This window comes from Kitasatospora sp. NPDC050463 (genome assembly GCF_040655255.1).
Taxonomy (GTDB): Bacteria; Actinomycetota; Actinomycetes; order Streptomycetales; family Streptomycetaceae; genus Kitasatospora.
In genome coordinates this window covers 1-42,205 of the sequence record NZ_JBFAJO010000076.1, presented here as the reverse complement: position 1 = coordinate 42,205, position 42,205 = coordinate 1, and the positions used below count along the sequence as shown (strand labels likewise).

General features: G+C 73.8%; 38 protein-coding genes and 2 pseudogenes. 23 read left to right on the top strand and 17 right to left on the bottom strand.

Annotated features, from left to right (window positions below):
* Positions 1–216: 216 nt before the first annotated feature.
* Together AB0J08_RS33460 and AB0J08_RS33455 are read right to left on the bottom strand one after the other, a co-directional pair.
* Positions 217–390: pseudogene (locus AB0J08_RS33460) on the bottom strand (integrase core domain-containing protein); the annotation flags it as partial.
* Positions 359–781, bottom strand: coding sequence for a VOC family protein (locus AB0J08_RS33455; RefSeq protein ID WP_360641634.1), 423 nt, complete (start codon positions 779–781; stop codon positions 359–361). The pseudogene AB0J08_RS33460 and the gene AB0J08_RS33455, both read right to left, overlap by 32 nt.
* Before the next feature lie 93 nt (positions 782–874).
* Here AB0J08_RS33455 and AB0J08_RS33450 point away from each other — a divergent pair, with 93 nt between their 5' ends.
* The 3 genes and pseudogenes from AB0J08_RS33450 to AB0J08_RS33440 form a co-directional block, all read left to right on the top strand.
* Positions 875–1,861, top strand: a complete 987-nt coding sequence (locus AB0J08_RS33450) for a YafY family protein (protein WP_360641633.1) — start codon at positions 875–877, stop codon at positions 1,859–1,861.
* 264 nt (positions 1,862–2,125) lie between these two features.
* Positions 2,126–2,515: a peptidoglycan-binding domain-containing protein gene (locus tag AB0J08_RS33445; RefSeq protein WP_360641632.1), complete on the top strand. Its 390-nt coding sequence runs from the start codon at positions 2,126–2,128 to the stop codon at positions 2,513–2,515.
* A gap of 340 nt (positions 2,516–2,855) precedes the next feature.
* Positions 2,856–3,026: pseudogene (locus AB0J08_RS33440) on the top strand (transposase); the annotation flags it as partial.
* 2 nt (positions 3,027–3,028) lie between these two features.
* On the opposite strand, the gene AB0J08_RS33435 reads toward AB0J08_RS33440, so the two are convergent.
* From AB0J08_RS33435 to AB0J08_RS33425, 3 genes are all read right to left on the bottom strand, one after another.
* Positions 3,029–3,595, bottom strand: coding sequence for a DUF4291 domain-containing protein (locus tag AB0J08_RS33435; RefSeq protein WP_360641631.1), 567 nt, complete (start codon positions 3,593–3,595; stop codon positions 3,029–3,031).
* 441 nt (positions 3,596–4,036) lie between these two features.
* Positions 4,037–5,470: a PASTA domain-containing protein gene (locus AB0J08_RS33430; protein WP_360641630.1), complete on the bottom strand. Its 1,434-nt coding sequence runs from the start codon at positions 5,468–5,470 to the stop codon at positions 4,037–4,039.
* Between the two features lie 226 nt (positions 5,471–5,696).
* Positions 5,697–6,545 carry a hypothetical protein gene (locus tag AB0J08_RS33425; RefSeq protein ID WP_360641629.1) on the bottom strand — a complete coding sequence of 283 codons (849 nt, stop codon included), beginning with the start codon at positions 6,543–6,545 and terminating at the stop codon, positions 5,697–5,699.
* Between the two features lie 316 nt (positions 6,546–6,861).
* On the opposite strand from AB0J08_RS33425, the gene AB0J08_RS33420 reads away from it, so the two are divergent.
* Complete coding sequence (locus AB0J08_RS33420) at positions 6,862–8,520, top strand: phospholipase (protein WP_360641628.1); 1,659 nt, start codon at positions 6,862–6,864, stop codon at positions 8,518–8,520.
* A gap of 61 nt (positions 8,521–8,581) precedes the next feature.
* Here AB0J08_RS33420 and AB0J08_RS33415 read toward each other — a convergent pair whose 3' ends face one another.
* Together AB0J08_RS33415 and AB0J08_RS33410 are read right to left on the bottom strand one after the other, a co-directional pair.
* Entirely contained in the window at positions 8,582–8,878 is a 297-nt protein-coding gene (locus AB0J08_RS33415) for a hypothetical protein (RefSeq protein ID WP_360641627.1), read from the bottom strand.
* A gap of 178 nt (positions 8,879–9,056) precedes the next feature.
* Positions 9,057–9,476: a PPOX class F420-dependent oxidoreductase gene (locus AB0J08_RS33410; RefSeq protein ID WP_360641626.1), complete on the bottom strand. Its 420-nt coding sequence runs from the start codon at positions 9,474–9,476 to the stop codon at positions 9,057–9,059.
* A 232-nt stretch (positions 9,477–9,708) separates the two neighbouring features.
* Here AB0J08_RS33410 and AB0J08_RS33405 point away from each other — a divergent pair, with 232 nt between their 5' ends.
* On the top strand, positions 9,709–11,280 hold the full coding sequence (locus tag AB0J08_RS33405) for a S8 family serine peptidase (protein WP_360641625.1): 1,572 nt from the start codon (positions 9,709–9,711) through the stop codon (positions 11,278–11,280).
* Positions 11,281–11,301: 21 nt separating this feature from the next.
* Here AB0J08_RS33405 and AB0J08_RS33400 read toward each other — a convergent pair whose 3' ends face one another.
* Positions 11,302–12,204, bottom strand: a complete 903-nt coding sequence (locus AB0J08_RS33400; protein ID WP_360641624.1) for a LysR family transcriptional regulator — start codon at positions 12,202–12,204, stop codon at positions 11,302–11,304.
* 116 nt (positions 12,205–12,320) lie between these two features.
* Between AB0J08_RS33400 and AB0J08_RS33395 the strand changes: the two genes are divergently transcribed.
* The 3 genes from AB0J08_RS33395 to AB0J08_RS33385 are packed head-to-tail and all read left to right on the top strand — an operon-like array spanning position 12,321 to position 14,481.
* On the top strand, positions 12,321–13,247 hold the full coding sequence (locus tag AB0J08_RS33395; RefSeq protein WP_360641623.1) for a pseudouridine-5'-phosphate glycosidase: 927 nt from the start codon (positions 12,321–12,323) through the stop codon (positions 13,245–13,247).
* 4 nt (positions 13,248–13,251) lie between these two features.
* Positions 13,252–14,130: a PfkB family carbohydrate kinase gene (locus tag AB0J08_RS33390; protein ID WP_360641622.1), complete on the top strand. Its 879-nt coding sequence runs from the start codon at positions 13,252–13,254 to the stop codon at positions 14,128–14,130.
* A gap of 48 nt (positions 14,131–14,178) precedes the next feature.
* Positions 14,179–14,481: a hypothetical protein gene (locus tag AB0J08_RS33385; RefSeq protein WP_360641621.1), complete on the top strand. Its 303-nt coding sequence runs from the start codon at positions 14,179–14,181 to the stop codon at positions 14,479–14,481.
* Between the two features lie 53 nt (positions 14,482–14,534).
* Here the strand turns inward: AB0J08_RS33385 and AB0J08_RS33380 are convergent, their stop codons facing one another.
* Both AB0J08_RS33380 and AB0J08_RS33375 read right to left on the bottom strand, forming a co-directional pair.
* Entirely contained in the window at positions 14,535–15,464 is a 930-nt protein-coding gene (locus AB0J08_RS33380; RefSeq protein WP_360641620.1) for an aldo/keto reductase, read from the bottom strand.
* Position 15,465: 1 nt separating this feature from the next.
* Positions 15,466–16,416 (bottom strand): NAD-dependent epimerase/dehydratase family protein, encoded by a 951-nt coding sequence (locus AB0J08_RS33375; RefSeq protein ID WP_360641619.1) that lies wholly within the window; start codon positions 16,414–16,416, stop codon positions 15,466–15,468.
* Positions 16,417–16,522: 106 nt separating this feature from the next.
* On the opposite strand from AB0J08_RS33375, the gene AB0J08_RS33370 reads away from it, so the two are divergent.
* Entirely contained in the window at positions 16,523–17,446 is a 924-nt protein-coding gene (locus AB0J08_RS33370; RefSeq protein ID WP_360641618.1) for a LysR family transcriptional regulator, read from the top strand.
* 127 nt (positions 17,447–17,573) lie between these two features.
* Positions 17,574–17,966: a ribonuclease gene (locus AB0J08_RS33365; protein ID WP_360641617.1), complete on the top strand. Its 393-nt coding sequence runs from the start codon at positions 17,574–17,576 to the stop codon at positions 17,964–17,966.
* Positions 17,967–18,182: 216 nt separating this feature from the next.
* On the opposite strand, the gene AB0J08_RS33360 is transcribed toward AB0J08_RS33365, so the two are convergent.
* The 3 genes from AB0J08_RS33360 to AB0J08_RS33350 are packed head-to-tail and all read right to left on the bottom strand — an operon-like array spanning position 18,183 to position 22,868.
* Positions 18,183–20,252 (bottom strand): prolyl oligopeptidase family serine peptidase, encoded by a 2,070-nt coding sequence (locus tag AB0J08_RS33360; protein ID WP_360641616.1) that lies wholly within the window; start codon positions 20,250–20,252, stop codon positions 18,183–18,185.
* Positions 20,245–21,666, bottom strand: a complete 1,422-nt coding sequence (locus AB0J08_RS33355; RefSeq protein ID WP_360641615.1) for an MFS transporter — start codon at positions 21,664–21,666, stop codon at positions 20,245–20,247. Before AB0J08_RS33355 ends, AB0J08_RS33360 begins: the two co-directional genes overlap by 8 nt.
* 17 nt (positions 21,667–21,683) lie before the next feature.
* Positions 21,684–22,868, bottom strand: a complete 1,185-nt coding sequence (locus AB0J08_RS33350) for a radical SAM protein (RefSeq protein ID WP_360641614.1) — start codon at positions 22,866–22,868, stop codon at positions 21,684–21,686.
* Between the two features lie 238 nt (positions 22,869–23,106).
* Between AB0J08_RS33350 and AB0J08_RS33345 the strand changes: the two genes are divergently transcribed.
* The 4 genes from AB0J08_RS33345 to AB0J08_RS33330 are packed head-to-tail and all read left to right on the top strand — an operon-like array spanning position 23,107 to position 28,183.
* Positions 23,107–23,274 (top strand): hypothetical protein, encoded by a 168-nt coding sequence (locus AB0J08_RS33345; RefSeq protein WP_360641613.1) that lies wholly within the window; start codon positions 23,107–23,109, stop codon positions 23,272–23,274.
* 15 nt (positions 23,275–23,289) lie between these two features.
* Positions 23,290–26,673 (top strand): adenylate/guanylate cyclase domain-containing protein, encoded by a 3,384-nt coding sequence (locus AB0J08_RS33340; RefSeq protein WP_360641612.1) that lies wholly within the window; start codon positions 23,290–23,292, stop codon positions 26,671–26,673.
* Positions 26,670–27,515 carry a S8 family serine peptidase gene (locus AB0J08_RS33335; RefSeq protein ID WP_360641611.1) on the top strand — a complete coding sequence of 282 codons (846 nt, stop codon included), beginning with the start codon at positions 26,670–26,672 and terminating at the stop codon, positions 27,513–27,515. Before AB0J08_RS33340 ends, AB0J08_RS33335 begins: the two co-directional genes overlap by 4 nt.
* 32 nt (positions 27,516–27,547) lie before the next feature.
* A complete protein-coding gene (locus AB0J08_RS33330) occupies positions 27,548–28,183 on the top strand; it encodes a GAF domain-containing protein (protein ID WP_360641636.1) in 636 nt (211 codons plus the stop codon).
* 130 nt (positions 28,184–28,313) lie between these two features.
* Here the strand turns inward: AB0J08_RS33330 and AB0J08_RS33325 are convergent, their stop codons facing one another.
* Complete coding sequence (locus AB0J08_RS33325; RefSeq protein WP_360641610.1) at positions 28,314–30,125, bottom strand: BTAD domain-containing putative transcriptional regulator; 1,812 nt, start codon at positions 30,123–30,125, stop codon at positions 28,314–28,316.
* A 276-nt stretch (positions 30,126–30,401) separates the two neighbouring features.
* On the opposite strand from AB0J08_RS33325, the gene AB0J08_RS33320 reads away from it, so the two are divergent.
* The 3 genes from AB0J08_RS33320 to AB0J08_RS33310 all read left to right on the top strand — a co-directional run bounded on the left by AB0J08_RS33320 (position 30,402) and on the right by AB0J08_RS33310 (position 31,928).
* Positions 30,402–30,593: a hypothetical protein gene (locus AB0J08_RS33320; RefSeq protein WP_360641609.1), complete on the top strand. Its 192-nt coding sequence runs from the start codon at positions 30,402–30,404 to the stop codon at positions 30,591–30,593.
* Positions 30,594–30,750: 157 nt separating this feature from the next.
* On the top strand, positions 30,751–31,707 hold the full coding sequence (locus AB0J08_RS33315; RefSeq protein ID WP_360641608.1) for a cupin domain-containing protein: 957 nt from the start codon (positions 30,751–30,753) through the stop codon (positions 31,705–31,707).
* A 32-nt stretch (positions 31,708–31,739) separates the two neighbouring features.
* Entirely contained in the window at positions 31,740–31,928 is a 189-nt protein-coding gene (locus AB0J08_RS33310; RefSeq protein WP_360641607.1) for a hypothetical protein, read from the top strand.
* A gap of 99 nt (positions 31,929–32,027) precedes the next feature.
* Here the strand turns inward: AB0J08_RS33310 and AB0J08_RS33305 are convergent, their stop codons facing one another.
* The 3 genes from AB0J08_RS33305 to AB0J08_RS33295 form a co-directional block, all read right to left on the bottom strand.
* On the bottom strand, positions 32,028–32,744 hold the full coding sequence (locus tag AB0J08_RS33305) for a class I SAM-dependent methyltransferase (RefSeq protein ID WP_360641635.1): 717 nt from the start codon (positions 32,742–32,744) through the stop codon (positions 32,028–32,030).
* A gap of 240 nt (positions 32,745–32,984) precedes the next feature.
* Positions 32,985–33,539: a TetR/AcrR family transcriptional regulator gene (locus tag AB0J08_RS33300; protein ID WP_360641606.1), complete on the bottom strand. Its 555-nt coding sequence runs from the start codon at positions 33,537–33,539 to the stop codon at positions 32,985–32,987.
* Complete coding sequence (locus AB0J08_RS33295; RefSeq protein WP_360641605.1) at positions 33,536–33,898, bottom strand: DUF1304 domain-containing protein; 363 nt, start codon at positions 33,896–33,898, stop codon at positions 33,536–33,538. The genes AB0J08_RS33300 and AB0J08_RS33295 overlap by 4 nt, the downstream gene beginning before the upstream one ends.
* A gap of 220 nt (positions 33,899–34,118) precedes the next feature.
* Here AB0J08_RS33295 and AB0J08_RS33290 point away from each other — a divergent pair, with 220 nt between their 5' ends.
* The 6 genes from AB0J08_RS33290 to AB0J08_RS33265 all read left to right on the top strand — a co-directional run bounded on the left by AB0J08_RS33290 (position 34,119) and on the right by AB0J08_RS33265 (position 42,118).
* Positions 34,119–35,702, top strand: coding sequence for a glycoside hydrolase family 64 protein (locus tag AB0J08_RS33290; protein WP_360641604.1), 1,584 nt, complete (start codon positions 34,119–34,121; stop codon positions 35,700–35,702).
* A gap of 149 nt (positions 35,703–35,851) precedes the next feature.
* Positions 35,852–37,315, top strand: a complete 1,464-nt coding sequence (locus AB0J08_RS33285) for a glycoside hydrolase family 16 protein (protein WP_360641603.1) — start codon at positions 35,852–35,854, stop codon at positions 37,313–37,315.
* A gap of 204 nt (positions 37,316–37,519) precedes the next feature.
* Positions 37,520–38,590, top strand: a complete 1,071-nt coding sequence (locus AB0J08_RS33280; protein ID WP_360641602.1) for a LacI family DNA-binding transcriptional regulator — start codon at positions 37,520–37,522, stop codon at positions 38,588–38,590.
* A gap of 434 nt (positions 38,591–39,024) precedes the next feature.
* The gene (locus AB0J08_RS33275) at positions 39,025–40,311 is read left to right on the top strand and encodes an extracellular solute-binding protein (protein WP_360641601.1); all 1,287 of its coding nucleotides are present in this window, start codon (positions 39,025–39,027) and stop codon (positions 40,309–40,311) included.
* A gap of 23 nt (positions 40,312–40,334) precedes the next feature.
* Entirely contained in the window at positions 40,335–41,276 is a 942-nt protein-coding gene (locus AB0J08_RS33270) for a sugar ABC transporter permease (RefSeq protein WP_360641600.1), read from the top strand.
* A gap of 5 nt (positions 41,277–41,281) precedes the next feature.
* Positions 41,282–42,118 carry a carbohydrate ABC transporter permease gene (locus AB0J08_RS33265; RefSeq protein ID WP_360641599.1) on the top strand — a complete coding sequence of 279 codons (837 nt, stop codon included), beginning with the start codon at positions 41,282–41,284 and terminating at the stop codon, positions 42,116–42,118.
* The last annotated feature ends 87 nt before the right edge of the window (positions 42,119–42,205 follow it).

Genomic DNA, 42,205 nt, shown 5'->3' with positions numbered 1-42,205 from the left:
GAAGCGGTCGCCATCGCGCCCCACTACAGGACCGCCCCGACCAACCCTCCGACCAAGGTTCCCCGAGCCTGGAATCACTAAGTCACTGGTATTGCCCCTAGGTGTGGTGTCTCGGGACGTTGGTTACACGAAGTCCTCGAAGTTGGGCTGCTGCGGGATGTCCGCGAGTGGTTCGGGCGGCTGGTCGAGGACGATCCCGTCGTCGCTCCCGGCGGTCCGGCTGATGGGGGGTCGGCCGCCGAGCGCTGCGTGCGGCCGCTCGTGGTGGTAGTAGTTCACGAACTCCGCGAGCGCGACGCGGCGTTCACGCTCGGCTGTGCAGTCGCGGACGTACGCCCACTCGCGGGTGAGCGTCCCGTTATACCTCTCCACCTTCCCGTTCGTGCGCGGCGAACCTTTCGATGGCCGCCGGGGTGACGGGGGTGAAGAAGTTGACGAGGTTGCCGTCGGGGTCGCGGAACAGCAGCGACCGGTTGCCCCAGGGCATCGTGGTGGGCTCGGTGACGAAGTCGGTGACGAACCCGGTCAGGTTCTGGTGAGCGCGGTCCACGTCGTCGACGAGGAACTCGGTGATCACGCTGTGGTTGTCCGCCGGGCGGGCAGAGCCCGGGGCGAACAGCGGGACGGTGCGGGTGCCGGCGATCGCGAGGGTGGCGCCCGGGGTCTTGAGTTCGGCGAAGTCTTCGGTGGCCCACGTCGCCCGCGCTCCTGTGGCTCGCTCGTAGAAGTCGACGAGGCGCGCTACGTCGCCGGTGATGATGCGGATCGAGACGAAGTCCATGGGAATCTCCTTGGTCGTGCTGGAGGCGTGCACGTCGCAGGCTAGGAGAAATAGTGGACAGAATCGGTCCTGTATTCGCGTTAGGCTGCGGACATGCCTCGACCCACCGGCCGCGTGCTGACCCTCCTGGAGCTGCTGCAGTCGGGCGGCACCCGGACGGTGGCCGAACTCGCCGACCAGCTCGGCGTCGAAGGGCGCACCGTGCGGCGGTATGTGGACCAGCTGATCGACCTGGACGTGCCCGTGGAATCGGTGCGCGGCCGCTACGGTGGGTACCGGCTCGCCCCCGGGTACCGCTTGCCTCCGCTCATGCTCAGCGACGACGAGGCGCTGGCCGTGCTGCTCGGCCTGGTCGCCGGCCGCCGAGCAGGCTTGACGACGACGGAGCACACGGCAAGCGAGACGGCATCGGCCAAGATCCGACGGGTGCTGCCCAAGCACATCGCCCATCGACTCGACACACTCCTAGAAGCTCTCGCTTTCACGGATCAGTCCAGCGAGTTCGACACCCCGGACGCCGGGGTCCTGCTCACGATCGCCGATGCGGTGCGCCACCGCCGACCGGTCTCGATCCGCTACACCGACCGTGACGGACGGCGCAGCGAACGCACGCTGCACGCGTACGGGATCGTCGCCCATGGGGGCCGGTGGTACGTCACGGGCAAGGACGCCCAGATCGGCGAGGACCGAACCTTCCGGCTCGATCGCATCGCAGACGCGCGGACCCTGCCCGGCTCATTCGAAGCGCCAGTGGGTCCCGGTCCGGCGCAGCGAGTGTTGTCAGGGTTCGCCACGGCCGAGTACCGGCATGAGGTGACCTTGCGGATCCACGGGACAGTCGAGCAGATCCGCGCCCACCTTCCGGCCAGCGTCGCGAGCGTGGAGGAGCACACGTCCGCGGCCGGCGAGGACCGGGCGACCGATCGCTGGCTGCGCGTCGAGCTGCGGGCGGAGCGGCTCGACTGGTTGCCCCCGGTACTCGCCTCACTCGACCGGCCGTTCGTCATCGAGCGCCCCGATGAACTCCGCGACCTCGTCATCGCGCTCGCCGATCGCCTCACCTCTAGGGCGCGTGTGTGATGACCTGGCTTCAGGACCTCACCCGGACCGCCTCTTGATCGTGACCGACTACGCGTCCTGAAGGCGTAGTGCCGTCTCACTCTGCGCCGGACTGCTCTCCCAAACCGGAGGTCAGCGGCGTGGGATGGAAAGGGGCGACTGTGTGAGACGGTGACGGGTTGCCCCATCCCGAAGGCAGGCGGAATCGTGGTGATCACCTGATCAAGCCCACCTGCCCCGAGGGACAGCCCGAGCGGCAGTTGGGCTCATGGAAGAAGGAAACTCATGAAGTTCCGCGTGGGCCGCCAGGCCCGCCTGGCCACGACGGTCGGTGCACTCGCGCTGGCGAGCGTGCTCGCCAGCTCCAGCCCCGCATCCGCGTGGACGCTCGAGCCGTACATCCGCTACGGGGCGACGGGCGACCCCGCACTCTGCGTCCAGCTCGGGATCGACTCGATGGACAACCGCGACATCTGGACGTACCCGGACGGCCAGTTCGGCTCCGACACCCTTCGCGCGCTCAAGGCGTTCCAGTCCTACTGGGGCCTGGAGGCGGACGGGGTCGTCGGCCCCGCCACCGGCACCAAGCTGATGGACATGATCTACATGGACGCGAGGCGGAGCAGCAGCGTCGGCAACACCTGGTGCTACACGCACCTCCCGACCTACAGCTGACCGACAGTGCCCCCTGGCCTCGGAAACGAGCGCCAGGAGGCTTGTCACATCTTGTTGAGGGGCTGTCCGGCCGGAGGCCGGGCGGCCCCTTCGGTTATGTGCTGGTCGGGGTGAGGTGCCAGGACCGCTGGTGCGGGTGAGTCCGAGGTTGATCAGTCGGCGGAAGTTGAGGGCGGCGGCTCGTGTGTGGAGCCAGGTGTTCTTGATGGAGCGGTAGCGGAGTCTGCGGTTGCCTCGGTGAACGATCCAGTCGACGGCCCGTTCCGCCGGGTGGGATCTCCAGCACCGTTGGTCGGCCCGCCAGGCCATGTCCCTCCGATCATCGGATCGTTAGCTTGGTATGACTTGTCGCGGTGATCTGACGGACGCGGAATGGGCTCGGCTGGAGCCGCTCCTGCCTGTGAGCAACGGCCGTTGCGGCAGGTGGCGGGAGCATCGACAGGTGATCAACGGTGTCCTGCACCGAGTTCGGACCGGGGTGCGGTGGCGCGACCTGCCGGAGCGGTTCGGCACTCACCGGCCTGAGGAAAGTCGGTTCTCCAGTGGCCGGGGCAGCGGGTAGGCGCGCTCTGTCGGGAACAGTCGCTGGGCTTTTGCGGCATGCCCCGTCTGTACCAGCGAAGCAGCCTTGCGGACCTGCGGGGTGAGGTCGGTGAGGCTGACGATCCATTCGTCGGTGAACGTGCGAATCAGATGGCGGCCGATGCCGACTTGAATGCTGTAATGGTTGAGCGCCGCCCCGCGCGGCGAGCGCTCCGGGTCCCATTGGACGTGCACGGCCGCCTGGGACACGGCTGCTGGGTCTGCGGTTGTGAGTACGGCCTGGGACAGGGCCTCCTCCCAGCCTTCGCGCGTCATCCGTACCGCGAGAACGCGCTCCTGACCGGGTTTGCGGGCCCAGTTGCTGCGGTGCATCAGCCACATGAACGACGGCTTGATCCACGTCATCCTGTGGAACGAGAACGGTGCGACGAAGCGGCCTGCGTGCATTGCCGCGTCGGCGATGGCAGGCGTGTACGCCTGGTAGACCACGATCGTGTGAGCGTCGTAGTCGGCACGAATCTGATACTGGGGGGCCATGCGCCGCACCATGCCATCCGTCCCACTGGCCTCGCGAGCCGTTTTCTCTCGCACCGGCCGCGCAGCCGGTTACGAAATCGCTGGTCACAGCCACGTGTTGACGGCCGCGACGAGGACGGTCGCTTCGTAGCGGACGGCAGGTTTCAGGTAGCGGGTGGCCCACCGCGCGGTGCCTCTTGAGGCGGTTGATCCCGCACTCCACCGCGCGGCGCTCTCGACAGTCGGTCTTGTCGAAGTTCGGTGGACGGCCGCCGTGGGAACCGAGTTTCTCGCGGTTGCGGCGTCCCGGGTTCTTGCCCGCCGGCAACAGCGGCTCCAGGCGGGCCCACTGCGCCTCCGTCGGATCACCACGTGCCACAAAGCGAGATCATCTCACCTCAAGATCCACTTTCGATACAGGCCCTGGTCCGGGCGCCCCGCCGGAGCCGCCGGAGGCTCCGCTCACCGGGGCGGGCGGGGTCGGACGGCGAACCAGAGCGTGATGGGGGCGTCGAGGGCCACCGAGGTGCCCTTCGCCGGGTCGGTGCGGATGGCCTGACCGTCGGGGACGGTGGTGGTCTCCTGGCTGTAGACCGTGACGGCGGTGAAGTGAGCCGCCCGGAGGGCCTGTTCGGCGTCCGCGCGGGTCATGCCGACGACGTCGGGGATTCTCGCCCGGCCGTCCGAGACGCGCAGCGAGACCGTGCTGCCCAGGAGCACCTTCGCGCCGGCCACGGGGTCGGTGCCGACGACCTGGAGCGCGGGCACGCCCCGGCCCTCGACGACGTGGGGGTCGGGGGTCAGCCCGAGCGTCCTGAGCTTCGCCTCGGCGGCCGCCTGGCCGAGTCCGGCCAGATCGGGCAGCACGATCACGCGCGGTGTCGGTGTCGGCGTCGGCGTTGGCGACGAGGTCCGGGACCGGGAAGGGGACGGCGAGGGCTTTCCCGTGCCACCGCCCGTGGCGCCGCCCGCGCTTCCGCCGTCGGTCGGATGGCCGGTGGGCTGCACCGCGCCGGTGGCCGGGCCGGACGGGCCGACGCCCGCCTCCTCGTCGCGGTCCGACCCGAGGACGCGGACCGCCACCGCGGCCATGACGACCACGAGAACGAGCACGAGGACGACGACCGCCACGGGCCCGCAGCCGCCGGCGCGCCGGGACGGCGCCCGGAGCCCGGGGGGCGGCTGCTGCCCGGGCCGGGCCTGCGGCCCCGAGCGGCCGCCGTCCGGCTGCCGGGTGCGCCCGCCGTCGCCCCGGCCGTCGTTCCCGCCGTCGCCCCGGCCGTCGTTGCGACCATCGCCCCGGCCATCGTTCCCGCCGTCGCCCCGGCCGTCGTTGCGACCATCGCCCCGGCCATCGTTCCGGTCGAGATCGAGATCAGGGTCGATCCGGCCCGGGACGTCCACCGCGAACGCGGCGCAGGCGGCGCCCTGGGGGGCCGAGGTCGCGACCACCCGTAGCGCGACCCCGAATCGCGAGCTCCGGGCGCCGTGCAGCTGGCCGGCAAGGTCGGCTCCGGGCACTCCGAACCGCGAGGCGATGTCGAGACCGGTGCCGAGGCGGTCGGGCGGCAGGGTGTACCGCAGTTCCACCCGGCGGGTACGGCCGGGGGCCAGCGGTGCGTCGACCACCCGCCGGTCGAAGTCCAGCCGCCCGTCGACGGGTTCGACCGGCTCGACGTGGTAGCCGGTGGCCCGGGGGCCGGCGTTGTGGACGATCAGGTCGACCGTGACCGTGCCACCCGTCTCCCCGTACCGGCGGGGCGGCTCGCACCAGGCCTGTACACCGGCGTCCGGGCCCGCACGGAGGTCGCTGCCGCAGTGCTCGCCCGGGCAGTAGACGTCCAGCCGTTCGACGCCGTCGGTGCGGGTGCCGCACAGGCGGCAGAAGAGCGCCATGGTCCCTCCCTCGCCCCGGCCCGCCCCCCGGGGCCGTGGTCTCCGCTCCGGGGCTACCCGGTCGCCGGCCCGGAGAACCGGCGCGATCCGAACCGCGACCTCGCCGTGACCGATCGACCCCGTACCCGTCACCTGCCGCCGCTCGGGTGCCGGCGCGATTGTTCCGACGGATCGTCAATCTCGCTGTCAGATAAGGAGATTGCCGGCAGGAGCGGTCCTGGTCGGCTCAGTTCCCGGCGGCCGGGGCGGGCTGTTCGGCGTCGCCGAAGCGCGCCAGGGTCAGCGCTCCCACGATCGCGGCGGCGAACCCGGCGACGGCGAGCGGCGTCGCGTCGTGGCGGGTGCGGTCGCCGAGCAGGAGCACCCCGACGACGGCCGGGCCCAGGGTCTCGCCGAGCACCATCGCCGCCGTCGCCGCGGTGACCGAGCCGCTTTGCATGGCCCAGGTCAGCGCGGTGAAGCCGCCCAGCCCGGCGACGGCGACCGCGTACGCCGACGGCTCGCCGAGCAGCTCCGGAAGCCGCGGGTCCGGCAGTACCCGCACGGCGACGCCCACCACCCCGAACTGCAGCCCGGCCACCAGGCCCAGCAGTGGGGCGCGTCGCGTCCCGGCCAGGTGGACCACCGCCCATCCCACGGCCGTCAGGGCGACCGAGACCAGCAGGACGCCCAGGCGCAGCGGCGGATCGCCCGTGCCGCTGCCGTCGTGTCCGGCGGTGAGCGCGAGGACGCAGAGCCCGATGCAGACCGAGGCGACCCCGACCCACTCGCTGCGGCGCAGCCGGATCCGCAGCACCCGGGCCGCCCCGACGGCGGTGACGGCGAGCGCGGAGGCCAGGGTGGCCTCGACGACGTAGAGCGGCAGTCGCTCCAGCGCGACCAGCTCGGCGGCGAACCCGAGCATGTCCATGGCGACGCCCACCAGGAACGGCCACTGGCGGAACGCCCCGGCCAGTGCGGCGGCCTCGCCCGGCCGGTGGCCGACCGCGGCGCGGCGCGCGCCCACCGCCTGGAGGACGGTGGCCGAGCCGGTCAGGAGTGCGGCCAGGAGTGCCGCCAGCAGGCCGAGGGACATGGGCCGACGGTACGGATCCGGGGGCGGCCGGGTGCCCGGCTCGCCGGTCGGAGGGACTGGATCACCGCCGCCGTTCACCCGCCCGGACGCCCGGACGCCCGGATGCCCGCACGCCCCCGGTCACCCGGTCGCACCGTCATACTGCCGGTCGCGAAAGTTCTCTGACGTCACGTCGGCCGATCGGCGGGGGTCGGTCGGCGGGTCGGTTTCCGGCCCGGTGACTGGTTGTCATGCGCAGTTGGACGCCAAGTTACTTTTCGGTAATCTCGGGTCGTCCCACGGGTGAACCACCCGCCGCTTGCTGAAGGAACCTCACGTGCACCTCCCCTGGTCCCGCCGGTCCGGCCGCCTCGTGCGCTCCGCCCTGGCCGTCGCCGCAGCCACCACCCTGTTCGCCGCCGTCCCGCCCCCGTCGGCCCTCGCGGCCCCGGCGGACGGTGCCGGTGCCGGTGCCGACGGCGGGACGACCCACCTCGACGCGGTCGAGCGCGCGCTGCGCGAGGTGTCGCCCGGCCTGGAGGGCACGGTCTGGGAGCGCACCGAGGGCAACGCGCTGACCTCCGCCACCGACGATCCGGCCGGCTGGCTGCTCCAGACGCCCGGTTGCTGGGGCGACTCCGCGTGCGCCGACCGCCGGGGCACCCGCGCGCTGCTCGCCCGGATGCGGGCGGACGTCGCCGCCGCCACCCGCACGGTCGACGTCTCCACCCTCGCGCCGTTCCCCAACGGTGGCTTCCAGGACGCCCTGGTGGAGGGGCTCAAGGCCTCGGCCGCCGCCGGCCACCACCTCCAGGTGCGGATCCTGGTCGGGGCCGCGCCACTCTACAACGCGAACATCCTGCCCTCGCGCTACCGCGACGAACTGCTCGCCAAGCTCGGCCCCGCGGCCGGCTCGGTGACCCTGAACGTCGCCTCGGTGACCACCTCCCGCACGGCCCTCTCCTGGAACCACTCCAAGCTGCTGGTGGTCGACGGCCGAAGCGTGATCGCCGGTGGCATCAACGGGTGGAAGGACGACTACCTCGACACCGCCCACCCCGTCTCGGACGTCGACCTCGCCCTGACCGGGCCCGCCGCCACCTCGGCCGCGCGCTACCTGGACACCCTGTGGGCGTGGACCTGCGGCCGCACCGGCCTGTTCGACAACGCGTGGTTCGCCTCCTCCGACGGCGGTGCCTGCCGGCCCTCGACGGAACGGGACCTCAACCCCGCCGCGCCCGCCGCCGGCACCCTCCCGGTGATCGCCGTCGGCGGCCTGGGGGTCGGCGTCAAGGCCGCCGACCCCGCCTCGGCCTACCGGCCCGGCCCGGTCGCCGGGGTCGCCGAGACCCAGTGCGGCCCGCTCGCGCTGCACGACAACACCAATGCCGACCGCGACTACGAGACGGTCAACCCCGAGGAGAACGCGCTGCGCGCGCTCGTCGACAGCGCCCGCAGCCACATCGAGATCTCCCAGCAGGACATGAACGGCACCTGCCCGCCGCTGCCGCGCTACGACGCCCGGCTGTACGACCTGCTGGCCGCCAAGCTCGCCGCCGGGGTCAAGGTGCGCATCGTGGTCAGCGACCCGGCCAACCGGGGCGCGGTCGGCAGCGGGGGCTACTCGCAGATCAAGTCGCTCTCCGAGGTCTCCGACGTGTTGCGGGCCCGGCTGACCGCCCTGACCGGCGACCGGACGAAGGCCGGCGCCGCGCTGTGCGGCAACCTCCAGCTCGCCTCCTTCCGCGCGGCCCCGACCGCCACCTGGGCGGACGGGCACCCGTACGCGCTGCACCACAAGCTGGTCGCGGTCGACGGCTCGGCCTTCTACATCGGCTCGAAGAACCTCTACCCCGCCTGGCTGCAGGACTTCGGCTACCTCGTCGAGGACAAGGGCGCCGCCGCCCAGCTGGACCGCGACCTGCTCGCGCCCCAGTGGACGTACTCGCAGGCCGCCGCGACCGTGGACTGGACGAGCGGGCTCTGCCGGGCCTGATCGCCGGCCCCGGCGAGACACAGCCGGTGGCTGGGGCCGGGACGCCGTGGACCCCGAGGGGTCATCCGGGGTCCCGGCCCCCGAGGACGCCGTCGGCCGGCCGGTCCTGCGCGCGGTCCCTGGAGTGACAGGGGAGGTGGCGGTTCAGCGCGTCGCCGCAGTTGGCGGCGGCCGCGCGGCACAGCAGGGCGGTCAGACGGGTGGTGAACGGGCGGACCCGCCTTCGCAGGGCGGTCATCGCGCGGTTGTCGAGGCGTTCGACGGCGGCTGCCAGGGCCCGGGCGCCGCGTACGACGGCGGCGCAGGTCAGGACGGTGCGGTGGGCGGCGTGGTGGGAGAGTCTGCGGAACCGGTTCACACAGGTGCAACATTCCGGCCACCCGGCCGGTTCTGGTCACCGCCCCCCTTTCTGGTGGCGAACGTCCCGGCGCGCGCCCCCTTCCCGGCACCACCGCCGTGGCGCGAGCGGTGGCGCAACCGGGTGGCGCGGTGCGGCGGCGGCGCCTCGGGGCAACGGCTGACGCCCGGCCGCCGACTCAGCCCGAGACGTCGCGGGCGGTGCTGCTCCTGGCCACCAGGTTCCAGCTGATGATCCGTTCGGGATGCACCCGGAGGATCTCGTGGGCGAAGAAGTCCGGGGCCACCGGCGGGACGTCGACGGTCAGCAGCTCGGCGCGGCCGCGGATCTCCACGCCCCGGCCCCAGCCCGGCGCGGGCGCGTCCGTGTCGTCCGCGGGCGTCATGTCGTCGACGAGGAAGGAGACCCGCGGGTCGCGGGCCGCGTTCCGGTACTTCTGGCTGGTGGCCATCCGGGGCCCGCCGATGTCGATCGTGCCGTCCTCGTTGAGCCGGAAGCCCACCGGTCGGACCTGTGGCGCTCCCTGCGGGCCGGAGGTGGCCAGCCGGCCGAGCTGCTGACCGGCGAGGTAGGCGCGCTCCTCGGGGGTGAAGACCATGACTGCTGCGCTCCGTTCGGTAGGGCCGGGTAACGCGTCGACCGTAGAGGGTGAAGTGGACTTGAGGTCAAGAGCCCGTCGCGTGGGGTGAGTCCGGGCGGTGCGTGTACGGTGACCCGCCTGCTCGGCCGGGCTGTCCGGCGATCCGACGCGACTCGTCAACCCTCCTGTCTTGTCGGTTACTTGACGAACATCCAGGCTGTTCCCGGGAATCTCCGGAGGGGGTGGGTCGATGGGCCCGAAGCAAGGTCTTCGCCGTGTCTGCGTCGTCCTCGGCGTCGCCGGGACGCTGTCGCTCGGCGCGGGTGGGGTGCTGCCCGCGTCGGCGGCCGCGCCCGAGGGGGTGGTCCAGGGGGCCCGGGCGGGGAACGCCGTCCCGGGCAGCTACCTGGTCGTCCTGAAGGCGCCCGCGGACAGGAACAGCTCGGTCGCGAGCAGCGCGGCGGCCCTCGCCCGCGCCTACGGCGGGACGGTCCGGCGTACCTATGACGCGGCAGTGAACGGCTTCTCCGCCGAGCTCACCGAGCGGCAGGCGCGGCGGCTGGCCGCGGACCCGTCCGTCGCGCTGGTCTCGCAGAACCGCCGGCTGCGGGTGGACGCCGTCCAGCCCGAGCCGGGCTCCTGGGGGCTGGACCGGATCGACCAGCGCCGGAAGCCGTTCGACGACCGGTACGCCTACCCGGACTCCGGCGGGCGGGGCGTCACGGCGTACGTCGTCGACACCGGGGTGCGGATCACCCAGGAGGAGTTCGACGGGCGGGCGTCCTACGGGTACGACGCCATCGACGGCGACGGCGAGGCGGCGGACGGCCACGGGCACGGCACGCACGTGGCCGGGACGGTGGCCAGCAGCGTCTTCGGGGTCGCGAAGAACGCGCGGATCGTGGCGGTCAGGGTCCTGGACGACGACGGCTACGGCACCACCGAGCAGGTCGTCGCGGGCCTGGACTGGGTGACCAGGAACGCCGTCAAGCCGGCGGTCGTCAACCTGAGTCTCGGCAGCGAGCCGGACCCGGTCCTGGACGCGGCGGTGGCCAACTCGATCGCCACGGGCCTCACCTACACGGTGGCGGCGGGCAACGACGCCGTCGACGCCGCCGAACACTCGCCCGCCCGGGTCCCCACGGCGATCACCGTCGGGGCGACCGATGAGGACGACGCCAGGGCCTCGTTCTCCAACCACGGCCCGCTCGTGGACCTCTTCGCGCCCGGTGTGAACATCACATCGACGCAGAACTGGAGCGACTACGGCGGGTTCGGCCTCGACATGTCGGGCACGTCGATGGCGGCCCCGCACGTGGCGGGCGCCGCCGCGCTCTACCTGGCGGACCACCCGACCGCCACGCCCGCCCAGGTGGCCACCGCGCTCACCGCAGCGGCCACCACCGAGGCGGTGAGCGACGCGGGGCCCGGCTCGCCCGACCGGCTCCTCCACACCGGCACCGTCCCGATCCGGCCGCGCACCCAGTTCGCCAACCCCACCCCGGTGCCCATCGACGGCCAGGGCGTCCACGAGTCCCCGATCACCGTCTCCGGGGTGGCCGGCAAGGCACCGAAGGACCTGGAGGTCCGACTCGACATCGCCTACGCATGGCGTGGCGACCTGCGGGTCGAGCTGGTGGCGCCGAACGGCGCGGTGCTCCTGCTGCGCGAGGAGAAGATCTGGGACGGCGCCCCGGCGATCACCGGGATCTTCGGCACCGACGCCTCGGCGAGCACCGCGAACGGCCTCTGGCGGTTGCGGGTGACCGACCTCTACGGCTACTGGACCGGGACGATCGACAGCTGGGCGCTGCGGTTCTGATCGGCCGGCCCCGGCGGGTGCTCAGCCGTCCTGGAGGGCGGCCGCCTCCTCGCGGATCAGCTCGCGCAGCGCCGCCAGCCGGGGCCGGTCGTCGTCGAGCCGCCACTGCATCTCCAGCGGCAGGGTGGCCCGGCCGGTGAGCCGCACGGTGACCACCTCCTCGGTGAGGTGCCCGGTCATTGAGCGGGGGACGAGCGAGAACGCGCGGTTCTGGGAGAGCAGGTAGAGCCGTGAGCCGACGATGCGTGGCGGGCTGACCAGGACCGGCGGCTCGACGCCGCGTTCGGAGCAGAGGCCCAGGACGTGGTCGTGGTAGCGCGGATGCTGCTCCCGCGGCCAGAGCAGGAGCGGGAGGTCCCGCAGCTCGTTCAGCCGCACGGCGTCGCGCCCGGCGAGCGAGTGGCCGCGGCCGAGCGCCACCCGGACGGGCTCGTCGGCGATCGTCTCCCGCCGGTAGCCGGGCACCTCGTCCAGGAAGCGGCCCAGGCCGATGTCGGCGAACTCGGCGGCGAGCGTGGACGACACCCGACCGGTGTCGACGGAGACCTCCGCCGTCTCCAGCGCGGGCAGTTCGCGCTCGGCCCGGCTGACCACCGCGGGCAGCAGCCGGTTCATGACGCTGGGGGAGGCGACGATCCGGGCCGTCCCCATCCGCGCCTCCTCGTGCAGCCGTACCCGGGCGAGCAGGGACTCGGCCTGGGCGAGGAGCCGGGCGCTCTCGGCGGCCATCACCTCGCCCGCCGAGGTGAGGCCGACCGCCCGGCGGCGGCGGTCGAACAGCTCGACGCCGACCGCCCGCTCCAGCCGGGCGATCTCCTGGCTGACCGTCGGCTGCGAGATGTGCAGGCGCTCGGCGGCGCGGCCGAAGTGCAGACCCTCGGCGACCGCGAGGAAGACTTCGAGCTGACGCAACGTGAATCCCATAGCCGAAAGCCTATGGGAAGGCCCGGTACTCATGCTGGATCCCGATGCGAACGATCCCTAGGCTGACCGGCACGTTGCCACACCGTGGTGGCATCCCAGAGAGAGTTCGTGCTTCCATGACCGGACTGCCCATCAGCATCTCCGACGACGTCGCCCGGGCCGTCGCCGACGGGACCCCCGTCGTCGCGCTGGAGTCGACCATCTTCACGCACGGGCTGCCGCGCCCCCGCAACCTGGAGGTCGCGCTGGAGGCGGAGGAGCAGCTGCGAGCCGCCGGGGTCGTCCCGGCGACGATCGGCGTCTTCGCCGGGGTGCCCACGGTGGGGCTCGGCGCGGACCAGATCAAGGAGCTGTCCGAGTCGGACGACCTGGACAAGGCGAGCCTGCGCGACCTGCCGGTGGTCGCCGCGCTGGGCCGGCACGGCGGGACGACCGTCGCGGCCACCGCCTTCCTCGCCCACCGGGCGGGCATCCGGGTCTTCTCCACCGGCGGTCTCGGCGGCGTGCACTTCGGCGCGGCGGAGAGCTTCGACGAGTCGGCCGACATGACCACGCTGGCCGCCACGCCCGTCACCGTGATCAGCGCGGGCGTGAAGTCGATCCTGGACATCCGGGCGACCCTGGAGCGCTTCGAGACGCTCAACATCCCCGTCATCGGCTACCGGACGCGCAGGTACCCCGGCTTCTACGTCACCGACTCCGGGCACGAGATCGCCTACCGCGTCGACTCCCCCGAGGAGGCCGCGCGGGTCATCGCGGCCCGGGACGGTCTGGAACTGCCCCAGGCCGTGCTGATCGCCAACCCGGTGGACCCCGCCGAGCAACTGCCGCCCCAGGAGCTGGACGCGCTGCTGGCCAGGGCCTGGGCCGAGGCCGAGCGCCGGGGCATCACCGGCAACGCCTCGACGCCGTTCCTCCTCGACTTCATCCAGCGCGACACCCGGGGCCGCAGCCTCGACGTCAACGTCGCGGTCTACCGGGGCAACGTCCGGCTCGGCGGCCGGATCGCCACCGCCCTGGCGGCGCTGCGGAACGAGGCGTAGGCCGGTGCTCGGGGTACTCGGTGATCTCGTCGAGGACGTCGTGGTCTGGGTGGACGGGCCGCTGCGGCACGGCACCGACTCCACGGCCCGGGTCTTCCGCCGGCGCGGCGGCAGCGCGGCGAACGTCGCGGGCTTCGCCGCCGGGCAGTGGCCCGCGCGGTTCATCGGCTGTGTCGGCGACGACCCCGCGGGGGACGGCGTGGTCGCCGAACTGGCCGGCCACGGCGTCGACGTCCGGGTCGTCAGGAAGGGGCAGACGGGCAGCATCGTCGTCCTGATCGACGACGCCGGCGAGCGGACGATGCTCCCCGACCGGGGCGCCGCCACCCTGCTGGACGCCGTGCCGGACGCGTGGCTCGCCGACCTGGCCCACCTGCACGTGCCCGCCTACTCCTTCGACGGGGAGCCGATCGCCGGCACGGCGGTCGATGCCCTGCGGCGCGTGCGCCGCGCGGGCGGCACCACCTCGCTGGACGCGTCCTCGACGGGCATGCTCGGCGGGTTCGGCCGCGAGCGCTTCCTCGCCCTCGCGGCCGAGTTGACGCCCGCGCTGCTGTTCGCCAACCGGGAGGAGGCCGCCTTCCTCGGGCTCCTGGTGGACGGCCGCCCCGGACCGGCGCGGGCACGGCTGGCGGCCACGACGGTCGTCACCAAGTCCGGGGCGGCGGCGACCACCGTGGACGCGCCCGGGCGGGCCCCCTTCTCGGTGCCCGTCCCGCCGGTCGACGAGGTCCGCGACCTCACCGGCGCCGGCGACGCGTTCGCCGCCGGCTTCCTCGCCGGGTACCTGGCCGGGGTCGACCTGCGCGAGGCCACCGTGCGCGGCCACCGCTGCGCGGCGAGGGTCCTGGCCTCCCCGGGAGCGTCCTTCGGCGACCGGTGAACGCCGCGCGGCCGTCGGATGTGGGTGGCAGGGGCTAGGGTCGCCCCTGTGTCGGTCAACGTAGAACTCGCCCTCGTCGTCGACGGCCTCACCGGTCGGGAGCAGGCGTGGGAGGTGGTGCACGCCCTCGTCGCCGTGCTGCGGGACGAGCGGATCGAGGACGAGGTGCGGATCGGCGTGGGCGAGCTGGACGGCGAGTTCATCGTCTCGGGCGAGAGCGACTACCCGCTGATCATCACGCGGTTCTACGCGTGGCGGCCGGCCTTCGAGGGCTACGTCGCCGAGGCCGTCGAGAAGGTGGCGCCGAACGCTCGGGCAGCCGTCGAGTGGGGCTACCCGGACGAGCGCTGAGCGGCCGTGCCGGTCGGGCCCACGGCGCGCCACCGGACGGGCCGGCGCACCGGTCAGCCGGTCGGCCGCGCGGGACCGGCGCCCGCTTCGGGCTCCGTGCCGTCGAACGGCCGGGCCAGTTCGGCGAGTTCGGCCGGGTCGAGGACGAGGTCGGCGGCCGCGGCGGAGTCGCGGATGCTGGCGGTCCGGCGGGCGCCCGGGATCGGGACGACGGCGGGGGAGAGGGCGAGCAGCCAGGCCAGGCCGACCCGCTGGGGCGAGACGCCGCGTTCGGCGGCGATCCGGTGGAACGCGCCGGGCGCGACGGGGGCGTCCGAGGGTCCGTCGACGGCGCTGCGCGACAGTCCGCCCAGCGGACTCCACGGGAGGAAGGCCAGCCCCAGGCGCTCGCTGAGCCGCAGCTCCGGCCCGGCGGTGCGGACCGCCGGGGAGAACCGGTTCTGCACCGAGACCAGCCCGGAACCCAGGATGTCCCGCGCCGCCAGGATCTGCTCCTCGTCGACGTTCGAGATGCCCGCGGCCCGGATCTTTCCGGCGTCCATCAACTCGCGCAGGGCGCCCACCGACTCGGCCCACGGCACCCGGGGGTCGGGCTTGTGCACCTGGTAGAGGCCGATCGCCTCGACGCCCAGCCGCCGCAGCGAACCCTCGCAGGCACGCCGCAGCCGCTCCGGCCGGCCGTCGACCGTCCACGAGCCGTCGCCGGGCCGGCCGCGGCCGCCCTTGGTGGCGACCAGCACGGCCGCCCGGTCCGCAGCGGGCCGGGCCGCCAGGGCGCGGGCCACCAGCCTTTCGTTGTGGCCGAGTTCGTCGGCGTGCCAGTGGTAGGAGTCGGCGGTGTCGATGAGGGTGACACCGGCGTCGAGCGCCGCGTGCAGGGTGGCCAGGGCGGACTCCTCGTCCGGGCGGCCCTCGACCGACAGCGGCATCGCGCCCAGGCCGATCGCGCCGACGGCCGTGCCGCCGATGGTGCGCTGCCGCATCTCAGGCCTCCTGTGCGGGAAGGGCGGCCGCCTCGGCCACCGCGTCGGGCAGCCAGTCGGCCGCCGGGGAGAAGTGCAGGCCGAGCGCGACCGCGCGCCGGTTGTCCATCGGGTACCAGCGGTCGAAGGAGAACGGTGAGGCGTCCGCGCCCTCGGTGACCCGGTAGCGGGCGGTGGTGCCCAACCGGTCGGCGATCAGCTCGCAGAGCGCGACCACGTCGAGGGCGTCCGGGGAGCCGGCGTTCACCGGACCGACGGCGGTGGAGGCCGCCGACCGCACCAGCGCGGCGGCGATCTCCTCGTGGTGGACGAAGGAGGTGGGCTGCGGTCTCGCGTGCACCGCGACCGGCCGCCTGGCCGCGATCAGCTCCGTGTAGTGCGCCAGCCGGCCGGTGAAGTCCCGAGCCCCGCCACCCAGGACGTGCGCGCTGCGCACGCTCGCCCAGGAGAACGGCGGGTCCTGGGCGAGCACCGCCTCGGCCTGCCGCTTGCCCTCGGCATAGCGGGTCGCCTCGTCGGCGTGCCGGGCGAGCGCCGCCGGATCGTGCCACGGCAGCTCCGGTCGGGCCGCCGGGCCGGTCGGGTCGACGGCCTCCTCGGGCACGAGGACACCCGGCGTGGTGAGCACCAGGGGAGAGGTGGCCGGGTCGTACACCTCCATCGTCGAGGTCATCACGTACCGATCGGTGCGGCCCGCGAACACCCGGCGGGCGACGGCGGCCTGGAGGGGGGTGTAGAGCACCTGGTCGATCACCGCGTCGAAGTCCCGGCCGCCGAGCGCGGCGGCCAGCCCGGCCTCGTCGGACCGGTCGGCGCGGACGTGGTCGACACCGGGCGGCGGCGCCGTGGAGCCGCGGTTGACCAGGGTGACGCGGACACCGGAGTCCCGCAGCAGGGTGACCAGGTGCAGGCCGAAGTACCGGCTTCCGCCGATGACGCAGACGTTTCGCATGCCCTCACTCTGCTGCCGTATCGTCACCAGCGGAACTACCGACCTACTGAACGCGTCATCAGCAGAACTGTTGACTGTGGGGGCACGCGATGACCGGGGGAGCGCGATGATCGACGTCCGGAGGCTCGGCGTGCTGCAGGCGGTCGCCGAACACGGCAGCTTCAACCGGGCCGCCGCCGCCCTGCGGCTCACGCCGTCCGCGGTGTCCCAGCAGGTCGCCGCGCTGGAGCGGGGCCTGGGTACGGCGGTGGTGGAGCGCTCCACCCGGGGCGTGCGGCTCACCGAGGCGGGGCGGCTGCTGGTGGAGGCCGCCACCGCGGTCTCCGCCGAGCTGCGCCACGCCCAGGAGCAGATCGGCCGGCTGGGTGCGGCCCGGCCCCGGCTCACCCTCGCCACCTTCACCAGCGGCGGGCGGCACCTCCTGCCGGGAGCGCTGACCCGGTTCGCCGCCGACCACCCGGAGGTCGAACTGCGCATCCTGGAACGGGAGCCCGAGGACAGTCTGCCGATGGTGCGCGAGGGGGCCGCCGACCTCGCGCTCGCCTACCACTTCGACGGGCCGCTGCCGGTGCTCCCCGGCGACCGCTCCGGCCTCGCCTGGACGCCGCTGATGGACGATCCGCTCTCGGTGGTGCTGCCCGAGGGGCACCGGCTGGCCGGCCGCGAAGCCCTGGACCTCGCCGAACTGGCCGACGAGCGTTGGGTGCTGGGTTGTCTGAAGACCGAGACCTTCCTGCGCCGGTACGCGGCCGTGGCCGGCTTCGAGCTGCGGGTGGCGGGCTCCACGACCGACTACTTCTTCGCCCGCTCCCTGGTCGCGGCCGGGGTCGGGGTCTCGCTGGTGCCGTACGTCGCGCTCGACCCCGCCCTGCCCGGCACCCTGGTGGTGCCGGTGACGCCGCCCCGCCCCGCCCGGCACTTCGGGATCGCCCGCGCGCGGGGCCGCCGTCTGTCGCCGTACGCCGAGGCGCTGGCCCGGCTGCTCCGGGAGCAGGTGGCGCCGGACGGCGGGCGCGAAGCCCGGGGCTGACCGGGGGCCCGCACCGGCCCGCTGTCCGGATACGGCGCAAGTCGTTTGTCCGTCCGGCGACTTACCCGCAGGTGAAGAGTTGGATCGGGCCTTCCGGTGCGGCTCCGGCCCTGGTCACACTGTTGTCATGACCCGCACTCTACGCGCGTGGAAGACGCGCGCTGCCGCCGTCACCGCCGTCGTCCTGCTGACCCTCGCCCCCGCCGTGACCGTCACCGAGGCCCACGCCGCCGTGAGCGGCTCGGTGTGCCTCTCCGCACTGCCGCCCGAGGCCGACGACACCCTCGACCTCATCGCGAGCGACGGCCCGTTCCCCTACTCCCAGGACGGCGTCGTCTTCCAGAACCGGGAGCGCGTCCTGCCGAGCAGGACGGCCGGCTACTACCACGAGTACACCGTCGTCACGCCCGGCTCCCCCACCCGCGGCGCCCGCCGGATCGTCACCGGCCAGGCGGACCAGGAGGACTACTACACCGGCGACCACTACGCGACCTTCCGCCTGATCAAGTTCACCTGCTGACGGCCACGCCCTGACCGTGCCGGCCCGGTGACCGCTCCGGTCACGCCCCGGCCGCCCTGACCGCCCCGACCGCCGGGCGCCGGCCCCGACGAGCCCGTCGGGGCCGCCGCCGTGCCCGGGCGCCGGCCCCGGCTGCTCGCCGCGTTCGAGCGCCCGCCGGCCCGGTCGCCCGGTCGCCGTCCAGGAAGCGGGGAGAGCAGCGCCGGAGGTCGGAGGTCAGAAACCGGCGGGCAGGCCGAGCCGGTCGGCGAAGAAGGCGAGCAGGTCGGCGAAGAGGGCGGTGCGGCGCGAGGCGGCCCGGGCGCCGTGGCCCGCGCCGCGTTCCAGCCGGAACAGGACGGGGTGCCCGCTGCCGGTCGCGGCCTGGAGGGCGGCCGCCATCTTGCGGGCGTGCAACGGGTCCACCCGGCTGTCGCCGTCGAAGACGGCGAACAGGACGGCGGGGTACCCGGTGCCGGCGCGGACGTGGTGGTAGGGGGAGTAGGAGAGCAGCCGGGCGAGCTGCTCCGGATCCGAGGCCGTGCCGTACTCGCCGGTCCAGCTCGGCCCGAGGCCGGAGAGCTCGTAGCGTGCCATGTCGAGCAGGGGCGCCATGCAGACCACGGCCGCGAAGCTCGCGGGCCGCTGGGTGAGGGCGGCGCCCACCAGCAGACCGCCGTTGGAGGCCCCCCAGATGCCGAGCTGCCCGGCGGTGGTCCAGCCGGCCGCGACGAGGTGGTCGGCGGCGGCGTGGAAGTCGTCGAAGGTGTTCTGCTTCCGGTCCAGCATCCCGGCGCGGTGCCACTCCTCGCCCTCCTCGCCGCCGCCGCGCAGACCGGCGACCGCGTAGACCCCGCCGGCCCGGACCCACGCGATGGCCTCCGGCGCGTAGCCGGGGGTCAGCGACTGGCCGAAGCCGCCGTAGCCGGTGAGGATCGCCGGGCGGGGGCGGTCCGGGGCGTCGTGCCGGGCGAGGAGGAACATCCGGACGGTGGTGCCGTCCCGGGAGGTGTAGGTGACCTGACTGGTCACCAGGTCGCCCGCCGGGGCGTCGGCCGGTTCGGGCGCGGCGGCCCCGGGGACGGGCCAGGCGTCCACCGCACCGGTGCGCGCGTCGTAGCAGAGCACCGTCGGGGGAGTGGTGAAGCCGGTGTGGACGAACCAGGCCCGGTGGGCGTCGGTGGCGGCGACCCGGACCTTGCCGACCGTGCCCAGCGGGGGGACGGGCACGGAGCCGAGCAGCCGGCCGTCGGCCAGGTCGTGCACGGTGATCTCGCCGACCGCGTGCCGGGTGCGGACCACGAGGGCGAGCGGCCGGGCCGGGTCGGGGCCGTCGAGGACCGCGAAGTCCTCCAGGACGGCCTGCGGGTCCTCCGGGATCAGTTCGGTCCAGGTGCCGGGGGTGGGGGCGCCGGGGGTCGTGACGACGACGCGCCCCCGGGGTGCGTGCAGGTCGGTGGTGAGGTAGCAGCGGCCGTCCGGCGGGGTGCCGGGGCGGATGTGCGGCTGCGACCGGGCGTCGACGCCCTCCTGCAGGGCCCGCAGCCGGGGTCGGCCCGGCAGGTCCTCGGTCAGGTCGGCGATCCAGAGGTCCCTACGGGGAACGGCGCCGGCCGCGGCGCCCACGACCAGCCAGCGGCCGTCCGCGCTGATCCGTACGGTGTAGTGCTGGGTCTTCGCCCGGCCGGCACCGAAGACCAGCGCGTCCTGTTCGGGGTCGGTGCCGACCAGGTGCAGCCGGACCCGGCGGTGGTACTGGCCCTCGCCCGGGTTGAGCGCGGGGTGCAGCCGGCGGACGTAGTAGAAGCCGCTGCCGTCCGGCAGCCAGGCGACGGTGCTCCGGCGGACCCGGTCGATCGGACCGTCCAGGAGCCGGCCGGTGTCGACGTCCAGGACGAGCAGGGCGGCGTTCTCGGTGCCGCCGGACGCCAGCTGGTAGGCGAGCCGGCGGCCGTCCCAGGAGGGCTCCCACTCCTCCAGGGTGGTGCCGCCGGTCGGGTCGACCAGCGCCGGATCGACCAGGACGCGGACCGCGCCGGAGGGTTCGAGGACGACGAGTTCGGGGTGTTCGGCGCCGGGGCGCGACCGGGTGAGGAACAGCCGCCCGCCGGCCGGGCGGGGGGCGGAGCGCGCGCCGAGCCGTTCGGACAGCTCGGTGAGCCGGGCCTCGGCGCTCGCGCGGGTCCGCCAGCCGTCGGCGGCGGCGCGGTAGCGGGCGTCCTGCTTCTCCGTCCACTCCAGGACGGCCGGATCGTCGGCGTCCTCCAGCCAGCGGTAGGGGTCGGGCGGCAGGAGGCCGTCAGTCATCGGAGCTTCTCCCGGGGTCGGTACCGGCGGGTGCGGCGGCGGGTGCGGGTGCGGGTGCGGCGGGTTCGGTGGCGTCGGTGGGTGTGGCGCCGGGCGGGGCGGCGTGCGCGACGACGGCCGGTTCCACCGAGTGCTCCGCCGCCGCGACCGCTCCCGTGGCGGCCCCCGTGGCGGTCCCGTCCCGAGGCCCGTCCCCGTCCCCGTCTCCGTCCCTGTCCCCGGCCCCGAGCCGGCGGGTGGCGCGCAGCGGGATCCAGCCGCCCGCGGTGACCGCGGCCGTCAGCACCGCGAGCACCGCCCAGGTGCCGGCGCCGCCGAGCCCCTGCAGCAGCGCGCCGGCCGCGACCGGTCCCAGCGCGGCCAGACCGCTGAGCAGCAGGCCGGTGGCGGCGCTCACCCGGCCGATCAGGTGCCGGGGGGTCTGCCCGAACAGGGCCTGCCCGACCACCACGCCGGCCGCCGGCGAGAGCGTCATCAGCAGGGTCAGCAGGGCGGCGACCACTCCTGGTTGGAAGGTCAGCGTGAACACCGCCAGCACCGCGGTCCAGCCCACGCCGATGCCGAGCAGGATGGCCGGCACGCTCAGCCGTTTGACGAGCCACGGGGCCAGCAGGGAGCCGACGACGCCGCCGATGCCGGCGCAGGACAGCACGGGCCCGATCACCCAGCCGGACGCCCCGTTGGCCTGCAGTTCCAGGATGACGATCACATCGATGGCGGCCGCGACCAGATTGATGACGGCCGCGTACACCAGGATGACGAACAGCTCCCGCTGCCGTACCAGCCAGCGGATCCCCGCCGTCAGCCCGCGGTCCTCGGCGCGCGGCTCCGCGGCCGTGGGGCGCACGGTGATCCGCCAGATCAGGGCGGCCGAGACGGCGTAGGAGAGCGCGTCGACGGCGAACGGCAGCATCCGGTCAGCCGCGAACAGGACGCCGCCGAGCGCCGGCCCGGCCAGGCTGACCGCGGCCTGGAGGGCCTGGCCCATGCCGAGCGCGTCGGCGAGGTCCTCCTTGGCGACGACGTCACGGGTGAGGACGGTGTTGGCGGGCCCGAACAGCGCGGTGGCGATGCCCTCCACCGCGGCCACCCCCAGCAGTTGGGCGTAGGACGGTGATCCCCAGAGGGCGACCAGCGGGATGGTGGCCACCGCCACCAGGCGCACCAGGTCGGTCGTCAGCATGACCCGGCGCCGGTTCCAGCGGTCGACCAGGCTGCCCGCCGGGAGGCGGAAGCCGAGCCTGGTCACCAGGGCGACCGTGGCGACCGCTCCGGCCTGGGCCGCGTTGCCGCCCAGGCTCAGCACCAGCAGCGGGTAGGCGATCGTCGACATGGCCGAGCCGAGCGCCGAGGTGAGGTCGGCGAGAAAGGACCGCCGGAAGTCGCGGTTGGTGCGCAGCACGGCTGCCAGCACTGTCCCTCCCTCCCCGGCTACAACCGGCCGGTGGCGTGCAGGTGGTCGAGGATCCGCGCGTCGACGTTGTCCTGGAAGCGCGTCATGACCTCGGTGTCGGCCTGCTCGTACTCGTAGCCGCAGGTCACCCAGCGGTCCGGCACCGCGCCCGTCTCCAGGTAGCCGTGGTCGACGTGCCCGACCTCGAAGCCCGGCTTGCCGGCCGACTGCCAGCTGCTGAACAGCGTGCCGTCGGCGTTGACCACGGCGCCCTCGCGCCCGCCGGGGATCGAGCAGATCTGGCAGGTCGTCCGCATGCTCGGCTTGGCGAACCGGTAGCCGCGTTCGAGCGCCTCGACGGCCCACTCGACGAAGTGGTCCTCCACCTGCCGGGCCCGGGCGAGGTCGTTGCGGTACCCGATCCCGGAGTCGCCGACCCAGGCGTAGGTGAACGTGCACCGGGCCGGGTCGACCTTGCCGTCGAGCTGGCCGAAGAGCGCGCCGATCCGGTCGACGTTGTGGTGGGAGACGTTCACCCGGAAGTTCCAGGACAACCGGGTGGCCTCGGTGGCCGCCGCCACGTTGGTGACGATGGCGTCGAAGGTGCCCCCGCCGGTGTGGGTGACCCGGGTCGCGTCGTGGTCCTCCCGGCTGCCGTCGAAGGTGATCTGCACGGCGCGCAGCCCGGCGGCGCCGAGCTGGACGGCCCGTCGGCCGGTCAGCAGCACGCCGTTGGTGGTCATGGCGGCGGTGCCGAGCCCCAGGGGCGCGCAGCGCTCCAGCAGTTCCAGGCAGCCGCGCGGGTTGAGCAGCGGTTCGCCGCCGAACAGCAGCAGGTAGAGCCGGTCCAGGCCGGCCTGCGCCATCCGCTCGCCGGTGAACTCGACGATCCGGTCGATGGTCCGGGTGTTCAGCCGTCGCAGGTTGATCCGGGGCGGGCGGTGGCCGCCCTTCGGGTCCTGGCCGGTGTTCTGGAAGCAGTAGCCGCAGCCGAGGTTGCAGGCCGTACTGGTCAGCACCGTCAGCGCGAAGGACTTCGCGGTGCGCTCCCGGTAGGCGCCCGCGTCGCGCAGGAACTCGTCGATGTCCGGGCGCAGCCGACCGTCGGCCGTGACGTGCTCCGGTTTGAGCAGCGTCCACGTCCGGTTGCCGATGAACCACCAGCCGCGGTCGCTCCTGATCAGGCGGGGCGCGTCCACCTCGTCCAGCCGGGTGCCGATCATTGCTCTCCCTGGGTCGACGGGCACGGCCGCCGTCGGCGGACCCTGACAGCGCGAGGCTAGGCAGTCGTGGTTTGCCGTCGGTATGCGACAGGTTGACGGGCAGCTTCCGGCCCGGCCCGGTCGGCCGAGGCCTGCGGCGGGGGCATACCGGACGTAAACCGAACCCCAACTGGCCGCTCCTAAGCTCACGGAGACGACCAGACTGCCTGACCTACGTCATGGAAGAGGGCTGATCGACGTGCCCGAGCCGACCCCCGCCGAACCACCGGCCGACCTGCATGCCGCGTACCCGGGTGCCGCGCCGAACCGCCCGGCCGACGACGACGAACCCGAGGTCGTCCTGCACTCCGCCGACGGGGACGACGGTGAAACCCCTTGGTGCATCGGCGACATGACGGCGTACTGACCGGAGGGCCCCACGATGAGCTGCCCGTCCTGCGCCACGGACCTCCCCCCGGACGCGCGATTCTGCGCCCGGTGCGGCACCCCCGCCACGGCCCCGACGCCGGCGGCCGAGGAGCGCAGGGTCGTCACCGTACTGTTCTGCGACCTCGTCGGGTCGACCGAGCTGTCCGGCAAGCTCGACGTCGAGGTGCTCCGGTCGATCCTGCTGCGCTACTACGAGCTGATGGAGCGCCGGATCGGCGCCCACGGCGGAGTCGTGGAGAAGTTCATCGGCGACGCCGTGATGGCCGTCTTCGGACTCACCGCGACCCACGAGGACGACGCGCGTCGGGCGCTGGAGACGGCCGTGGACATGCTGGCCGCGCTCGGCGATCTCAACACCCAGCTGGAGCGCGACCACCGGGTCCGGCTCGGTGCCCGGATCGGAGTGCACACCGGGGAGGTGGTCACCACGGCCGACCCGGCCAGGCGGCAGGCACTGGTCTCCGGCGAGGTCGTCAACGTCGCCGCCCGGCTGGAGCAGGCGGCGGGCCCCGGCGAGATCCTGCTCAGCGCGCAGACCTGGCGGGCCTGCGGATCCGGGCTGACCGTCGCCGAGGCCGGACCGGTCCGTCTGAAGGGAGTGGCCGGGCCGATCGAGGCCGGCCGCCTGCTGGGCCTCTCGGAACCCGAGCGCGCGCCCCGCTCCGACGTGCCGTTCGTCGGCCGGGAGCGCTACCTGAGCGAACTCGACCTGGCCTGGCGGCGGGTGACCGAGGAGGGCGACGTCCACGTCCTCACCCTGCTGGGGGAGGCGGGCATCGGCAAGACCCGCCTGGTCGACGAATGGCTGCGGCGCTCGGCCCCGGCCGTCGAGGCGGTCGGCGCGGGCCGCTGCCGGGCGGCCGGCACCGGCGGCTCGCTGCACGCGCTGGCCGAGTGCGTGGCCCCGCTCGCCGAGGAGGCCGGGCGGCACGCGCTCGACGGGTCGGCCACCGCCGCCGCGCTGGCGCTGCTCCGCACCGGGCTGCTGCTGGACGGCACGCCGGCCCCCTCCGAGGACGACACCTGCGCGGCGGTCGCCCACGTGCTCACCGTGCGCACCGGCGAACACCCGATGCTGCTCGTCGTCGACGACCTCCACTGGGCGGACCAGCCGTTCCTCGCCCTGCTCGACCGGCTGGTGGAGGACCTGCGCCGACTGCCGATCCTGGTGCTCTGCCTGGCCCGGCCCGAGCTGATGGACTCCTGCCCCACCTGGGGAACGGGCCGGGCGAACTCGACGACGGTGACCGTCACCGGCCTCTCCGGCGCGGACTCCGCCGTCCTCGCGGCCCACCTGGTCGACCTCGCCCTGCACACCTCGGCGGCCACCGAGCAGATCGTGGCCCAGGCCGACGGCAACCCGCTCTACCTCGAACAGCTCGCCGCGACGGTCGAGGAGGCGGGCGGCGCCGAGGGCCTGCCGCCCAATCTGCACGCGCTGCTCGCCGCCCGGATCGACCGGCTGGACGAGACGGACCGGACGGTGCTGCGCCACGCCTCCGTGGTGGGGCGCGAGTTCGACGCCGAGGACCTGGACGCCCTGGCCGGCGAGCCCGGGCCGCCGGCCGCGAGCGGCACGGTGCTCCGCACCCTGACCCGGCGCGGTCTGGTGAAGCCGATGCGTCGCCCGTTCGGTGCCAGTGCCGCCTACTGCTTCGTCAACGGCGTGACCCAGCGGGTCGCCTACGAGGGGCTGACCAAGGTCCGGCGCGGCGAGCTCCACGAGCGCTACGCCGAACACCTGCTGCGGGCCGGGCGCCCGGACGCGCTGATCGGCACCCACCTGGAGCAGGCCTACCGCTACCGCAGCGCGGTCGGCCGCCGCACCGAACGCGACCCGCTGCTGCGCCGGCGGGCGCTGCGGCACCTGGCCCGGGCCGGGGCCGGCGCGCTCGGCCGGGTGGACCTGCCCTGGGCGCTGACCCTCCTGCAGCGTGCCGCCGACCTCGCCGACCCGGGGGACCAGGGCCGGCCCGAGGTGCTGCAACGGCTGGGCGAGGTCCTGCTGGCGCTCGGCCGCTCCACCGAGGCGCGCGAGGTGCTGGTCCGCGCCGTGGCGGAGGCCGACGAGCACGGGGCGACGGGGACGGCCGCCCACGCCCGGCTGCACCTCGCCGCGTGCCGGCACGACGACGCCGCCCTGGAACAGGCGGCCGTCGACGGCCTGGCGGTCTTCCGGGTCTGCGGCGACGAACTGGGGCTGGCCCGCAGCCGCCTGGTACTCGCCGGGTCCTGCCAGCGCCGCGGGCGGCACGGCGAGGCGGTGGCGGCGCTCGGCCACGCCCTGACGCACTCGCTCGCCGCGGCGGCCGACCGGGAGCTCGCCAACACCCTGGGCGCGATGGGACTCTCCCTCTGGCACGGCCCGGAGCCGGCGCCGTCCGCCGCCGCCCGGTGCGAGGCCCTGCTGGCCACGTACGGCGCCGACCGGCTGGCCGTGCAGGTCACGCTCGGGTTCCCGCTCACCGTGCTGCACGCCCTCCAGGGCCGGTCCGAGCGGGCGGCCGAGTCCCTGGCCGCCGTCCGGCGTGCGATGGCGGCGCTCGCCTACGGCGAGGGCGCGGTGTTCGGGCCGCTGCTCGACGGGACGCTCGCCGCGCTGGCGGGCCGGCCGGAGCAGGCCCAGGCCGCCCTGCGCGAGGCGCTGGAGGCGGCCCGGGCGCTGCGCGCCGGCGGGCTGGTCCGCACCACCGCGCTCGAACTGGCCCGCGTCCAGCTGGCGGCGGGGCAGTGGCGCCAGGCCGCCGACCTGGTGGAGGACCTGGCCGTCGCCGACGGGCATCCGGTGGTGCAGGCCAACCGCTACGGCGTCCAGGCCAGGATCCGGGCACTCGGCGGCGAGCACGCGCAGGCGCTGGCACTGGCCCGCCGGGCCGTGCTGCTGGCCCACCGCACCGACTCCCCGGCCGACCAGGCCACCGCCTGCCTCGACCTGGCGTACACCGGCGCCCTGGTCGGGCGGCCGCTCCAGGCCCGGGCGGCGCTGCGGGCGGCGCGGCGCCGCTTCGAGGCGAAGGGGCACCTCGTCGGCGTGGCCCGCACCAGGCTGCTGACGGAGGAGCTGGGCCTGGCCGAAGAGCCGGGGCCGACGGGCGGGCGGACCGCCCCACCCCGCGCCGAAGCCTCACCCGTAGTGACCCCCACCCCGCCCGTAGTGAGCCCGGCCCCGAGCCAACCCCGCCCCGAGCCGAAGGGCCGCGCCGGTGCCGAAAGGGAGAAGGGACGGAGCGACGAAGGAGCGACGGAGCGCCGACCGTCGGCACCGGATCAAGCGGCCCGGAGGCGAGCGGGCGACGAAACGGAGCGCCGACCGTCGGCACCGGATCAAGCGGCCCGGAGGCGAGCGGGCGACAACACAGCCCGGGGCGAGCGATGACCACCACCACGCCCTCCGGTCGGGCCGCGGCCCGCGCCGCCGCGCTGACCTGGAACCTGCTCGACCGCCGCCCCGCCGACATCCCGGTCGCCACTTCCGAGACGGTGCCCGTCACGCCCGAGTGGGCGTACGGCGGAGCGGACGGCGCCGGCGTCCGGGTCTGCGTCGTCGACAGCGGCGTCGAGGCGGGCCATCCGCTGGTCGGCGAGGTGGTCGGCTCGCACGCGGTCGTCGGGCGGGACGGCGGTCTGACGGTGGAGGAGGTGGCACCGGCGGACACCTGCGGCCACGGCACGGCCTGCGCCAGCATCGTCCGGCGGGTGGCTCCCGGCTGCGAGCTGCACAGCGTCCGGATCCTGGGCGAGAACGGCGGCGGGACGGGCGCCGCCCTGCTCGCCGGGCTGAGCTGGGCCATCGAGCAGCGGTTCGACGTGATCAACCTGAGTCTGTCGACCTCGCGCCCGCAGTTCAGCCAGGTGCTGCGGGAGATGGCCGACGACGCCTACTTCAATCGCTCGGTGATCGTCGCCTCGGCGCACAACTCCCGGATCGAGAGCTTCCCCTGGCGGTTCTCCTCGGTGATCTCGGTCGGCAGCCACGCCGAGGACGACTCGGACCTCGTGCTCTACAACCCGGACCCGCCGGTGGAGTTCTTCGCCCGGGGGCAGGCGGTGCAGGTCGCCGGGCCGAACGGCAGCACGACCCGCAACACCGGCAACAGTTTCGCGGCGCCGCACGTCACCGGACTGAGCGCGCTCATCCTCGGCAAGCACCCTCGTCTGACGACCTTCGAGCTGAAGACGATCCTCTACCTGACGGCAGCCAACGTGCGGGGAGTGTGAGATCCATGGACCATCCGGCGGACTCCACGGCGATGATCGCGGCGATCTCGGGCGCCCTGGCCGATCCCGGCCCGGACGACCGCGAGTTGCTGGCCTCCATCGTGCGGGTGGCGCGTGAGATCTTCGGCGCCGCCGCGAGCTCGATCTTCCTCTTCGACCGGGAGGAGGACCAGCTGGTCTTCGAGGCCGTCTCCGGGGAGGGCGAGGACTTCCTGGTCGGGACGAGGTTCCCGGCGCACCGGGGGATCGCCGGCTGGGTCGCCGACACCGGTGAACCGGTGACGGTGGACGACCTGCGGGGCAGCGCGATGTTCGCGCAGGACCTGGCGGAGCGGACCCGCTACGTGCCGGACGCGATTATGGCGGCCCCGGTCGTCCACCGGGACGAGATCCTGGGCGTCATCCAGGTGCTCGACCCGCACCCGCAGTCCCGCTCCAGTCTGGCCGACCTGGACCTGCTGGCGGCCTTCGCCGGCCAGGCCGGGCTCGCCCTGCACGGCCTGGTCCGCAGCCGGGCGGCCCGCAGCGCGCTGGCGCTCGGCGGCGCGGAGTTCGAGCGGCTGGCCGGCATCGTCCGGGTCCTCGGTGAGCTGGCGCCCGAGCAGCGGGCGAGCGGGTTGCGGCTGGTCGAGTCCCTGCACGAGGTGCTCGCCGCCATGGCGCGCTGACCGGCCGGCGGGCGGCCGGTCACCCCCGCCGGCCTCCACCCGCCACCCGCCGGTCGCCCCCCGTCGCCCGCTGGCCTCCACCCGCCGGTCGCCGGTCGCCCCCCGTCGCCGTCGGTCGCGCTTCGGAGCGTCAGCAGCCGCCCGGCAGCGGACTGCGGTGCAGGGCGGCGGCGTACCGGTGGGCCAGCCTCGGCATGCGGTAGCGGACGGCATGGGCCCGCACCTCGTCGCCTTCGGCCACCGCGACCAGATGGGCCTCGATGAGCTCCTCGACGATCCGCTCTGCCGGCTCCGCCAGACCGCCCAGCGCCGCCAGCAGGACCGTCTGGTCGAAGGCCGGTCCCGGCAGCGCACCGAGGGCGCCCAGCGCCGCCTGCTGCCGCGGGGGCAGCGCCCGGTGGAACCTGCGGTAGCCGTCCTGGACGGAGGATCCGCCCACCGAGAGCTCATGGGGGCAGGCCGGCTGCCGTCCCAGCTGGTCCGCGTACTCGCGCAGTGAGAGGTGGCGCAGCGCGGTCAGCTTGGCGGCCAGCGCGCGGACGACCAGTGGCGAGAGCCCGTACGCGTCCTGAAGCCGGTGCAGCGTCCGGTCCGCGTCCACGAGCCGCTGCTCGCCGAGCACGCGCACCAGGAGCTCCCGGGCCTCGCCGGGGGTGAACTCGTCGAGTTCGATGCGGTGGACGCACTCCAGGCCGCTGAGCCGGTGCGCCGAGGTGACCAGCGTGCGGCTCGGCCCGCGGCCCGGCAGCAGCCGGCGGACCTGGGACTCGCCGGTCGCGCCGTCGAGGACGAGGAGGACCTGCCGGTCGGCGATCCAGGACCGCCACAGCGCCAGCGCCGCGGTCTCCTCCCGGGGCGGGGTGGTGTGCAGACCTGTGCTGCGCAGCAGCTCGGTCAGCACCTCGTGCCAGTCGCGGGGGGTGCCGTCGGGGTGTCCCAGCGGGACGAAGACCTGACCGTCCGCGAAGCGGTCGGCGACGCGGTGGCCGACATGGACGGCCAGCGCCGTGGTGCCGACGCCCGGCGGGCCCGAGACCGCCGCGACGTCGGTACATCGGGCACCGCCGGTGAGGACCGCCTCCGCGGCCTCGACCTCCTCCCGGCGGCCGACGAAGTCCGCCAGGTCGCGGGGGAGTTGTGAGGGTCTGGCGCGCTCGCGCGGGCGGTCGCCGCCCGGCCGGCCCGCTCCCTCGCCGGCCAGGATCGCCCGGTAGGTCCGCTGGAGCACGGGGCTGGGGTCGAGGCCGAGCTCCCGGGCGATGAACTGCCGGTGGCTCTCGAAGCAGGCGAGCGCCTGCCGCCGGCCGCCGACCTGGTCGAGCGCGGTCATGTGCAGCACGATCAGCCGCTCCCGGAACGGGTGCCGAAGGGCCAACTCGCCCAGCCGGTCCAGCAGTCCGAGCGCCCGGCCGGACTCGACCTCCAACTCGGCCCAGTCCTCGTACACGGCGAGGAACCGGTCGGCGAGCCGCTCCGACTCGCGGGCGGCGAACGGGCTGCCGAGCAGGTCGACCAGCGGCCGGTCCCGCCAGAGCCGGACCGCCTCCCCGAACAGCGCCGACGCGGCGGCCGGGTCGCCCTCCCGCTGCGCCTGCCGCCCGGCCGTCGCGAGTTCGTCGAACCGCAGCAGGTCCGACTCCTCGGACGTCACCGTGAGCGTGTAGCCGTACGGCACGTGGCCGATCCGGTCCCGCAGGACCTTGCGCAGGGCGGAGACGTACACCTGCAGGTTCTTGCGCGCCGTCCGTGGCTGGTCGCCGTCCCAGAGCGCGTCGATGAGCTGGTCGACCGACAGGACGGTGTTCGCCCGGCTCAGTAGTGCGGCCAGGAGCAATCGCTGTTTGTACGGGCCGAGTTCGAGCAGGGTGTCGCCGGACCGGACCTGCAGTGGTCCGAGGACGGTGAAACGCAGCGGTCCTGTCGCGCCGGTGTTCCCGGTCAAATGGCCCCTCCCCCAGAGTGCGCCACGCCATGGGCACAGTTCGGGCCGGCCCGATCGGGGCCGGTCGCCGTCGTCTGTGCTCCGACGGGTAGCTTCGCCGAGAAGAGGATGCCTGGCAAGGACGCGGTGAGCGATTGGTGAACAGTGGCACCGGAATGCCGGGAGGGGCGGGACAAGCTGCCAGGAAGCCCCGCACATACCGGAGTTCAACCGCCGGCTCCTAGCGTCGCACTGTGACGTCGGCCGACGTCCGAGCGCGAGCGAGAGGAGATCCGAATGTCCGACGAGGTGCAGGCACACAGCGTGGGCGGCGACGACGAGGACCTGGCCGGGTGCGGGATCCAGTTCAACGCCAGTGCCGTGGACGACGAGGTGCAGGCCCACAGCGTGGGTGACGAGGACGAGGACCTCGCGGGCTGCGGGATCCAGTTCAACGCCAGCGCCGCCGACGGCCCCGCCGGCGTCTAGGTCCGGACCGGACCCGGCCCGACGCTTCGTCAACGGCCGACTCGCCGCCGGACCGGACGGTCCCGGCGGGGGCGGCCGGGCCGGCCTGTGCGGGTGCACCCGCACAGGCCGGTCGCCGCCTTCCCGCCCCGGCACCCGATCACCCTGTGAGGCCCTCGTGGACAGCCTGCTCCGGCTCGTGGACGACCTCCCGACACTTCGAACCGCCTGGGAGCGCGAGCCCTTCGTCAGTACCGGCCTGGGCGACTTCGGTGACGTGTTCTCGCTGGAGAGCGCCGAGCGGCTGATCCACAGCAGCCTTCCGATGACCGCGGTGCGGCTCTTCCGCGACGGCCGACTGCTGCCCCCTGAACGTGTCCTGCGCAACCGGGGGAGCAACCCGAGGAGCCGTGAGAAGCTCGCCGACGGCACCAAGGTCGCCGACCTGGTGGCCGACGGCGCGACCCTGACCCTGGAGGAGCTCCAGAACCACAGCCCGGAGGTGGCGCGCTTCGCCGCCGCCGTGGCCCGCGAGACCGGCTACGAGGCGGACTGCACCGCTTTCCTGACGCCACCGCGGGCGCGCGGCGCCGCCCCGCACTTCGACCTGGTGGGGATCTTCCTTCGGCAGCTCCACGGCTCCAAGCGCTGGCGGGTGAGCGCCCCCGTGCGGCGGCTGCCGAGCCGCGCCCGCGCGGTGGACCCGTCGGAGGTCGGCGAGCCGGTGCTCGACGTCGTCCTCAAGGAGGGCGAGTGCCTCTACCTGCCGCGCGGTTTCGTACACGTCGGCGACACCACCGACGAGCCCTCCCTGCACCTGTCGATCGGGCTGCGCGGCGTCACCTGGGAGCGGGTCCTGCGCAGCCTGCTGGCCGGCGCCGCCGAGCGGTTCGAGCCGCTGCGCGAGGTCCTGCCGCCGGCCTTCTCGGACCTCGACCGGGCCGCCCTCTACCGCGAACGCGTCGAGCTGCTGGCGAAGCACCTGGCGGACGTCGAGTGGTCCAGGGTCTCGCTGGACATGCTGCGGGCCGAGCAGCCCTCGGCGGCGCCGGCGCCGGGCAGCCTGGCGGCCTCGCTGCTGCGCCCCGCCGCCGCCGACGACGGGGCGGCGCGGCCGGACCCGGAGCACCCCTGAGCGTGGCCCGCTCGGAGTGCGGCACTCGGTTCGTGGCCGCGGCGCACATCCACCTGACAGCGGACGGCGGGCGCGCGATCGTCGTGGCGGAATGGACGGATGCCGCCTCGCACGACGCGGCCGCCACCACCGCCGCCACCGACGCCCCTGGCTTCAAGCGGTACACGCTCCACCACTCGTTGCTGAACGGCGGCGCCCAGGGGGCGTCCGGCGGGGCATGAACGCCCCGCCGCGCACGACGGCCGCACCTGCCGCCCAGGCGGTCGGAGCGGCAGGTGCGAACCGGTCGGGGAGGGCGTCCGGTGTGGTCGTGAGCCGGTTCACGTAGCGGTCGATGCCCTCGGCGAGGGCGATGGCTTGGCGCCGGTTGAACGGGAGAGCTCACCGGTGGTACCGGAGGTCGTGCTCTGGCGGAGGCGGGCCAGCAAGTGGGCGTCGAGGAAGCCCCGCTCGGAGGCGGGGTCGTGGAGCAGCCGGGCGAACGTGGCGAACCCGGCCCCGGCCAGCAGCTCGGCGAACCGGTCCGCCGGCCAGCTGTAGGCAGGCGTCACCTTGTGATCGAAGCGGACCGGCTCGGGCCCGTCGGTCGCGAAGAACGAGACCAGGAGCAGGCCACCCGGTGCCAGGACGCGCGCCTGCTCGGCGAGCAGCGCGGGGAGTTCCCCGGGAGGGGTGTGGATCATCGAGTAGTGGGCCAGCACGCCGCCGAGCGCGCCGTCCTCGACTGGCAGAGCCTCCATCCGCGCCTCGTCGAACTGCAGCGCCGGATGGGCCCGCCGGGCGTGGTCGACCATGGCTGGGGAGAGGTCGAGCCCGAAGGCATCCAGCCCCAGGTCGTGCAGCATGGCCGTCAGATGTCCGGGCCCGCAGCCGACGTCGGCCGCCCGCGGGTTCCCCGTCCCGCGCACCAGCTCGGCGAAGGTGCCGACCATGTTCCGCGAGAACGGCTGCTTCTCCAACCGATTGGCGAACATCGACGCATACAGCTCGACGACCCCGTCGTAGGCCGCCCTGGTCTCATCCTGGTGCTCCACCACGGGAAGGAAGTTAACACCCCGTTCGCAGTTGTTCTCCGGCGCGGTGCCGAGTCCCGCCCCCCAGTCGTCGCGGACGCCGCCCTCGGCTATCACGACAGGACCACCACCCGGCTCCTCGACGGGACCGGTGGGACCTGGAGCCGATACACCGCCGGCCGCCACAGCCGGTCACCAACGGGGCGGCCTTCTCGGGGAACCGGCGACAGTTGATCGGGCGATCACACCGGTACGAGACCCCGCTCAGCCGAACGGTGTGCGGTGGAGCGATATCAGCAGGCGCCAGGTGCGGGCGGCGAGTTCGTCGGCGGTGGCCGGGACGAGGCCGTGCAGCCAGTCCGCGAGCAGCGCCGTGAAGGTCGCGGCGACGGCGGTGGCGACCAGCTCGGCGTGCGGCGCGCCGACCAGTTCCCGCTCGTTGCGGCTGCGCTCGCGGAGTTCGCGGTGCAGCAGATCGCCCAGGGGGCCGCTGCCGCCGGGCAGCAGCAGCGAGCGGTAGACGGCGGCGTGCTGCTCCACGTCCGCGACGAACGCGGTGAGGGCGGGCGGCGGGGCGGCCGGGTCGGGGGTGCCGCGCCAGGCGTGCAGGGCGTCGACGGCGTCCCGTACGACCTCGGCGCAGGCGTCCACCGCGAGGGCCTGGAGGTCCTCGTAGTGGAGGTAGAAGGTCGCCCGTCCGACGCCCGCCCGTCGGACCACCGCCGCCACGCTGGCCTCGGCCAGCGGGCGCTCGGCGCACTCGGCCAGCAGGGCGGCGCGCAGTCGGGCCCGGGTGCGGTCGGCCCGCGCGTCGGTCACCCGGCGATCAGTACGGCGGCCAGCGCGAGCGCGCCGGGCAGGGCCTGGGCGAACAGGATCCGGCGGTTGGCGGTCACCGCGCCGTACACACCCGCGATCACCACGCAGCTGAGGAAGAAGACCTGGACGCGGAAGCCGGTCGGGTCGTCCGCGATCAGGCCCCAGACCAGTCCGGCGGCCAGGAAGCCGTTGTAGAGGCCCTGGTTGGCGGCCATCGGTGCGGTGGCCTTGGCCATCGCGGGGTCGAAGCCGGAGAGCCCGCGTCCGGGCGCACGCTCCCACAGGAACATCTCCAACACCAGGATGTATCCGTGCAGTGCGGCCACCAGGCCCACCAGCGTGCTCGCGAGGATGTCCATGACGGGGTCCTTTCTGGACTGTTGTCCAACGATGATAGACACATGTCCAGAATTCTGCCAACCGGCCTCGCTTCAAGAGGTGAAGTCACAAACTGCACAGGGAAGTTCCACTGCTTCACCTCTTGACCGGCATCCGGGCGGGGCGGGACAGTGTGTCGAGACCTGAGAGCGCTCTCAGGCGGTTCCGCCGTGTTCCCACCGCCGAGGGAAGGCAGCCCCCATGACGGCACCCCCACCCGTCCCCGTGTCCCCACCCGCCCCCGCGTCCGCCGCCGTGTCCCGGCTCGCCCGGCCCGGGCCGACCCACCGGCCCTCCCGCGCCGCCGCGCCCCGCCACCGCGTCCCGGTGGCGGTCCTCACCGTGCTCGTCCTGCTCCTCGCCGGCCTGTGGGCGGCCGCCGGCGCGCGGGCGGCCGCCGACTACACCCAGTCGGCGACCACCGCCGGCCCCGGCTCGGTCCTGTTCGCCTTCACCCCGGCCACGCCCGCCACCCTGGTCGACGTCCACTACCGGCCCGGCACCGGCGGCCAGCAGGACTTCCGGATGACGGCGGTCGCCGGCCGCTGGGAGAAGACCGCCACGGGCCTGGTGGCCGGCTCGACCCTGGAGTACTGGTTCACCTACGAGAAGGCCGGACCGCTGTACGACACCCCGCACTTCACCACCACCGTGGGTTCGGGCGGCTCGAACGGCGGTGGGACGGGCAGCTTCCCGCTCACCTTCGTCAACAACACCCGCGGCGCCTTCGCCGACGCCCGGATCTACGTGACCGTCCTCGGCATGGTCACCCCCGGTCAGTGGTCCTACCTGCGGCCCGACGGCTCGACGGCGCACATCGACCACCTCGGCGCCAAGGCCCCCGGGCACCTGACCAAGAACGGCGTCGACTACCCGAACATGTCCTTCACCCTGGACCGGGCCGCCACCGTCCCCTCGCCGGCCTCCATCCGCGGCGGCCGCATCTACGTCTCGCTGGGCTCGCCGCTGTTCATCCCCGTCTCGCCCGACGACCAGGGCTGGGGCGGGCCGGACCCGCAGAACCCCGCCGACCCGAACAGCGACGTCTACTACGACTGGTACGAGTACACCTACGTCCACAACGAGGTCGCGTTCGGCGGCAACACCACGCAGGTCGACGGCTTCGGCTTCCCGATGAGCGCCCGGCTGCGGCAGACCTCCAGCGGGTACGACACCACCGCGGGCATCACCCGCACCCGGGCCGAGGTGATGGCCGGCTACGCCGCGGCCGTCGGGCCCGCCTTCCGCCCGCTGCAGGGCACCTACCGGATCACCGCCCCGCGCTCGTCCGCCCTCTTCCTGGCGGGCGGCGCGCAGCAGGGGTACCTCCAGCCGGTCATCGACCGCTTCTGGTCCACCTTCACGGCGAACCAGTTCACCCTCACCCGGCTCGGCGAGACCTTCACCGGGCGGGTCGCCGGCACCACCCTGACCTTCACCAAGAACGGGGCCGGGCCGTTCCACCTGACCAAGCCCAGCTCGCCGGACGTGATGGCCTGCGCGGGCGTGCTGGCCACCGGCAACGACACCGAGAAGCAGCTCGGCGCGGAGCTGTGCGCGGCCTTCCAACGCGGCGTGGCGCTCACCCCGGCCGACTGGTACCGGCCCGCCGCCTACTACCGCAGTGCCGACGCCGCCAACGACTACGCCGCGTACCTGCACGGCATCAGCCTCGGCGGCCGCTCGTACGCCTTCCCCTACGACGACATCAACGACCAGTCGTCCGTCCAGATCCTCGGCAACGCCGCTCCGCCCACCGGGCTGACCCTCGGTATCGGCTGGTAGTCCGAGCCGGCGGGCCGGGGGCCACACCGCAGGGACCGCCGGTCCGGCCGGTCGTGCCCGTCCCGCCCGTCCTCGACGTCCCGCTCGCACCCCCGCAGTGCCCCGCACCGTCACCACCCACGTCCGCCCACCCACGGAGGCGTACCACCGTGTTCCGAAACCCCACGGCCAGAACCACCGCCACCCACCGACGGCGCCCGCGCCGCGCGCTGGCCGCCGTCCTGACCGCCGCCGGCGCGGCCACCGCGCTCTGCGCGGCGTTGCTCGGCACCGCCACGGCCGCCGTCCCGCCCGCACCCTCCGGTTGGACCACCGTCTGGAGCGACGACTTCGGCGGCGCCGCCGGCACCCTGCCCTCCGGCACCGACTGGATCGTCGACACCGGCACCAGCTACCCGGGCGGCGCCGCGAACTGGGGCACCGGCGAGGTCCAGACCTACACCGCCGACACCGCCAACCTCCGCCAGGACGGCGCCGGGAACCTGCGGATCACCCCGATCCGGGACGCCAACGGCAACTGGACCTCGGGCCGGATCGAGACCCGGCGCAGCGACTTCGAGCCGCCCGCCGGCGGGAAGCTGCGCATCGAGTCCCGGATCCAGATGCCCGACGTGACCGGCCCGGCCGCCGCCGGCTACTGGCCGGCCTTCTGGACGCTGGGCGCGCCGTACCGCGGCAACTACTGGAACTGGCCGACCATCGGCGAGTTCGACCTGATGGAGAACGTCAACGGCATCAACCAGGTGTGGGGCACGCTGCACTGCGGCGGTAGCCCCGGCGGCCCGTGCAACGAGACCAGCGGTCTCGGCGCCGTGCACGCCTGCCCGGGCTCGGCCTGCCAGGGCAACTTCCACACCTACGCGCTGGAGTGGGACCGCAGCGTCAGCCCGCAGCAACTGCGCTGGTACGTCGACGGCGTGCAGTACCACTCCGTCAACGCGTCCCAGATGGACGCCGCCACCTGGAACGCGGCCACCGCGCACGGGCACTTCATCCTGCTGAACGTCGCCATGGGTGGTGCCTTCCCCGACCCGGTGGCGGGCTACCGGACGCCCACCGCCGCCACCGCCTCCGGCGTCCCGATGCTGGTCGACTACGTCGCGGTCTACCGCTCGGGAGGCACCGGCACGCCGTCGCCCACCGTCCCGCCGACGACCCAGCCCCCGACGACGCCCCCGACCACGCCGCCGGGCGGCGGCGGGAGCGCGTACGCGACCATCCAGGCCGAGGCCTACGGCGGGCAGTCCGGGACGGCCCTGGAGACCACCACCGACAGTGGCGGCGGCCAGAACCTCGCCTCCCTCGCCAACGGTGACTGGGCGCTCTACCCGGGCGTCGACTTCGGGAGCACCCCGGCCCGGCAGTTCAAGGCCAGGGTGGCCTCGGGCGCGGCGGGCGGTGTCAGCGGGCTGGTCGAGGTCCGCCTGGACAGCCGGACGGCCGCCCCGATCGGCTCGTTCGCCGTCGCCAACACCGGTGGCTGGCAGAGCTGGACGACCATCCCGGCCAACATCGGCGGGACCACCGGCAAGCACGACGTCTACCTGACGTTCACCAGCGGCCAGCCGGCCGACTTCGTCAACGTCAACTGGTTCACCTTCAGCACCACCTGACGCGGGGCGCCGCGCGGTGGCGGACGGGTTGCCGTCCGCCACCGCTGCGGCGCGCCAGAGGTGGCTCCGCCGGTCGTCGGGGACACGTCGGCCCGGCGGCCTCGGCCACCGCCTGCGCCCGGCCGACTGGGAGCGCTCTCACCGATGCTCCGGGAACCCGCTAGGCTCTGGGGACGAAGCGTCCGCGCGCGAGAGGAGCCCACGGTGCCGGAGCAGACGCCGCGTCCGACGCTGGAGTCGGTCGCCGAACGGGCCGGGGTCTCCCGGGCCACGGCGTCGCGGGTGGTGAACGGCGGCGAGGGGGTCCGCGAGGCCCTGCGGGAGAAGGTCCGGCGAGCCGTCGAGGAGCTCGGCTACGTTCCCAACCCGGCCGCCCGGACGCTGGTCACCCGGCACAACCGGGCGATCGCCGTGGTGGTGGCCGAGCCCGGCAGCCGGCTCTTCTCCGACCCCTTCTTCGCCCAGCAACTGCGCGGCATCGGCCGCGAGCTGTCCGCCGCCGACCACCAGATGGTCCTGATGATGGTCGAGGACCAGCACGACTACGAGCGGGTCGGCCGCTACCTGGCCGGGGGCCACGTGGACGGCGCGCTGCTGTTCTCGCTGCACCAGCCGGACCCGCTGCCCGACATGGCGCGCAAGGTCGGGCTGCCCTTCGTGGTGGGCGGCCGACCGGGCTGGGCGGGCGCCGAATCCGACCGCGACCTGGTCTACGTGGACAGCGACAACAGGGGCGGCGCCCGGCTGGCGGTCGGCCATCTGCGGGCGCTCGGGCGCACGGCCATCGCCACCGTCACCGGTCCGCTCGACCAGACGTCCTCGCTGGACCGTCTGGACGGCTACCGGGACGTGCTGCCCGACGGCGACCCGGCGCTGATCGCCGAGGGCGACTTCACCCCGGACGGCGGTGGCCGCGCGATGGCCGAACTGCTGGCCCGCCGGCCCGACCTGGACGCGGTCTTCGCCGCCTCCGACGCGATGGCCTCGGGCGCGCTGCGGGTCCTGCGGGAGGCGGGCCGCCGGATCCCGGAGGACGTCGCCGTGGTCGGCTTCGACGACGTCGAGTCGATCGCCGCCTGGACGGAGCCGCCGCTGACCACGGTGCGCCAGGACATCGAGGAGATGGGCCGGTTGATGGCCGGTTTGCTGCTGCGCCGCCTGGCCGGTGCCGGGGCGCGCCCCGCGGCGGCGGCCGGCGCCCCGAGGGGCCTGGCGCCCGGTGGCCCCACCTCCGTGATCACCCCGACCCGGCTGATCCTGCGCGCCTCGGCCTGAGCGCCTGAGCGCCTGCTCAGGCCCGCGCGGGCCTGAGCAGGCCGACTCCGAGCGCCGGGGCTCCGACCCGTGCGCGCGCCTGGGCCCGTGCGCCCGCCCTCCAGCCCGCCCCCGTGCCTGGCGCCGCCCCCGCGCCGCTACGGCGTCCGCCTTCATGTCCTGAACGCCGGGCGGGCGGTGTCCCGGAGATTACGTTCGGGTTTCGACCTCTTGACCGCCGCGCCGCCGCGCGGCACTCTCCTCTCAGCGCGTGAGAGCGCTCTCAAGAGCGCTCTCAGAGCCGACCGACCCACGCTCTCGCCTCGTCGCCCTCCCACGCTCGCCCGCGCCCCTCTCGTCCTTGCGCCCTCGCGTCCTTGCGCCCGCCGCTCAGCCCGCCACGCCGCTCCGCCCCCCGCCCCTACCCGACCCACCCGCCCCGCCAGGGAGTCCTCATGCGCCGCTCCACCGCCGTGCTCGGCAGCACCGCCCTCGCCGCCACCCTCCTGCTCACCGCCTGTGGCAGCTCCGCCGGCTCCTCCGACGCCGCCGACGGCAAGGTGACCATCACCGTCGACCTCTTCGGCACTTTCGGTTTCAAGGAGAGCGGTCTCTACGAGGAGTACATGAAGCTGCACCCCGACATCACCGTCAAGCAGACCGACACCCAGGACGAGGGCCAGTACTGGCAGGCCCTGCAGACCAAGCTCGCGGGCGGCGGCGGCCTCGCCGACATCCAGGGCCTGGAGGTCGGCCGGGTGGCGAGCGTGTCGCAGAAGCAGGCCGACAAGTTCACCGACCTGAAGACACTCGGCCTCGGCTCGGTCAACGACGAGCTGGTGCCGTGGAAGGGTGCCGCCGTGAAGACCGCCGACGGCAAGGTCCTCGGGGCCGGCACGGACATCGGTCCGGAGGCGATCTGCTTCCGCACCGACCTGTTCAAGGCGGCCGGCCTGCCCACCGACCGCACCGAACTGGCCGCCCGCTGGTCGACCTGGCAGGGCTATCTGGACCTCGGCAAGGAGTACGTCGCCAAGGCCCGGGCCGGCGACGTCTGGACCGACAGCGCGGCCGGCCTCTTCACCGCCGAGGTCGGCCAGCAGAAGGTGCGCTACGCCGACGAGAGCGGCAAGCCCGTCTTCGACAGCAGTCAGGCCGTGAAGACCGCCTGGGCCGACGCGGGCCGGTTGGTCGCGGACGGCCTGTCCGCGAAGCTCCCGCAGTGGACCCCGGAGTGGAACAAGGCCTTCAGTACCGGGAAGTTCGCCACCCTCAGCTGCCCCGCCTGGATGCTCGGCTACATCAAGGGCCAGGCGGGCGAGGCCGGTTCGGGCACCTGGGACGTGGCCGCCGGCCCCGGCCGGACCGGCAACTGGGGCGGCTCCTACCTGGCCGTCCCCCGGACGGCCAAGCACCCCAAGGAGGCCGCCGCGCTGATCGCCTGGCTGACCGCGAAGGAACAGCAGGCCACCCTCTTCACCAAGCAGGGCTCCTTCCCGTCGTCCACCGGCGCACAGACCGCGATCAAGGACGTGACCGACCCGTACTTCAACAACGCGCCGATCGGCCGGATCTTCAGCGAGTCGGCGGCCGCGATGCCGGCCCAGGTGCTCGGTGTGGACGACGGCGTGATCGGCAAGGCCTTCACCGACGCCCTCGGTGAGGTCGAGCGGACCGGCACCGCTCCCGACACCGCCTGGAAGCACGCGATGGACAACATCCGTAAGGCGAACGGAAGCTGACGAGAGCCCAGGACCACTCCACGATGGCCATCACCTCTGCCGCCCGCCCGCCCGCGGCCGATCTGGCGAAGCCCGGGACCGGCCGGGCCGGGCGGCTCGCCCCCTACGGCTTCCTCGCCCCGTTCTTCGTCCTCTTCGCCGCCTTCGGGCTGTTTCCCCTGCTGTACACCGCCTATGTCTCGCTCCACCGGGTCGAGTTGCAGACCACCGACCGGATGGACTGGCTGGGCCTGCAGAACTACGGCCGCCTCCTGGCGGACCCGTTCTTCTGGAACGCGCTGCGCAACACCTTCACCATCGGGGTCCTCTCCACCGTTCCCCAGCTGATGACGGCCCTCGGCCTGGCCCACCTGCTCAACTACCGGCTCCGCGGCCGGTCCTTCTACCGGGTCGCGATGCTGCTGCCGTACGCGACCTCGGTGGCCGCCGCCACGCTGGTCTTCGCCCAGCTCTTCGGGCGGGACTACGGCCTGATCAACTGGGTGCTGGGCCAGGTGGGTCTGAGCCCGGTGGACTGGCAGGCCGACACCTGGGCCTCGCAGTTCGGCGTCTCCGCCATCGTCACCTGGCGGTGGACGGGCTACAACGCGCTGATCTACCTCGCCGGCATGCAGGCCATCCCCGGCGAGCTGTACGAGTCGGCGGCGGTGGACGGCGCCTCCCGGTGGCAGCAGTTCCGGCATGTCACCGTCCCGGGCCTGCGTCCGACGATCGTCTTCACCGTCGTGGTCTCCACCATCGGCGCCACCCAGCTGTTCGGCGAACCGCTGTTGTACGAGGGCAACGCCGGCGGCGGGATCTCCCACCAGTACCAGACGCTCGGCCTCTACCTGTACGAGCAGGGCTGGAGCTACTTCCACCTCGGGCGCGCGGCCGCGGTCGCCTGGGTGATGTTCCTGCTGATCGTCGTCCTCGCCCTGCTGAACGCGGCGATCGCCGCCCGGCGCAACCGTACGGACCGGTGACCCGCATGCGACCGACCCCCCGTTCCCCGCTGCACGGCGGCCCGCTCGTCCACGTGGTGCTGATCGCCGCCACCCTGGTGTTCGCGTTCCCGTTCTACTGGACGCTGGTGGCCGCCAGCCGCTCCAACGCCGAACTCAGCTCGGCCTCACCGGCGCTGACCCCCGGCCCCAACCTGCTGCACAACATCGGCGAGGCCCTGCGGCAGGCCGCGATCGGCGACGCGCTGCTGAACTCGCTGATCGTCTCGGCCACCGTCACGGCCGGGGTGGTGCTCTCCTCGACGCTGGCCGGCTTCGCCTTCGCCAAGCTGCGCTTCCGCGGCCGCGGACTGCTGCTGGCGGTCACCGTCGCCACCATGATGATCCCGCCGCAGCTCGGTGTGATCCCATTGTTCATGGTGATCGTCCGGCTCGACCTGCAGAACACCCTGCCGTCGGTGATCCTGCCCTCGCTGGTCTCGGCCTTCGGGGTGTTCTTCATGCGGCAGTACCTGATCCAGGCACTGCCGGACGAACTGATCGAGGCCGGCCGCGTCGACGGCGCCTCACTGCTGCGGATCTTCCGATCGATCGTGCTGCCGGCCGCCCGTCCGGGGATGGCGGTGCTGGGCATGCTGACCTTCATGGCCACCTGGATCGACTTCTTCTGGCCGGTCGTCGCCCTCAGCTCGCAGAACCCCACCGTGCAGGTCGCGTTGAAGTCCCTGGGACAGGGGTACGTTCCCGACCAGTCGATCGTCATGGCCGGCACCCTGATCGGCACGCTCCCCGTCCTGCTGGTCTTCGGCGTCCTCGGCCGCCAGATCGTCGGCGGCATCATGCAGGGCGCCGTCAAGGGCTGACAGTGAGGATGTAGACGAGCGCTTTCCGGTGGGGTCTGACCCAAGGGCTGACTGACCTCGGGTCCTCAACAGGATCTGTCGGCCCCG

Coding starts and splice junctions, on each gene's coding strand:
- AB0J08_RS33405 (WP_360641625.1), top strand. CDS start 9,709: ATGGGCCCGAAGCAAGGTCTTCGCCGTGTCTGCGTCGTCCTCGGCGTC.
- AB0J08_RS33290 (WP_360641604.1), top strand. CDS start 34,119: ATGACGGCACCCCCACCCGTCCCCGTGTCCCCACCCGCCCCCGCGTCC.
- AB0J08_RS33320 (WP_360641609.1), top strand. CDS start 30,402: ATGTCCGACGAGGTGCAGGCACACAGCGTGGGCGGCGACGACGAGGAC.
- AB0J08_RS33400 (WP_360641624.1), bottom strand. CDS start 12,204: ATGGGATTCACGTTGCGTCAGCTCGAAGTCTTCCTCGCGGTCGCCGAG.
- AB0J08_RS33295 (WP_360641605.1), bottom strand. CDS start 33,898: ATGGACATCCTCGCGAGCACGCTGGTGGGCCTGGTGGCCGCACTGCAC.
- AB0J08_RS33365 (WP_360641617.1), top strand. CDS start 17,574: ATGACCCGCACTCTACGCGCGTGGAAGACGCGCGCTGCCGCCGTCACC.
- AB0J08_RS33455 (WP_360641634.1), bottom strand. CDS start 781: ATGGACTTCGTCTCGATCCGCATCATCACCGGCGACGTAGCGCGCCTC.
- AB0J08_RS33265 (WP_360641599.1), top strand. CDS start 41,282: ATGCGACCGACCCCCCGTTCCCCGCTGCACGGCGGCCCGCTCGTCCAC.
- AB0J08_RS33395 (WP_360641623.1), top strand. CDS start 12,321: ATGACCGGACTGCCCATCAGCATCTCCGACGACGTCGCCCGGGCCGTC.
- AB0J08_RS33430 (WP_360641630.1), bottom strand. CDS start 5,470: ATGGCGCTCTTCTGCCGCCTGTGCGGCACCCGCACCGACGGCGTCGAA.
- AB0J08_RS33445 (WP_360641632.1), top strand. CDS start 2,126: ATGAAGTTCCGCGTGGGCCGCCAGGCCCGCCTGGCCACGACGGTCGGT.
- AB0J08_RS33380 (WP_360641620.1), bottom strand. CDS start 15,464: ATGCGGCAGCGCACCATCGGCGGCACGGCCGTCGGCGCGATCGGCCTG.
- AB0J08_RS33435 (WP_360641631.1), bottom strand. CDS start 3,595: ATGGCCCCCCAGTATCAGATTCGTGCCGACTACGACGCTCACACGATC.
- AB0J08_RS33330 (WP_360641636.1), top strand. CDS start 27,548: ATGATCGCGGCGATCTCGGGCGCCCTGGCCGATCCCGGCCCGGACGAC.
- AB0J08_RS33275 (WP_360641601.1), top strand. CDS start 39,025: ATGCGCCGCTCCACCGCCGTGCTCGGCAGCACCGCCCTCGCCGCCACC.
- AB0J08_RS33350 (WP_360641614.1), bottom strand. CDS start 22,868: ATGATCGGCACCCGGCTGGACGAGGTGGACGCGCCCCGCCTGATCAGG.
- AB0J08_RS33450 (WP_360641633.1), top strand. CDS start 875: ATGCCTCGACCCACCGGCCGCGTGCTGACCCTCCTGGAGCTGCTGCAG.
- AB0J08_RS33340 (WP_360641612.1), top strand. CDS start 23,290: ATGAGCTGCCCGTCCTGCGCCACGGACCTCCCCCCGGACGCGCGATTC.
- AB0J08_RS33425 (WP_360641629.1), bottom strand. CDS start 6,545: ATGTCCCTCGGCCTGCTGGCGGCACTCCTGGCCGCACTCCTGACCGGC.
- AB0J08_RS33360 (WP_360641616.1), bottom strand. CDS start 20,252: ATGACTGACGGCCTCCTGCCGCCCGACCCCTACCGCTGGCTGGAGGAC.
- AB0J08_RS33375 (WP_360641619.1), bottom strand. CDS start 16,416: ATGCGAAACGTCTGCGTCATCGGCGGAAGCCGGTACTTCGGCCTGCAC.
- AB0J08_RS33270 (WP_360641600.1), top strand. CDS start 40,335: ATGGCCATCACCTCTGCCGCCCGCCCGCCCGCGGCCGATCTGGCGAAG.
- AB0J08_RS33335 (WP_360641611.1), top strand. CDS start 26,670: ATGACCACCACCACGCCCTCCGGTCGGGCCGCGGCCCGCGCCGCCGCG.
- AB0J08_RS33410 (WP_360641626.1), bottom strand. CDS start 9,476: ATGGTCTTCACCCCCGAGGAGCGCGCCTACCTCGCCGGTCAGCAGCTC.
- AB0J08_RS33370 (WP_360641618.1), top strand. CDS start 16,523: ATGATCGACGTCCGGAGGCTCGGCGTGCTGCAGGCGGTCGCCGAACAC.